Consider the following 44,217-nt stretch of genomic DNA (forward strand, 5'->3'; position numbering starts at 1 on the left):
GGAGGCCAGGCGGCGCGGCTGCGCGCTGGTGCAGCTGACGTCCGACGTGGCCCGCCTCGACGCCCACCGCTTCTACGAGCGGCTCGGCTTCAAGGCGACCCACCTCGGCTTCAAGATGGAGCTGTAGGGGCTGGAGGGCGGGCGGTCACCGCCAGCCGTCGGGGTGCGCGCCGCCCGGCACCGGCGCCGCCGGGTCGTACGGGGAGCGGGTGAACACGAACGTGCCGAGGTCGAGGTGGGTGACGGCGCCGGCCTCGTCCCGACCGATCCGCAGCGTCTCGCCCGCGAAGTAGCCGGCGAGCCCGGTCCAGGTGCCGTCCGGCTCTGGCCTGAACCCGGAGGAGCGGAGGCTGGCGAAGCCGGCCGGGGCCAGCGACAGCGCGCGGCCGGCGCGCAGCCGCAGCTCGTAGGCGGTGGTCCCCCAGTACCAGACGCCGGTCAGGGCCACGAGCTCCGGATCGGGGGCCGGGTCGGGGCGCCAGACCTCGGGGATGGTGGGCTCCCTGCGCAGCACCTCGTCGAGCAGCCCGGTCGCGAGGCCGTGGGTGTTCGGGCCGCTGGTGGCGTTGGCGAGGACGACGGCGCCGATCCGCTCCTCGGGCACGGTCCACAGCGAGGCGACGAAGCCGGGCATCGAGCCGCCGTGGCCGGCCAACAGCCGCCCGTCGTGGCGCAGCAGCTGCACGCCGAGGCCGTAGGAGCCGTCCCAGCCCGGCGGTTCGGGCGCGGCCGCCGGGGCGCGCATCTCGGCGAGCGTGTCGGCGGCCAGCACGTTCGGGTCGCCGGCCGTCAGGAAGGCGGCGAACGTCGCCAGGTCGGCGGTGGTCGACCACAGCTGCCCGGCCGGCGCCAGCCGCCCGGTGTCCACGGTCGGCTCCGGCTGCCGCGCGTCGGCGTACGGGTGCACGGCCCAGCCGCGCGCGTACGGCTCGCTCGTCGCGTAGCCGGTGCGGGTCATGCCGAGCGGCAGCAGCACCTCGTCGCGCAGCGCCGCCGCCCACGGACGGCCGCGCAGCCGCTCGACGAGCGCGCCGAGCAGGGCGTAGCCGGGGTTCGAGTAGTGGTACCGGCGGCCGGCCGGGTGCTTCTGGGGCCGCTCGCCGAACACGTCCGCCAACTCCGGCCGCAGCTCGCCCGGCGTCCGCTCCCACCACGGGCCGCGCCCCTCGGCGGCGAGACCGCCGGTGTGGCTGAGCAGCTGCGCCACGGTGGCGTCGGCGCCGTGCGGCACGTCGAGGTGGGCGCCGATCCTGTCGCCCAGGTCGAGCAGCCCCTCGTCGCGCAGCCGCAGCACCAGCACGGCGGTCAGCGTCTTGCTGATCGACCCGATCCGGTACTGCACGTCCGCGGCCTCTGCCGGCAGTTCACCCCGCCCCCCGTCCCACACCACCCGGCCGTCCCGCACCACGGCCGCCACCACCGACGGCGCCCGCCCTTCGGCTTGCGCCGTGGCCAGCCGCCACTCGCACGCACGCGCCGTCTCGGCCATCACTCCCGCGTCGTTTCCCGTCATGCGCCCACGCATACCCGCGCGCCGGGTCGGACACCAGCGACTTTCCCTGCGCGCCGAAGCCACGCGCCTGCCGGCGCGGGCCGAACGGGGCCCTGCCGCGCCCGGCGGCGCGGCAGCCGCCGGCCCGGGGGCGGGTGGGGCGCGCTTCGCGCGGGGTCGGCCGTGCCGGCGCGGTGGCCCGGCTGTGCCGCCCTCGGCGAGATTCGGTCGGGTCGTACCTGGCCACGGTCGGCTGCGCACCGCGCTCGCGCGGGTTCGGTCGGGTCACGCCCGTGCCGACCGGCTGCGTGCCGGGCGTGGGCGCCGCGGTCCGTGGCCGTGTCTGGCGCCCGCGCCTCCGCCGGCTGAGGGCCGGCCGTCGCGCTTCGCGCGGGCCCCGGGCCTGGGCGTGCCAGCGACTTTCCCCGCGTGGCGAGGCCACGCGCCTGGCGGCGCGGGCCGCGTTCGCGCATTCGTTGGCCAGGAGCCGGTGACCCTTCGGGCGGGTTCGGCCGCGGCGCTGCCGTGCGGTCGGCCGAGGGCCGGGCATCGGGCGTCGCCGGGACGAGTCGGCGGGGTCGTGCGCTGCGCGCGGCTGTGCCCGTGCCAGCGGCGGCCAGTGGCCGGCAGGCCCCGGTTCGCGCGTCAGTGTGTGTACCGGCGGTGCCTCCGCCGGCCGCGGCCGGCGGGGGGAGCCACCGCGGGCGCAGCGCCTAATCTGGGGTGGGTGGAGCGAGATCTCGTGCTTGGGTTCGTCAACACCGTGCGGCACGACGGGCATGGCGGGGTCGCCGACGACCTGGCGGATGTCGGTGGGTTCGCCGACTGGGTCGCCGGGTGCGGGGTGGCCGACGCGGGCGTGGCGGTGGTGGACGAGGCGCTGCGCGCCGACGTCGTCGTGTTGCGGCGGGCCGTGCGGGCGTTGTTCGCGCGGGCCGTGCGGCCGGGGCCGGCGAGTCGGGCCGACGTCGGGCGGTTGATGCCGGAGGCCGAGGCCGTGGCGCTGCTCAACGAGCGGGCGGCGCGTGCGCCCGGTGTGCCGCGGCTCGAGTGGCCGGCGGAGGCCGACGCGCCGCGCGCGCGGTTCGTCGTCGGCGAGCCGGAGCTCGGCGCCGCCCTCGCCCGCGCGGCGATCGACTTCCTGGCCGGCCCGGACCGGGCCCGGCTGCGGGCCTGCACCGCGCCCCGCTGTGTCCGGTACTTCCTCAAGGGCCACGGCCGGCAGGAGTGGTGCAAGCCGTCGTGCGGGAACCGGGCCCGCGCCGCCCGGCACTACCACCGGCACCGGGTGAGCGGTTAGGCACACGATCTCTCGAATGGGCCGGGAGGAGGCATTCCCCTAGGCCGAACGAGAGAGGCGCAGGGCCCCGTCCGGGGTAGTCGCGTGGCGGCGCGTGAAAAAACGGTTCCCATGCCATCGCCGCCCGTCCCCCTCGACACCCGGGTGCCCGCGCTGCTGCTGCGGCTGGACCGCAATCCGTTCCACCACGGTTCGCTCGGCGCGGTCAGGTCGCTCGGCCGGGCGGGCGTCGAGACGCACGCCTTCGTCGAGTCGCCGACCGTGCCGCTCGCCCGGTCCCGCCATCTCGCCGCCGCGCACCGCTTCGACGGCGATCCGCGGTCGGACGCCGACGTGGCGCGCGCCCTGGACCTGGCCGCGGCCAGGATCGGCGGGCCGGCGGTGCTGGTGCCGATGGACGACGCCGGCGCGCTGGCCGTCGCCCGGCTCCGGGACCGGCTGGCCGACCGCTTCCTGCTCCCCCGGCTGCCCGAGGGGCTGGCCGAGCGGGCCGCCGACAAGGCGGAGCTGGCCGGGTTGTGCGCCGCCACCGGCATCCCGCACCCGGAGACCGTCGTCCCCGGCGACGCCGCCGAGGCGGCCGCGGCGGCGCGCGAGCTGGGGCTGCCCGTGGTGGCGAAGTGGAGCCGCCCCTGGCTGCTGCCGCGCGACGCCGGGCTGCGCAGCGTCACGCTGGTGACGAGCCCGGAGCGGGCCGCCCGGCTGTACGAGTCGAGCCCGCTGGCCGGCAGCGCGCTGCTGCTCCAGCGCCGGCTGCCCCCCGGCGGCCCCGGCACGGACTGGTTCTTCCACGGCTGTTTCGCCGCCGGCGGCCGCCCGCTGTTCGCCGGCACCGGGCACAAGGACCTGGCCTGGCCGCCGCGCGCCGGCCTGACGGCCGTGGGCAGCTGGCTGCCGAACCCGACGGTGGCCGCGCTGGGCCTCGGCCTCGCCGAGGCGGTCGGCTACCACGGGGTGCTCGACCTGGACGTGCGGCGGGACGCCGTCACCGGCGGCTACCACCTGCTGGACTTCAATCCGCGCCCCGGCGCCCAGTTCCGGCTGTTCACCGACCGTGCCACCGGACTCGACCCGGTCCGCGCGCTGCACCTGGACCTCACCGGCCGGGCCGCGCCCGGGCCGCCGCTCCCCCGCGCGGGCCGGACGTTCGTGGTCGAGAACTACGGGGCGCTCGCCTCGTTCGCGGACCGCAGGGCGTGGTGGCCGGGCAGCGGCGGCCGGGAGGTCGAGTGGGCGTGGTTCGCGGCCGACGACCCGGCGCCGTTCCTCGCCATGACGCGCGCCCTGCTCGGCCGGGCGGCCAGCCGCTCGCGCCGCATCCCCACCCCCTCAGCGGAGAAGGAGAACGCACGATGCACGACCTGGTAGTGGTGGGCGCCGGCCCCTACGGGCTCTCGGTCGCGGCGCACGCCGCGGCCGCTGGCCTCGACCTGCGGGTGCTCGGCCGCCCGATGGCCTCCTGGCGCGACCACATGCCCGACGGCATGTACCTGAAGTCCGAGCCCTGGGCCTCCGACCTCTCCGAGCCGGTCGGCAGCGACACGCTCGCCGCCTACTGCGCCGAGCGCGGGTTGCGTGCCGAGCACGCGTGCCCGCTGCCGATCGGCACCTTCACCCGCTACGGCCTGTGGTTCGCGGACCGGCTGCCGGTGCCCGTCGAGGACCGCACGGTGACGGTCGTCGCGCCGCACGGCGACGGCTACCGGGTGGAGACGGCGGACGGCGCGACGCTGCTGACCCGCACGGTGGCGATGGCCGTGGGCGTGATGCCGTTCGTCCACCTGCCGGAGGCGCTGCGCGAGCTGCCGGTCGGCCTGGCGTCGCACAGCAGCGACCACCGCGACCTGTCCAGGTTCAAGGACGCCGACGTGACGGTGGTCGGCGCCGGCCAGGCCGCGCTGGAGACGGCGGCGCTGCTGGCCGAGCAGGGGGCCCGCCCGACGGTGGTGGCCAGGGCGGGCGCGGTCCGCTGGAACACCACGCCGCTGCCGTTGCGCCGTGGCCCGCTCGCCCGGCTGCGCGCCCCGCACAGCGGCCTCGGCACGGGCTGGTCGAGCTGGGTGTGGTCGGAGCTGCCGGGCGCGGTGCGCCGGCTGCCGGCCGGCACCAGGGCGCACATCGCGGCGACCGCGCTCGGCCCGGCCGGCGCGTGGTGGCTGCGGGAGCGTCTCGAGGGCGTCGTCCCGGTGCGGCTCGGCCGCGAACTGCTGCGGGCCGAGGGGACGGACGTCGGGACGGTGGTGATCGAGCTGGCCACCCGGGAGGGGGGAGCGGAGACGGTGGAGGCCGGGCATGTGATCGCCGCCACCGGTTTCGTGCCCGACCTGCGGCGGCTGCACATCCTGGACCCGGCGGTGCGGGAGGCGCTGCGCACGGTGCGCGGCACCCGGGCGCCCGAGTTGAGCGGCGGGTTCGAGTCGTCGCGTCCCGGGCTGTTCTTCGCGGGGCTGCTGACGGCGCCGTCGTTCGGCCCTTCGATGCGGTTCGTCCACGGGGCCACGTTCACGGCGGGCCGGCTGGTGCGCGGGGTGCGGCAGCGGCTGGGCGGCCGGCGCTGGCCGGTGCGGCTGCCGGGGCCCGCGCCGAATAGCGGGACGAGCGGGAATAGCGGTCGGTCGGCTCTCGGCCTCAGGCCGCCAGCTGGGTGGCCAGCGTCTTGGCCTTGGCGCGCGCGTCCTCGTGCGCCCTGGCCGCGGACTCCTTGGACTTCTCCAGCAGCGGGGCCATCGCCGGCACGATCGGCGCCAGGGTCAGCTCGGGCACGATGAAGCTCACGTCCAGCTTGAGCGCGCCGCCGAGCAGCCACTCCAGGTAGCTCTGGGCGTAGTCGTTGCCCTCCATGGGGGTGCCGGGGGCGTAGGAGCCGCCGCGGCTGGAGACGACGGTGACCGGCTTGCCGGCGATGGTGGAGTTCTCGCCGGCCGTGCGCTCCATGATGATCACGTGGTCGATCCACGCCTTGAGGCTGGACGGGATCGAGTAGTTGTAGAGCGGCGCGCCGAGGAGGACGGCGTCGGCCGCCTCCAGCTCGCCGGCGAGCTCCTCGCGCAGCGCGAACGCGGCGAGCTGCTCGGGGGTGCGGTCCGGGATCGGCACGTACTGGGTGTGGTAGGCGGCGCCGTCGATGTGCGGAATCGGGTTCGCGGCCAGGTCCCGGTAGATCACGGTGCCCTCGGGGTGCTGTTCCTCCCACGCCTCGCGGAAGCTCTTGGTGACGGCGCGCGAGACCGAGTTCTCGCCGTTGATCGACGAGTCGATGTGCAGGAGCGTGGCCATGGGGTCCCTCCGGGGTTAGCTTTGATGAGAGTGCTGCGAAGCAGTACGCAACTATTAGTACCACAGCAGCTTACTTTTCTGCAGCGGCTGCCGAAGTTCCGGTAAGGTGGACACATGGTGGAGCGGCGGGGCGAAGTGGGCGAACTGACAGGACGGGCGGGACCGGGCGGCGAGCGATCGAGGTGCACCGAGCCGGACACGGCGGTGCAGCGCGTCTTCAACCTGCTGGGCAAGCGCTGGACGGGCGTGCTGATCGCGGCCCTGATGGGCGGCCCCGGACACTTCACGGACCTCAGGCGCGCCGTCCCCGGCATCAGCGAGCGGATGCTCTCCGACCGGCTCAGCGAGCTCGTCGCCATGGGCCTGCTCACCCGCGAGGTCCAGGAGGGCCCCCCGCTGCGCGTCACCTACCGGCTCACCCCGTCCGGCCAGGAGCTGCGGCCCGCCCTGCTGGAGCTGACCAGGTGGGCCGAGACCCACCTCCGCGAGGAGGACGTCAGCGAGTGCCCCAGCCAGGAGCAGCTGACTCCCCCCGCCTCCGGCTGACGGCCGACCCCCCGGCCGCGCCACGCCGATAGGGTGTGGGCGTGGCGGATGACACGACGGACCCGACGACCACGGACCCGACGAGCACGGACGAGGCGGCGGCGGACGAGGCGGCGGCGACGGCGCGGCTCGAAGCGGCCGTGCGGGCCGCCGAGGGCGCGCTGATCGAGTTCGAGATCGCGGTGGAGACCTTCCGCATCGAGGTGGAGAACTTCTCCCGCCTCCACGAGCAGCGCCTCGGCCCCTACTACAGCCGCCTCGAAGAGCTCGACGCGCAGATCGCCGAGGCCGTCGCCGCGCGCACCGGCGACCCGGAGGACGAGCGCCGCGCTCGCGAGGCGCGCGCCGCGATCATGCCGATGCCGCAGGTCGCGGAGCTCTTCCAGGGCTGGCTCGACAGCGAGGGCTTCAGCCAGGAGGCCTACGCGATGCTCACCCAGCAGCCCGTCCAGCAGCCGCCCCGGGTCCGCCCCTCCGACGAGGCCCGCAAGCTCTACCGCGAGCTGGTCCGCAAGTGCCACCCCGACCTGGCCGTCGACCAGAACGAGCGCGACCGCCGCGACGTCTTCGTCTCCCGCGTCAACCAGGCGTACGCGCGCGGCGACGAGGACGCGCTGCGCGAGCTCGCCGACGAGTGGGACCGCGGTCCGCGCGGCGAGGAGCCGGCGTGGGAGCGGCAGGAGGAGCTGTACGCCCGCCTGGAGTGGCTGGCCCAGCGCAAGGACCTGCTGGCCGACGCCGCCGCCGCGCTGGAGGACAGCGCGGTCGGCTCGATGCTGCGGATGGCCGGCGACGACCCCGACGGCATGCTGGCCGAGATCGCCGAGGGCCTCCGGCAGCGCGTCGTCGAACGCGAGGCCGAGCTGGCCCGGCTGCGCGAGTCCGCCTGACGGCTCCGGACCGGACCCGCGGGCAGCGGCGAGTAGTCTCGGGCCCATGAGCTTCGCACCCGTGCAGAACGTCCCCCCGACCGCCGTGCCGGCCGACGCGCCGCTGCTCGACGTCCGCGAGCCGGAGGAGTGGGCCGCGGGCCACGCGGCGGGCGCCCTGCACATCCCGATCGGCCAGGTCGTCGAGCGCCTCCCGGAGATCAAGGAGGCCGCGGGCGACGAGACGCTGTACGTCGTCTGCAAGGTCGGCGGCCGCTCCGCCCAGGTCGCCGCCTACCTCGCCCAGCAGGGCATCGCCGTCGCCAACGTCGCCGGCGGCCTGCACGCCTGGCAGGACGCCGGCCGCGCGCTCGTCTCCGACCAGGAGAACGCCGAGCCGTTCGTCCTCTGACGGCCTCATCCCTGAGGGTGAACATGCGCTAGCCGATGCCGTACAGGGCTTGTATCGTCAAGTCCTGACGGAAACGCTAGCTAAACGGCATGATCACGCGCAGGAGAGGGGCTGCCATGCTGCTGCGGTTCCAGGTGACCAACCACGCATCGCTCAGGGACGAACAGGAACTCTCCCTTGTCGCCTCGGACCGTCACCCGGAGCGTGCCGAAAGGTCCGTCCCACGCAGTGACCATCGGGTCGTTCCCACCGCTGCGATCTATGGCACCAACGCCTCCGGCAAGTCGAACGTGATCGACGCGATCACCTGGATGCGCGATGCCGTGCTCTCGTCGTTCCGACACTGGGACCCGTCCGGGGGGATTCCAAGGCGCCCCTTCAAACTGCGCGCCGGCGCCTCGGTGGTCCCCAGTGAGTTCGTGATCGAGTTCGTGGTCGACGACGTCCGCTACGAGTTCGGGTTCGCCGTGGACGATGAACAGGTGCTCGAAGAGTGGCTGTACTACTACCCGGAGGGTAGGGCGCGCCGCCTGTACGAGCGGAAGTCCGGGGAGCCGGACCTGAAGTTCAGCCGATGGCTCACCGGGCGCCGCACGATGATCGCCCAACTGCTGCGACCGAACAGCCTCTATCTCTCTGTCGCCGCCGCCCAGGGGCACGAACAACTGCGGCGGATTTACGGATGGTTCCGGTATGGCCTGCTCCCTGCCACGGACCTGGACTTCGCGGACCGTCTTCAGCACACGGTGCACCTCTACACGGAGTCCTCCCACCAGTCGTACGCGACGTTGGTGATGGACCTGCTGCGCTTCGCGGATCTGGGAGTCGCCGGTCTGGAGATCTCCGAGCCTGACGAGGCCGCGGAAGAGATGCACCAGCGTTTCACGCAGCTCGTGCGGCAGACGCTTGGTGACAAAGTTCAGATCAAGCGTGATGGCTCGCAGGATGTGCGGGTCGAACACCAGACGGACGAGGGGAAGTTCGCACTCGGGCTCGCGGATGAGTCAAGCGGCACGCGGACCTGGATCGGTCTCGTCGGTCCGGTGGTGACAACCCTGACCAGTGGAGCCGTGCTCGTGGTGGACGAACTCGACGCGAGGCTGCATCCCTATCTGACGGACGCGTTGGTCGGCATTTTCCAACGTCCCGAGACCAACCCTCTGGGGGCTCAACTCGTCTTCAGCACGCACGAGGCGAGCTTGCTGGGCAGGAGCGCGCGCACCGAACTCTTCCGCGACCAGGTGTGGTTCACGGAGAAGGATCCGAGAAGCCTCTCGACTCGCCTGTTCCCGTTGACGGAGTTCCACGTTCGGGACGGAATCGAGAACCTGGAGAAGCGGTACCTGGAGGGGCGATACGGGGCAGTGCCCTTCCTGGACGACGACATGTTGCGTGGCGTGGCCGAGGCGAGGCGAGACAGGAGTACTCGTGGGGCGGGGCAGAGGGAAGAGGTCGCTGGACCGACGGAAGAGTTCTCGTCAGGAGCAGCGTAGATTCCTGATCTACTGCGAAGGCGAGTGTACGGAGAAGCGGTACTTCAAGAGTCTGAAGAGCGAACTACGGGCGCTGCCCGTCTCCGTGGAGATCGGCCGAGAACACAGGGAGCCGAAATCCCTGGTGCGTGCCGCGATTGATCACAAGGAAAGGGCCCCGAGGTCGGCCGCCGATCGCTACACGGCGTATGACGAGGTCTGGTGCGTGATGGACGTCGAAGCGCCCGTGGCTCATCCGTCGTTGCCGTCAGCCATCCGGCTCGCCCGGGAGCACGGGATCAGTGTCGCGCTGTCCAATCCCTGTTTCGAGCTCTGGCTGTTGCTGCACTTCAAGACCGTTTCCAACTACCACAGCTCCGAGGAGATGCAGCGGGTGCTAGCGGCGTTGGAAACCTGCGGGTACGCGGTCGAGCGCAAGGACTTCGACTTCGACGCGCTTCGAGGGCGGTTCGAGCAGGCACGGCAGCGCGCGGTGGAACTGCGACGAACAGGGCCGAGCGTGTCGAGCATGAACCCCTCGACGAACGTGGACCTGCTGGTGGACCTGCTGGTGGCCGCCCGGCACGGACGCTCGATCTAGCGGTTCGCGATCACGCACCGCACCGCACGGCGGCTCTGAGGCAAGGACTGGCACCGCGAGCCACAACCCACACCACCTCGCGATGCTGCAGGGCGCGGCTTCCAGGCGTTGAGGTCCTCGGGGGCGGAGCCGTTCGTCCTCTGAGCCACCAGGTGGGTCAGTCCGCCGGTTTCGCCATCGACGTGAGGCGGCGGGCGAGCCGGGCGGCGGCCTCGCGTAGCTCAGGCGGGTCCACGATCTCGGCGGCCAGGCCCAGCATGGCCACCCGTCCGGCGAGCCAGTTCAGGTCGTCGCCGCCGACGACCAGCAGGCACCACCCGTCGCGGTCGTCCTCCTCGACCCGTCCCACCTGGGGCGGCACCAGATCCCGCACCCGCTCGACCGGGGCGCGCAGCCGGACCCGGGCCAGGTGCCGGTACGGCGACTCGGTCACCGACCGCCGCACGTAGGCGACCGGGTCCGGGTGCTCCCGGGGCCTGAAGCGCCAGTCCGTCGCCGTCACCTCGCCCATCCGGTCGAGCCGGAAGGTGCGCCAGTCGGCGCGGTCGACGTCCCAGGCCATCAGGTACCAGCGGCGCCCGGTGGTGACCATCCGCACCGGCTCGACCGTGCGCTCGTGCTCCCCGCCGTGCCGGCCGGCGTACCCGAACCGCACCCGGACGGCGTCGCGGCAGGCGCGGGCGAGCGTCACCAGCACCTCGGCGTCGATCTCGACCCCGGGGCCGACCAGGGTCTCGGTGGCGCCGTGCACCGCCCGCACCTCGGCGCGCAGCCGGGGCGGCATCACCTGGTCGAGCTTGGCGAGCGCCCGCAGCGCCGCCTCGCCCGCCCCGGCGACCGTGCCGCCCGACGCCAGTCGCAGCGACACCGCCGTCGCGATCGCCTCCTCGTCGTCGAGGAGCAGCGGCGGCAGTCGGGTGCCCGCGCCGAGCCGGTAGCCGCCGCCGACGCCGGGGAGGGCGTGCACCGGGTAGCCGAGCGCCCGCAGCCGCTCCACGTCGCGACGCACCGAACGGTCCGTGACCCCCAGCTCGGCCGCGAGCTCGGCGGCCGTCCACGACGCCCGGCGCTGCAGCAGGGCCAGCAGCCGCAACACCCGTTCGGTGGTCCCTTCCACGGTCATCGGGTCATCGTGCCACGAAACGCGGCGAATCACGGAACGAAGCTGTCCGCGATATGCGGGAGGCTGGCGCCATGACCGACCAGACCTGGGACCGGACCTGGAACCCCCTGCTCCGGGCGCAGCTCGACCACCACTGGACGAGCCAGCTGCGCGAACGCCTCGACGGGCTCACCGACGACGAGTACTTCTGGGAGCCGGTGCCCGACTGCTGGAACGTGCGCCCGCGCGGCGCGCCCGGCAGCGCTCCGGTGCGGGCCGGCTCCGGCACCATGACCATCGACTTCGCGATGCCCGAGCCCAGCCCACCACCCTTCACCACCATCTCCTGGCGGCTCGGCCATGTGATCGTCGGCGTCCTCGCGATGCGCAACGCCGCCCACTTCGGCCGCGCCGCCACCGACTACCAGTCGTTCGCCTACGCGCCGACCGCCGCCGAGGCGCTGGCCCAGCTGGACGCCGAGTACGCCAGCTGGCAGGCGGGCGTGGCGGCCCTCGGCGAGGAGGGACTGGCCCACCGCTGCGGCGCCGCGGAAGGCCCGTACGCCGAACGACCGTTGGCGGAGCTGGTGCTGCACATCAACCGCGAGGTCATCCACCACCTCTCCGAGGTGTGCCTGCTCCGCGACCTCTACCTCCACACCCCTGGGAGGGGGAACTGATATGGCCCACGACATCCAGATCACGTTCGACTGCGCCGACCCGGCCGCGCTGGCCGACTTCTGGGCGCTGGCCCTCGGCTACCGGCTGCAGGACCCGCCCGCCGGCTTCGACTCGTGGGACCAGGCCCTGGACGCGCTGGGCGTGCCGCCCGAGCGCCGCAACGACCGCTCGGCGGTGGTCGACCCGGACGGCGCCGGGCCACGGCTGTTCTTCCAGCGTGTGCCGGAGGGCAAGCTGGCCAAGAACCGCGTGCACCTCGATGTGCGAGCCGCCCCCGGGCTCACCGGCGACGCGCGGATGGCGGCCCTGGAGGCGGCGGCCGAGCGGCTCGTCGCCCACGGCGCCACTCGTGTCGAACGCCACGAGCCCGCGCCGCCGCTCGCCGGCGGGCATGTGGTGATGACCGACCCGGAGGGCAACGAGTTCTGCCTCGACTGAGCCGACGACCTGCCGGGGGGTCAGCGGCGGCCGTCGGCGCAGAGGGCGGCGTCGACGGTCTCCTGGAGGTGGGTGCGGGTGTGGCCCGGCACGGCCATGGTGGTGGTGTACGCGGTGACCGTGCGGTCGTCGCCCCGGCCGGGCGCCCAGCCGCCGAGCACCGTGTCGCCCGGCAGGTCGCCGCCGTGGCCGTAGTACCGGCCGCCGCAGCTCAGCGGGAAGCTGGCGACGCCGTAGCCGTAGCGGGTGCCGGCCGGGAAGACGCCGTCGCCGCCGACCGCCGAGACGTCGTGGGTCATCAGCCACACCGCCCAGCGCGGCAGCAGCTCGCCGCCGAACAGCGCCTCCCAGAAGGTGTTCAGCTCCTCCGGGGTGGAGACCAGGCCCCCGGCGGCGCCGAACAGGTGCCCCGGCAGTTCGGTGAGGTCGGTGACGCCGGCCGCCGGATCGGCCGGGCTGACGCCGTAGTTGTGGGCGTGCTCGCCGCGCAGGCCGAACTCGCCGCGCTCCGGCCAGTAGGTGTGCTGGAGGCCGAGCGGGGTGATGATCGTGTCCTCGACGTAGGCGCGGAAGTCGTCGCCCGTGACGGCCTCGATGACCATGCCGAGGACGAGGTAGTTGGTGTTCGTGTACGCCCAGTCCGTGCCCGGCTCGAACAGCGGCTCCTGGGAGAGCGCCAGGGTGAGGAGTTCCTCGTCGGTGACGTCGAGGTCCGTCCAGTCCATCAGGCCGACGTACTCCGGCAGTCCGCTGGTCTGGGACAGCAACTGCCGCACCGTCACCGCGCTGTTCGCCAGCAGCGGCACGTGCCGGCCGGCCCGCTCGTTGAGCCCCAACCGCCCCTCGGTGACGAGCCGCATCACCGCGACCGACGTGAACGACTTGGTGTTGCTCGCGATCCGCACGCTGCCGTCCGAGCCGACCATCTCCCGGCCGCTCCCGGCCTCCGCCGTGCCGGCGGTGTGGGTGCGGTCCCCGGCGAACGCCAACGCGCCCGGCACGCCGTCCTCCTCCACGAGCCGGTCCAGCTGCTGCTGCACGGCGTCGGTGTCCCGCCCACCGGCGGCGGCGACGGGGGCCGTCACCCCCACCACTGTGGCGGCGAACAGGACGGCGGCGGTGAGGCGACGGCGCATCATGACGTTTCTCCTTGGGCGTTGGACGTGGGTCCGATCGACTGCCTCAAGCCTGTCGATCAACCGGACTCCGGGCACTGGCCGCAGACACCGACGCCGGGGTGTACCCAACCCCCCTGTGAACACGGGTCACAGGGCCATGGGCTGGTGTGGCGGACTTCTCTAACTTCTTCCAGGTCACACCACGGTGACCCGATGTCGAAGCACGACGTGTTGGAGGAAAGCCCCATGGCCCGCAGGAAGTTCGGAACGGCCGCCGCGATCGCACTGTGCACCGCCCTGGCCGGTGTGGGGCTCGTCGGTTGCAACGACGCGGAGACGGAGTCGACCCCGGAGACGGAAGCGACCACCGAGGCCCCCGCCGGGGACGCCGACGCGGATCTGTTCACCGGCACCGGGACGATCACGGTCGGGGAGTACTCGGTGAACGTCTCCTGCTCCGGCACCCCGGTCGAGGGCCGGCCAACCGTCGTCCTGCTGCACGGCGGCGGCGACGACCTCACCGCCATGGCCGACTTCCAGGAGCTGCTGAGCGCCGACGGCCGGGTCTGCTCCTACGACCGCCTGGGCGCGGGCGCCAGCGACCAGCCCGCCGGGCCGCAGGACTACGAGGACACGAGTGAGGTCCTGGACGGCGTCCTCGACGCGGTCGCCGGGGACGAGGGCGCGGTGCTGGCCGGCCACTCCATGGGCGGCCTGATCGCGGCCCGCTACGCGCCCGAGCACCAGGACCGGGTCGCGGGTCTGGTGCTGCTGGACGCCACCCCGCCCACCCAGGTCGCCGACCTGACGAACCGGATCCCCGAGACCGCCACCGGCCCGGCCGCCGAGCTGCGCGCCCAGACCCTCGCCATCTTCGAGGGACAGAACCCGGAACAGCTCGTCATGGCCGACGGCGAGGTCGGCTCCGCCGGCGACATACCGGTCCAGGTCGTCCGACGGGGCCTGGCCCAGTTCGCCGAGGTCCCCGAGTACGGGCCGGGGCTGGACGAGGACTGGGCCGTCGGCCAGGAGCAGTGGCTGGCGCTGTCCAGCGACAGCGAGCTCGTCACCGCCGAGAACAGCGGCCACTACGTCTACGTCGACGAACCGGACGTCGCCGCCGGGGCCGTCAACGCGGTCACCGAGCAGGCCAGCGCCTGAGGCTGCGCTCTGCGCCTGACAGGAGTACGTACACGCCCGGGTAGTACGGGTCGGGGCCCTCGCCGTACGGCGAGGGCCCCGGTTTCAGTGGGTAGTCGTCCTGGCGTGGGTGAGGAAGGCCGACCAGGCGGCGGGGGAGGTGTGGAACCGTGGGCCGTCCGTCAGCTTGGAGTCGCGAACGTGCACGGCGTCGGCGCACGTCGCCACCTCGACGCAGGCGCCGCCCTCGTTGGTGCTGTGGCTGGACCTGTGCCACTCGACGGCGACCTCGACGCACTGACCGCCCTCGTTGTCGCTGTAGCTGGACCTGAACCAGGCGAGCTCGGGTGTCTCGTTGCTCATAGTTCTCCCAACAGCTTCTCGATCAGCTCCGTGGACTCCCGGAAGTTGAGAGCCTGTGCTCGGATACTTCCATATCGGGCCGCCATCAGACGTACCTGTTCCGCGTCGGTGATCAGGCGGTTCTGTCCATGGGATTCGATGTAGACCAGCTGGGACTTGCCCTTGGGCGTGAGCAGCGTGAAGGGGCCGGTCAATCCCGGGTGTTCTGGCTGATCGGTGCGCATGATCTGGAGCTCGGTGCCGGGGAGTTCCGCCGCCCGGAGAAGATTGAGGAGCTGTCCGCGGTGTACCTCACGGCCGCCGATCTGGCGACGCAGCACCGACTCCTCGATGACGAAGCTCGCCTTCGGCGGCGGCCAGTTGTGCAGGATCTTCTGACGTTCCAGGCGATCGGCGACGCGGGTGTCGATCGTCTCCTTCGAGAATGGCGGCTGCCGGACCCCGTACAGCGCGCGAGCGTACGACTCGGTCTGGAGTAGCCCGGGAATCACCATCGTGCTGTACTCGTGGATTTCCACGGCCTTGCCTTCGAGCCGCGCGAACACGCGGAACCAGGCCGGGTGTCGGGTCCTGGCCTTGGTGCGGGCCTTTTCCAGGTCGTCGATGACGGCGGTCAGCAGGCCGCCGGTGCCGAAGAGCTTGTCGGCCGCCAGCAGCATTTCCGGGGAGGCGACGCGGCGGCCGCTCTCCACCGAACCCACCATGTCCACACCGTAGTTGAGGCGGTCGGCCGCCTCCTGCTGGCTGAGGCCGGCGCGTTCGCGCGCCCGTTTGAAGAGCTTTCCCACGGCGCGGATGAAGTCGCGGGCGCCGTCGTTGTCCTCGGGCAGTTCCGCCTCGGGATCCTGCGACTGTGACTGTGCTTCTTGCGACTGTGCTTCTGCCTCGGCCATGCCACCACATTTCTCTGCTGACAGGTGACGACCCGTGGTCGTACCCGGACCGTGCGTACCGGATGTAGTGCTGGCCACGATAAGTGGGTATGAGGACCGTAGGGGCATGACCGCAGAAATTCCGCCTCAACCGCGCACTTACGTGCAGCAGTTTGCTCCCACGCGCCGGTCTGTGCGCCTCGCACATCGACTCGTAATTCATCAACTTGGTATGTGGGGTCATTCGCCCGAGAGCCCGCTTAGCGCTGTGGCCGGGGCGATGGCTGATGAGCTGGCCGCCTATGCCGTTTTCTCCGGCCCGGGGGTGGGCCGCGGATTCCAGCTTCGGCTTCGGCAGCCGGGTCTAGTGGGGGCACTACGCATCGAAGTACGCGACGCACGCGGCGATTTCCGTCAACCGCCGTGGACGCATGGTCGCGGCCCGCTTGTCGTCGCGACGCGGGCCAGTGTCTGGGGGTTCACGGATCAGCGCGGCGTCGGCCGGACGATTTGGGCTGAGTTGGAAGAGATTGAATAGACATGAGCGCGCAGCAGAACGCCGATGGAGACGGAACGACTGACGCACCACAGCAGAGCCAGGAGCAGGGGCAGGAACAGGGCCAGGACAGCCCGACGCTGCAACGCCTGCGGCAACGCGTCCGCGAGCTCAACGCGCAGAGCGAGGCCAACGCCGTCCTGAAGGGCAGGTGGTGAGAGCAGGCGCTCGATCAATCGCTCAGGAGTACCAGCGAGCTCGAACGGGTGAACTTGCGCTGATTGGGTGCGTTTGGGGCTGATCATCCGTCTACTGTCCGTCTCGTGGATAGACGGAACATTCAGCAACACCGCCCAGCGGACGCGATCGACATCAACGACTTCGTCCACACGGCGACTGGCATGCGAGTCCGGCGATTGACGCTGCCAGACGGTACGCACTGGTTCCCGGCCGTGGATCTGGCCAGTGGCCTGGGATACGTGAACACTCGGCAAGCCGTCCTGCATCACGTTGCCATGGAGCACACCGCCCAGCTGGACGATCTCGCGAGGAGCGTCTACGGAGTAGGCACTTCGCGCAAAATCGCAGGTCACGGGCTCAAGAAGTCCATGCGCATGGTGAACTTGCAGGGCCTGGTCGCGCTCGTCAACGGAAGCACCAAGCCCGAGGCCCGCCCCTTCAAGGCGTGGGTCAGCGAGGTGGTCGTCACCGTTCAACGTGAGGGTTCGTACTCGTTGGAGAAGGCCGAGGCGCAGCCGGTCACGGCCTACGCGATGCCGCAGCAGGTCGCTGACGTCATCGTGCGCCTGGAGGAGTTGAACGTGCGCTCCGACAGACGGTTGGCCGAGGCGCAGGAGGAGGCCAACCGGGCGCGGTGGGAAGGCGTTGCCGCGATCCAGGACGTGGCACGAAACATGTCGCGGCTGGTGGACTCGTTGGAGCGGCTGCCTCGGCAACGGAAGAGTCTCGAACAACCGTCCACGTCCGCACAGGAGTTGTTGGAGTCGTGGCGGTCACGGCTCACGGTCACGGAGGACGTCTGGGCTGTCGCCGTGCTGCTCGCGCCCGCGTTGGCCGAGAGTGGTGAGGCCCGGTACGGCGTGGAGGAGATCGCGGCCGGCACGGGGCTCACGACCGCGCGGGTGCACGACTGTCTGCGGTTCCTCATCAAGCGGCAGTGCATCCGGCAGATCGGCGCGGTGCTCAACACCCCGGTGTACGGGCTTCCTCAGGCGTGAAGCCGGGGCGCGCTGCGGTGCGTGGTGGGCGTGATACGTTCTGTCGCGATCAAGGCGATCAACAGACAAAAGTTGACCCCGGCGGTGCGCCAACACCCCGGGGCCCGGCACAAGGACACCAACTCCTCATGCAGATTCATCGTAGCCGCCGCGCGAGCGGATTCGCGGCCCTTCCCAACGCTCTCCTCCAGGACCGGCGGTTGTCCTACACCGCGCGGGGGATCCTCGTCGACCTGCTCTCCCGGCCGGATGGCTGGTCGGAGGACGGTCGGCGGTTGGCCGACACCAGTCCGCAGGGGCGGGGCGCCGTCGCCAGGGCGCTGCGCGAGCTAACTCGTTTCGGTTACTACCGGGTTGACCGCGTGCGCCGGGACGACGGGACGATCGTCAGCGTGGCGCACGTCTACGACAGCCCGCAGTCGCCGCAGGCGGCACCGGGTAACACCCGTCCGGTTTCCGGTGGGCCAGGTGTTGATCCGCCGGTGGGTAAAAGACCAAAGAACCGAGAGAAAGTACCCACCCTCCCCGAGCCAGTGCCGGAGCCTTGCGACGGGGTCGTCGCGACGCTGCTCCGGGTGGTGCGGCGGGAGCCGCGGTTGCGGCTCGGCGTGGCGGAGGCGCGGGCGCTCGCGCCGTTGGTCGAGCCGTGGTTGGAGCGTGGGTACGGCGAACGGGAGTTGGTTCCGGCGCTGCTCGACGGCCTGCCCGAGCGGGTGCACTCGGCGGCCGGTCTCCTGCGTGACCGGTTGGTGCGGAAGCTGCCCCCGGCGCGCCCGGCGCGCCCTGCCGTGCCGCGACTGCGGGAGTGCGATGCCTGCGGGGGGCCGACGCGCCAGGCGGGCGTCTGTCGTGGCTGCGCCGGCATAGGCGAAGGGGACCGTGCCGAGGAGTACGCGCACCGGGCTGAGGTCGCCATACGCGGTCTGGCCAGGGTGCGGGCGGTCCTGCGCGGCGGGCCGGCTGTCAGTGGGGGCTGGCAGACTGCGCCGGCATGAGCGATGACACGGTGCGGTTGCGGGACGTCGAGGTGGCCGACCTGGAGGTCTTCCACGCGCAGGAGCAGGATCCGGAGGCCGCGCGCCGGTCCCGTTTCGAGCCCCGCGAGCGGGAGCGGTTCATGACGCACTGGAAGGAGCGGGTCCTCGGGGACCCGGACAACCTCGTGCAGGCCGTCACCGTCGACGGGGTGCTGGCGGGGAACCTGGTGGCGTGGACGGAGGGGGACGGTCGGCGTTTCATCGGGTACTGGCTGGGCCGCGAGTTCTGGGGCCGGGGCATCGGCACGCGGGCGCTGGCCCTCTTCCTCGAAAGGGAGACCACGCGCCCGCTGTACGCCGATCCGCACGAGGGGAACACGGCCTCGGTGCGGCTGCTGGAGAAGAGCGGCTTCCGCCGTGCCGGCACGGAGGACGAGCACGTCGTGCTGGTGCTCGACGAGGGCCGCTGACGCGCGCGTCAGTTCAGCCGGCGTCGGACGCGCCAGAGGCCGAAGGCCGCCAGCAGCGCGCTGGCCGCGACGTAGAGCCCGGTCTCCGCCCACTGGAACGGCCAGTAGCGTTCCTCGGGGTGGTAGGCGAGGTCGACGTGCAGGTCGAGTGCGCCGAGGCAGACCGCGGTGTCGCCGAACGTGCCGGTGGCGCCGGTCTCCGGCGGGTCGTCGAGGCACTCGTTGAACGTGGCCTCGCTGAGCGCCGCGCCGTCCGCCGTGCGCAGCGGGCTCGTGTCGCTGATCCAGGCGCCGGTGGCGCCGGGCACCTCCAGGCCGCCGATGGTGGCGCCGCCGGTGATGCTGCCCAGGTTCCCGGCCTGGTTGACGGCCTCGGCGGTCATCGGCAGTGAGGTCGTCTCCGGGGACATGAGGTGGGGGCGCACGACGTTCGGCACCAGGAGCTGGATCGCGAGGAAGGCCACGAGGGTGAGTGCCATCGCGGGCAGGGTCCGGCGCAGCAGGAGGCCGACGACGGTGCCGAGGACGACGGCCAGCGCGGCGTAGCCGAGGGGCACGACGCCGCGGGCGCCGAACTCCAGGGCGTCGAACCGGGTTTTGGCGACCTCGTCGTAGGGGCCGGCCGCCCAGGTGAGCAGCGCGCCGACCGCGCCGGTCACGGCCATGGCGGCGAGGCCGACGACGAGCAGCTTGGTCAGCAGCCAGCGGCGGCGGGTCACGCTCTGGTTCCACACCAGCCGGTGGGTGCCGGCCTCGATCTCCCGGGCGATGAGCGGCGCGCCCCAGAACGCGCCGATGACGGCCGGGACCAGCGCGAGTCCGGCGGCGAGGAGCAGCAGGGTCTGCCGGTAGGTGCCGCGGAACTGGGCGGCGGCCTCGGCGCAGTCGCCGTCGGTCTCGCAGCGGGCCAGGTAGGCGTCGTGGGCGTCGCGGATGTCGAGGCCGAGACGGCCCAGGTAGATGGCGGCCAGGGCCAGCGCGAGCGCGGCGACGAGCGCCTGGACGCGGAACTGCCGCCAGGTCAGCCAGATCATCGCCGGCTCCTTCCGGTGGGTGCGGTCGCCCGGGTCATGTAGGCGAGGACGAGTTCTTCGAGCGTGACGGGCCCGGCCGGGGCGGTCGGCGGCAGCGCGGTCGCGTCGCCGCGCACGAGGGCGTCGACGCGTCGTCCGCCGTCCTGGTCCACCGTCGTGACGACATCGAGGTCGGCGGGCAGCCGGTCGAGCTCGCCGCGGGTCAGGACCAGGCGGTGGTGGCCGGCCAGCAGCTCTGGGATGTCGCCGGCGACCTGGACGCGGGAGTCGCACAGCACGACGAGGTGGTCGCAGACCCGCGCCACGTCGCCGAGCAGGTGCGAGGAGAGCACGGCGCTGGCGCCGAGCTCGGTGACGAACTCCAGCAGGTTGTCCAGGAACCTGTCGCGGGCCAGCGGGTCGAGCGCGGCGGCCGGCTCGTCGAAGATCAGCAGCTCGGGGCGGGTCGCGGCGGCGATGGTCAGCGCCAGCTGGGCGCGCTGGCCGCCGGAGAGCCGACCGGCCTTCTGGGTCGGGATGAGACCGACCTGCGCGATACGCCGCTCGGCCAGGGCCTGGTCCCAGGTCGGGTTGAGCCGTGCGCCGAGGCGCAGGTGGTCGGCCACGCTCAGCGACCCGTACACCGGGGTGTCCTGGGCCACGAAGCCCACCCTGGCCAGGTGTGCGGCGTCGGACGCCGGGCGGGCGCCCAGCACGTCGAGCCGGCCGGACGTCGGCTCGGTCAGTCCGCAGGCCAGGTGCAGCAGCGTGGACTTGCCGGCGCCGTTCGGGCCGACGAGGCCGATGACGCGGCCGGCGGGCACGGTGAGGTCGATGTCGCGCAGCGCCGTGCGGCGGCCGTACCTCTTGGTCAGGCCCTGGGCCTGGAGTACTGGTGGGGACTGCTCGTTGGGCATGGCGCCATCCTGGAAACGGAGGGCCCGCCGCGGCACCGGCCCGAAGTACGGTCCGGGGCGCGGCGCCCCCGACTTTCGGCCGGTCCCCCGGGCGGGCGGCGCTAGGCCGTGCTGGTCACCACGCGGTTCTCCCAGGCCCAGGCGGCGATCCCGACCCGGTTGCGGACGCCGAGCTTGCCCTGGATGGCCGAGACATGGCCCTTGACGGTGCTGAGGGAGATGAACAGCTCGCCGGCGATCTCCTGGTTGGTGCGGCCGCGGGCGATGGCGCGGGCGACCTGGAGTTCGCGTTCGGACAGCGGCGACCGCTGTCCGCCCGTGGGGTCCGGCGCGTCGGGGGCGGCCAGGTGTCGCAGCAGCCGCACCGTGACGGACGGCGAGACCAGGGCCTCGCCGTTGGCGGCGGCCCGGACCGCCTCGACCAGCAGGGTGGGGCCGGCGTCCTTGAGGACGAAGCCGACGGCGCCGCCGCGCAGCGCGCCGTACACGTACTCGTCGAGGTCGAAGGTGGTGACGACGACGATGCGCAGCGGATCGCGCACGCCGGGGCCTGCGAGCGCGCGGGTGACGTCGATGCCGTCGAGCCGGGGCATCCTGACGTCCACCAGGCACACGTCCGGGCGCAGCCGCCGGGCCAGGTCGACGGCCTCGGCGCCGTCGGCGGCCTCCGCGACGACGGTGATGTCGGGCTGGTCCTCGAGGATGAGGCGCAGGCCGCCGCGGATCATGGCCTGGTCGTCGGCGAGCAGGACCCGGATGGTCATCGTGGCTCCCGGGTGGGGACGGGCAGGGTGGCGCGCACCGACCAGCCGGTGCCGGGGGCGGGGGCGGGGCCGGCGGAGAGCGTGCCGCCGAGTGCCTCGACACGCTCGCGCATGCCGATCAGACCGTATCCGCCGCGGTGGGCGGCCCGGGCGGGCCCTCCTCGCGGGGCGTCGTCGGCGACCTCGACGGTCACCTCGCGCGGGCTCCGGTCGACGGTGACCGTGACCGAGTCGGCGTGCGGCGCGTGGCGCAGCACGTTCGTCAGGGCCTCGCGGGTGACGTGGTAGACGGTGCTGGTCACCTCCGGTGGCCACGCCGCCTGGCCGTCGGTGGCGTCGGTGGCGTCGGGCATCCGCAGGGCGACCCGGGGACCTTGCCGTCCTTGCCGTCCTTGTCGTCCTTGCCGGTTGAAGCGTTCGACCAGCGCGTCGAGCCCTTCGGGGCCGGGCGAGGTGGGCGAGGCGTCGTCGCGCAACAGGCCGACGACGCGGCGCATCGCGGTCAGGGCGTCGGTGGCGCAGGTCTCGATGTCGGCCAGGGAGTCGGTCACCCTGCTCGGGTCCCTGCGCCCGACGACCTGCGCGGCCTGGGCCTGGATCAGCATGCCGGTGAGGTGGTGGGCCACGATGTCATGCAGTTCGCGGGCCAGTTCGAGGCGTTCCTCCTGGCGCACCTGTTGGGCGGTGGCGCGTGCGCGGTCGTCGAGGAGCCGCAGCCAGAGCCCGGCGGCCACGGCGGTCAGCAGGACGACGGCGGTCAGGCCCGTCACGCCGGTGATGCCCACCATGGTGGGGCGGGCGGCGAGTTGGCCGCCGGCCACGACGGCGAGTCCGCCGGCCGCGAGGCAGCCGGCGGTCCTGGGGGGCAGGGTCCGGACCGCGGAGCCGACCAGCACGGACAGGCCGAGGGCGGTGGCGGGGCTCGGCTCCTGCGGCAGGTCGGCGACGCCGGCCGCGATGACGGCGGCGGCCGCGACGGTCAGCGCGGCGACCGTCGCCCGGGTCCGCTGCCGGCGGCGCGCCAGCGCGAGCAGGCACACCGCAACGGCGGCGGTCGTGCCGGGGAGCCAGTACCAGCCGCCCCAGCTGCGTTCGATGGAGACGGCCTGGACGAGGAGGACCACGAGGAACAGCGCGCCGAAGCCGGCGGTGAGGGTGAGGCCGAGGCCGCGGTCCAGCAGGGTCACCCGGCTGAACCCACCGACCTGTCGGCCGACGGCCGGGCCGCCCCGGGCGGGTGTGGCGTCGTCCCGGTCCAGGGCGCGCAGGCAGGTGCCGAGCGCCAGGGCGGCGGCGCAGGCCAGGGTGGCGAGGACGAGGATCGCGCCGTCCCCGGAGACCCAGGCGCCCGCCAGCACCGCGAGGCTCGCCAGGGCGAGGCCGCAGGCCCGGGCGGGCGGCAGGGTCCGGAGCGCGGAGCCGACCAGCACCGCGAGGGCGAGGGCGGTGACCGGCCCCGGCTCCTGCGGGAGGTCGGTGGCCGCCGAGACGCCGATGCCGACCGCGGTGGCGGCCAGCCCGGCGACCGCGGTCAGGGCGCGGTGCCGGCGGCGCAGCAGGGCGAGGCCGCTCACCACCACGCTGACGGTCGTCGTGAGCGTCCAGGAGGCCCCGCCCCAGCTGTCGACCAGCATCAGGATGGTCCCGGCGATGCCCAGCGCGAACACGGTGCCGAGTCCGAAGTCGACCGCGTTGTTCCTGTCCATGCGGTTGAGGCTAGGAAACCCGGCCGGGAGGCGGGGCCGGCCGAAAGTACCGTTGTGCGCTCAGCGGGTCGCCGCCGCCGCGGCGTGGAGGCGGAGGACGTAGCCGATCTCGCTGACGTTCTTCGCCAGCTCGAAGTTGACCCAGCCGGCGATGTCGACCAGGCGCATGCCCTCGCCCCAGGGGAGGGTCCCGGTGCGCTCGGTGGAGTCGAGGTCGGCGTCGGTGAGGGCCTGGAGCGCGGTGCGCCAGTCGTCCTTCAGACCGCGCAGCCAGTCGGCGGCGGAGGCGGCGTCGCCGGGCCAGGTGATGTCCTCGCGGTCGGGGGCGCCGTCGCGGAAGCAGTGGCCGAGGGCGGTGGTCCACCAGTAGCCGATGTGCCAGGTCAGCCAGCCGATCGAGGTGGCCGGCGCCGGCTCGGGCTCCGGCACCTGCCAGTCGGCGACCCACCGTCCGGCCGCGTCCTGGCGGACGGTCCAGCTGTCGGGGGTGGGCTCGAAGCGGCAGGCGTCGTCGTCGATCGCCGGGAGGTGGTACTCGAACAGCGACCAGACCATGTCGAGCTGGCTGGTCAGGAGTTCTACGCGAGGTGGGGTCGTCACGAGCGGCGAGCCTGACAGGGGCGCCGCGCTCCTCGCAAACGGTTTCGGCTCGACCGCGTCCGTGCGGCGGAGCCCGGGGCCGCGGCCGGCTCACCACTCCCGCGGCGCGATCAGCTCCTCCGCGGGGCGGGCGCGCAGGCCGGTCAGGAGGTGGTCGAGGGCGCGTTCGGTCTGGGCGAGTGCCTGGGGGTCGGTCGACTGGGCCAGCCAGAGGGCGGCCTCGTTCATGGCGCCCGAGAGCAGCCGGGTCAGGGGGGCCACCGGCTGGTCGGGGATGGTGCCGGCGGCCATCAGGGTTTCCAGGGCCTCGGCCAGGTGGCGGGCGGAGGCCGCCTCGTCCATGGCCCGCCACTCGTGCCAGCCGAGGACGGTGGGGGCGTCCAGCAGGACGATGCGGCGGACGGTGGGGTCGGCGGCGGCGGAGAGGAAGGCGCGGCAGCCGGCGCGCAGTTGCTCCCAGGGGTCGTCGTGGCGTTGGGCGGCGGCCGCGACGCGTTCGCCGAGTTCGGCCTGCACCTCGGCGACGACGGCACGGAAGAGGCCGGTCTTGCTGGCGAAGTGGTGGTAGGCGGCGCCCTTGGTGACGCGCACGGCGTGGGCGACCTCGGCGAAGACGACGTCGTGGTAGCCGTCGGCGGCGAAGCGGCGGCGGGCCTCGTCCAGCAGGGCGCGGCGGGTCGCCGCTCGTTGCTCGGCTCGCGTGGGGGCCATGGCGGTCCGTTCTCCCTCGGATTCACATACCTGGGGTATGTTAGCGTCTCGTACTCACATACCCGAGGTATGTGAAAGTTGGAGAGGGAGAACCGCCATGAGTGCCGTGCTGACCGGCTTCTATCCGGTGATCGTCAGTCGCGACGTCGCCGCCTCGCACCGCTTCTACGCCGAGCACTTCGGCTTCGAGCCGACCTTCGAGTCCGACTGGTATGTGAGCCTCCGCCGGCCGGACGCCCCGCACTACGAGCTCGCGCTGCTCGACCACGGACACCCGACGATCCCGGAGGGGCACCGCGCCGCCATCGGCGGTGGGCTGTTGCTGAACTTCGAGGTCGACGACGTGGACGCGGAGCACGACCGGCTGGTGGGTCGGGCCGGCCTGCCCGAGGTGCTGCCGCCGCGCACCGAGGAGTTCGGTCAGCGGCACTTCATCGTCGCGGCGCCGGACGGGGTGCTGGTCGACGTCATCACGGTCGTGCCGGCGACGGAGGAGTACGCCGAGCGGTACGCGCCGGGGCACGCTCCGGCGGCCTGAGGTGCTGTACAGCGGGGTGGCATCGTGATCCGCTGGCCGGCATGAGTGCTTCGATCCGCCACATCACCTTCGACTGCGCCGACCCCTACGCGCTGGCGACGTTCTGGGCGCGGGTTCTGGACGGCTCGCTCGCCGACGACGCGCGTCCCGGCGACCCGTACGCCCTGGTCACCACGGCGACGGGCGGACTGCTCTTCATCAGGGTCGAGGAGCCCAAGGCGGCGAAGAACCGCGTGCACCTGGACCTCCAGCCGGAGGACCGGACCCGGGACGAGGAAGTGGAGCGGCTGCTCGCCCTCGGGGCCACGCTCCAGGGCGACCACCGGCGACCCGACGGCACCGGGTGGGTGACGCTCACCGACCCGGAGGGCAACGAACTGTGCGTCGAGCGGAGCCCGGCGGAGCGGGGGGCGGCCGACGGCTAACCGAGGCCGCGCAGTCGGTCGGCGGCCTCGGCCAGGACGTCGTCGCGCTTGCAGAAGGCGAACCGGACCTGGGTGCGGCCGGCCTCGGGGTCGTCGTAGAAGACGGAGTTGGGCACGGCGACGACCCCGCAGCGGGCGGGGAGGGCGCGGCAGAAGGCGTAGGCGTCCTTCTCGCCGAACGGGGCGATGTCGGTGGTGATGAAGTACGTGCCGTCCGGCGGGTAGACCTCGAAGCCGGCCGCGCGCAGGCCGTCGGCCAGCAGGTCGCGCTTGCGGCGCAGGTCGGCGCGCAGGCCGGCGAAGTAGGCGTCGGGCAGGCGCAGTGCCTCGGCGACCGCGTACTGGAAGGGGCCGGAGCTGACATAGGTGAGGAACTGCTTGGCGGTGCGGACGGCGGCGACGAGCGGGGCGTCGCCCATGGCCCAGCCGACCTTCCAGCCGGTGAGGGAGAAGGTCTTCCCGGCGGAGGAGATGGAGACGGTGCGCTCCCGCATGCCGGGCAGGGCCGCGATGGGGTGGTGGGCGCCCTCGTAGACCAGGTGCTCGTAGACCTCGTCCGTGACGACCAACAGGTCGTGCTCGACGGCGAGCGCGGCGATGGCGGCCAGTTCGTCCGGGGTGAGGACCATCCCGGTGGGGTTGTGCGGGGTGTTGAGGAGCAGCAGCCGGGTGCGGTCGGTGATCTTGCCGCGGAGCTCGTCCAGGTCAGGCCGGAAGGTGGGGGCACGCAGCGTGAGGGGGACGCGGGTGGCGCCGGCCATGGCGATGCAGGCGGCGTAGGAGTCGTAGAACGGCTCGAAGGCGATCACCTCGTCGCCCGGTTCGAGCAGCGCCAGCATGCTGGCGGCGATGGCCTCGGTGGCGCCCGCGGTGACCAGAACGTCGGTGTCGGGGTCGAGCTCCAGGCCGTAGCGGTGGCGCTGGTGGTCGGCGATGGCCGCGCGGAGTTCGGGGATGCCGGGGCCCGGCGGGTACTGGTTGCCGTGGCCCTCGCGGATGGCGCGCACGGCCGCCTCGCGCACGGCCTCGGGGCCGTCGGTGTCCGGGAAGCCCTGGCCCAGGTTGATCGCGCCGGTCGCGGTGGCCAGCGCCGACATCTCCGCGAAGATCGTCGTGCCGAGCCCGGCCAGCCTGCGGTTCAGCAGCGGCCTGCCGCTCGTCTCCAGTGACCCCATGGACCGATCTTAGGCCGGGGGCGGGTGGATCACGCGTCGAAGTCGAGCTCGACGGCGGGGGTGCGGGGGCGTGACTGGCAGGCGAGGACATAGCCGGCGGCGAGCTCGGCGGGCTCCAGCGCGAAGTTGCGGTCCATGGCCACCTCGCCGCTGACGAGTTTGGCGCGGCAGGTGCCGCAGACGCCGCCACGGCAGGCGTAGGGGGCGTCCGGGCGGTTGCGCAGGACGGTGGTCAACAGGGTGTCGCCGGGGGCGAGGGGCCAGCTGGCACGGCGGCCGTCGAGGGTGGCGGTGAGGGTCGCGGCGTGCGGTGTCTCGGACGGTGGCGGCGCGGGGGCCGGTTTCACGTGGAACAACTCGGTGTGGATGAGCCCTTGGGGAACGCCCAGCGTCCGCAGGGCGGTTGTGGCCGCGTCGACGAGACCGAGCGGGCCGCAGAGGTACCAGCCGTCGACGCGGTCGACGGGGAGCAGCGCGGGCAGCAGCCGGCGCAGCCGGGGTTCGGTGAGGCGGCCGGTGGCCGGGCCGGTGTGGCGTTCCTCGCGGCTGAGGGCGTGCAGGAGTTGGAACCGCTCCGGGTGACGGTCCTTGAGGTCGGCGACCTCGTCGAGGAACATCGCGCTGGCCGCGTCCCGTTCGGCCCGCAGCAGGGTGAAGCGGGCGCTGGGCTCGCTCTCCAGCAGGGTGGTGGCCATGGCGAGGACGGGCGTGATGCCGCTGCCGCCAGTGATGGCGGCGAAGTGGCCGGGGCGGGGGACGAGGGTGAACCGGCCGGTGGGCGGCAGGACGTGCAGGGTGTGGCCGGGGCCGATGGCCGCGAGGACGTGATGGGAGAAGAGGCCGCCGGGGATGTGGCGGACGCCGATGGTGAGTTCGGGCGCGCCGGGCGGCGAGGCGATGGAGTAGGTGCGGCGGGCGGTGCCGTGCCGGACGGTGAGGTGCTGCCCCGGCAGGTGCCGGAAGGTCTCGGCGAGGTGCGGCGGCACGGCCAGGGTGAGGGCGACCGAGTCGTCGGTGAGTTCGGCGCGGCGGGTCACGGTGAGGGGATGGAAGCGCAACGGTCTCACCGCTCCTTGACGTGGTCGAAGGGCTCGGCGCAGGCGGTGCAGCGGCGCAGGGACAGGCAGGCGGTGGCCGAGAAGCGGCTCAGCAGGGCGGTGTCCGGGCTGCCGCAGTTCGGGCAGCCGACGGGGATGAAGACGGTTCGGGTGGGCCGTGGTGGGGCGATCCCGGCGGCGGCGAGCTTGCGGCGGCCCTCTGGGGTGATGTCGTCGGTCGACCAGGGCGGGGTCAGCACGGTGGTGACGGCGACCCGGGTGGCGCCGGCGGCCAGCAGCGCGGCGCGGAGGTCGGCGGCCATGGTCTCGACGGCCGGGCAGCCGGTGTAGGTGGGGGTGAGGTCCACCTCCACGGCCCCGTCGGGGAGTCGGCGCAGCGCGCGCAGCACGCCGAGGTCGGCGAGGGTGACCACCGGCAGCTCGGGGTCGGGCACGGCACCGGCCGCGGCCCGCAGCGCCTCCTCGGTCGGGCCGGTCACCACGTGGCTCCCGGGTGGCTTCGGTGGAGGTACTGCATCTCGGCGAGCAGCCGGCCAAAGGACTCGCTGTGCAGGCCGCGGCGGCCGGTACCGCCGCGGACGGCGGTGGGGAGCGTGAGGGTCGCGGTGGTCAGGACCTCGGAGATCCGGGCCAGCCAGTCACGTTCCACGGCGGCGAGGTCGAGGCCCGGGAGGTCGGGGAAGGGGTGGAACAGCTCGCCGGTGTAGCGCCAGAGGGCGTCGACCGCGCGCTGCATGCGGGCGTGGCTCTCTGGCGTGCCGTCGCCGAGCCGCAGCGTCCAGGTGACGGCGTGGTCGCGGTGGTAGGCCGTCTCCGGGGCGGCCTTGACGGCGAGCGGGGTCAGCTCGGTGTCCAGGGCGGCCAGGCGGTGGAAGAGGAGCTCCTGGAAGGTGGCGTAGTAGAGCTGGCGGGCGATGGTGTGGGCGAAGTCGCCGTTCGGCTGCTCGACCAACTGCGCGTTGGTGAAGGCGCGTTCCTCGCGCAGGTAGGCCAGCTCGTCCTCGTCGCCGAGCAGCGGGAACAGGGTGCGGGCCTGGCCCAGCAGGTCGAGCGCCAGGTTGGCCAACGCCACCTCCTCCTCCAACACCGGGGCGTGGCCGGCCCATTCGGCGAGCCGGTGGGAGAGGATCAGCGCGTCGTCCGCCAGGGCCAGGGTGGCCGTCGGAGCGGCCGCGGGGGCGGTCACAGGTGACGCACCCCGTCCGGCACGGCGTAGAAGGTGGGGTGGCGGTAGGGCTTGTCGGCGGCCGGGGCGAAGAACGGGTCGCGCTCGTCGGGCGAGGTGGCCGCGATGGCGGCCGCCGGCACCACCCAGATGGAGACGCCCTCGCCGCGCCGGGTGTAGAGGTCGCGGGCGTTGCGCAGCGCCACCTCGGCGTCCGGGGCGTGCAGGCTGCCGGCGTGGGTGTGGGCGAGGCCGCGGCGCGGCCGGACGAAGACCTCCCACAGCGGCCAGTCGGCGCCGCTCATGCCGCGAGCCCGTGCTTGCCGGCGTAGGCGGCGGCCGCCTCGCGGACCCAGGCGCCCTCGGCGTGCGCGGCCCGGCGCAGGCCGATGCGCTGCTCGTTGCACGGCCCGTCGCCGCGCAGCACCGCGCGGAACTCCGCCCAGTCGATCGGCCCGAAGTCGTGGTGGCCGCGCTCCTCGTTCCACCGCAGCTCGGGGTCGGGCAGGGTGAGGCCCAGCGCCTCGGCCTGGGGCACGCAGATGTCCACGAACCGCTGCCGCAGCTCGTCGTTGGTGTGGCGCTTGATCTTCCAGGCCATCGACTGCGCGGTGCGCGGCGACTCGTCGTCCGGCGGGCCGAACATCATCAGCGAGGGCCACCACCAGCGGTCCACCGCGTCCTGCGCCATCGCCCGCTGCGCGGGCGTGCCGTGGGACAGGGCGTACAGCGACTCGTACCCCTGCCGCTGGTGGAAGGACTCCTCCTTGCAGATCCGGGTCATCGCGCGGGCGTAGGGGCCGTAGGAGCAGCGGCACAGCGGCACCTGGTTGGTGATCGCGGCGCCGTCCACCAGCCAGCCGATGGCGCCGACGTCGGCCCAGGTGAGGGTCGGGTAGTTGAAGATCGACGAGTACTTGTGGCGGCCCGAGTGCAGCCCGTCGAGCAGCTCGTCGCGGCTGGCGCCCAGCGTCTCGGCGGCCGAGTAGAGGTAGAGGCCGTGGCCCGCCTCGTCCTGGACCTTGGCGATCAGGATGGCCTTGCGGCGCAGCGAGGGGGCGCGGGTGATCCAGTTGGCCTCCGGCTGCATGCCGATGATCTCGGAGTGCGCGTGCTGGGCGATCTGGCGGAGCAGGGTGGCGCGGTAGCCGTCGGGCATCCAGTCGCGCGGCTCGATCCGCTCGTCGGCGGCGACGGTGCGGGTGAAGCGGTCCTCGAGTCCGTCCGGTCGCGAGGTGGTCGGCGTCGTCGGTCGCGTCGTCGGTCGCTCCATCGGCTGGGCCTCCCCTGGCGCGTCGCCCTCGGCACGGCAACCGACCGATCGTTCGGTTCGGCGCTGCTTCGATGGTGATCCGACGGCTCCGGTGTGTCAAGGTCGCCGGCGGGCAGGTACGGTGCTGCGGTCAAGCCACTGTGGTACCGGGGGAACGGGGCGAGCATGCCGCACACCGACGACACCAGGGGCGATCCGCCCACCGAGACCGTTCAGCTGAGCGCGCTCTCCTTGGCGTCCCGGCTGGTCATCGCGCTGACGCTCGGCGTGCTCGGCACCTTCGCCGCCTGGCACCTGTTCGCGGTCTTCCTCTTCGTCGCGCCGTCGAACACGGTCAACGAGGAGTACCGGGAGGGCGTGCGCGACTACATCTACCCGGAGTTCGAGCAGAACTGGAAGCTGTTCGCGCCCAACCCGCTCCAGCGCAACGTCGCCGTGCACGCCCGCGTCGAGATCGACGGCGAGGTCACCGACTGGGTCGACCTCACCGCCATGGACATCGACGCCATCGAGCACAACCCCGCCCCCAGCCACGCCGACCAGAACCTGCTGCGCCGCGGCTGGGACTTCTACACCGGCGCGCACAACGAGGACGGCGAGCCGGTCGGGTTCCGCGGCGAGCTCTCCGAGGAGTACATGCGCCGCATCGCGCTGCTGCGGCTCCAGGAGAGCGGCATCGAGGTGCGCGACGCGACCCGCCTCCAGCTGCGCGAGGCGCTGACCCGGGTGCCAGCGCCAGCGTGGCGCACCGAGGACTTCGACACCGAGACCCGCTACGAGGAGCTGGCGTGGTGGGACGTGACGCCGGCGGACCTGCCGGGCGGGGGTGAGTGACGTGACGGTTCCGGCTCAACGGAGCGCGACCGCGGCGGACACCGCCGAGCGGCGACCCGGCCTCGGCGCCCGCTTCGACGCCTGGCTCGGGCGCGGCGTCGGCAACGTCACGCGGCGCGCGCTCGGGCCGTACCAGACGGCGATGGTGCGGATCGGCTTCGCGACCACGATGCTGCTGTTCCTGCTGCGCGAGTGGCCCCACCGGCGGGAGCTCTACGGTCCTGACAGCCCGTGGAGCTTCGACATGGCCACCCGGTTCGTCGACAACAACGGCGCGTTCACCGTGCTGCTGTGGTCGGACTCGACGCTGTGGTTCGAGTTCGTCTACCACCTGGCCATCGCGGCGAGCGTGGGCCTGCTGCTCGGCTGGCGCACCCGGGCCATGTCGCTGCTGTTCATGGTCGGCGTGCTGTCGGTCCAGAACCGCAGCATCTTCATGGGCGACGGCGGCGACAACGTCATCCACCTGATGGCGATGTACCTGGTGCTGGTGCGGTGCGGCCAGGTGTGGTCGCTGGACGCGCGCCGGCGCGCGAGCGGGCGCGAACACCCGGCGGACCCCGTGGGGATCATGCTGTGGACGGTGCTCGGCCTGACGCTGATGGGCGCCACCGCCACCGGCAGGCTGGAGAGCCCGGTCTGGTCGCTGTTCTTCGTCGGCCTCTGGCTGGCGTACGGCTGGTGGTGGCTGGTCCAGCGGTTCGACCGCAGCGAGACGCGGATCGTCTCGGACATCGTCGCCAACCTCGTGCACAACGCCACCCTGCTGGTGATCATGGCCGAGGTCTGCGTCATCTACGGCACCGCCGGCTGGTACAAGATCCAGGGCTCACGCTGGCAGGACGGCACCGCCGCGTACTACCCGATGCACCTGGACTACTTCAACCCGTGGCCCGAGATCACCGGGCTCCTCTCCGGCAGCGGGCTGCTGGTCCTCGCGATGAGCTACGGCACGGTCTTCGTGCAGGTGGCGTTCGTCTTCGCGCTGCTCAACCGGCGGGCCAAGAACGTGCTGCTGGTGATCATGATCGCCGAGCACATCGGGATCGCGGTGCTGATGGGCCTGCCGTTCTTCTCGCTCGCGATGATCGCCATGGACAGCGTCTTCCTGCCGACCGTCTTCCTGCTCTGGCTGGAACGCCGCGCCCGCGGCCTGTGGACGCGGGGCCGCCGGCCGGAGCAGGACGCCGCCGCCGCGCCGGAGCTCGACGAGGCGCCGGTCGCCGAGGAACGCCGGCCGGAGTGGGCCAGGGACGGATGAACGAGGACGTCCCGGCGCGGTGGGCGGCGGCGCGGGACACCGTGCTGCTCGACGGCTTCCACGCGCTGAAGCACGCGCTGCGGTTCGGCGCCGAGGTGCCGGTCGCGGTCGCGGCCGACCGGGGCGCGGCGCTCCGGCTGGCGGCGGAGCTGGCGCCGGACGTCGTCGGGCGGCTCGACGCGCTGCTTGTCGAGGTGGGCGAGGACGGGCTCGCGCGTCTGGTGCGGCGCCCGCACCCCACGGGCGTCGCGGCGCTGGCCAGGCCGGTCGAGCGGGAACCGGCGCCGGGGGCGCCGGTGGTGGTGCTCGACAGCCCGCGCCACCTCGGCAACATCGGCGCCGTCGTCCGCCTGGCGGCGGGCCTCGGCGCGGGCGGCGTCATCACGACCGGGACCGTCGACCCCTGGCACCCGAACGTGCTCCGGGCGGCGGCCGGCCTGCACTACGCCACGGCGGTGGTGCGGCGCGACGTCGCCGCACTGCCGGCGGACCGCCCGCTGTACGGGCTCGACCCGGCGGGCGCCGACATCCGGACGGTGGACCTGCCGGCCGACGCGGTGTACGCCTTCGGCTCCGAGCGGGCCGGACTCTCGGCGGCGGTACGGGGGCGCGCTGACGCGCTGGTGTCACTGCCGATGCGGGCCGGGGTGTCCAGCTACAACCTGGCGACGAGTGTGGCGATGGTGCTCTTCCATGTGCGGCCACCTGCGGCTGGCTGACGGGCTTTTTCCCCCCACCCACCCGCGTTTCCGCTCGCGCGGTGCGGGACGCCTGCGGCGTGGCTGGAGCGGGGGCCGCCCCCCGTTTCCGCTTGCGCGGGCGCGGGCGCGGGCGCCTGCGGCGCTCGCGCCCACCCACCCGCCCCTGGGGGCACCTCCCAGCGTTAGCTGGGTGAGGGTGGCCTCGCGCGGCGGTGGGGTCTGCCGCGCTCCCGCGCGAAGCGCGCGGAGGGGCGGGCGGGCCACGGCCGAGTTGCCGCGCAGCGGTCCGGCCTGCGGCGCTCGCGCCCACCCACCCGCCCTCGGCGGGTGGGTGGGCGCGGCGGAGCCCGCGCTCCGGCGGCGGAGCCGCCGCACCGCGCGGAGCGCGGAAAGGGGCGGGTGGGTGGGGGAAACTCCGCTCCCCGAGCCGGCCAGCGGGCGGCGTACAGCCGCAGGCGCGAGGCCGGGCCTGGCGGCCCGGTCCGCGCCCGCGGCCCGCCCTCGGCGGTTGGACTCGCACCGCGCGGAGCGCGGAAGAGGGCGGGCGAGTGGGCGCGGGCCGTCAGGTCGGTCCCGCGCGGAGCGCGGGGGTGGGGTCCGCGTCAGCGGGAAGGGCAGGTGGGTGGGGGGAAGCGCCCGCGCGAAGCGCGGCGGCGCCCCGGGCGGCTACGCCGCCCCGCGTACGCGGTCAGCCTGTTTACCGCGCTGACGTGCCCCGTTTGCACACGTAGCGCGACAATGGAGGCATGAGTCAGGAAACCCGCGCCGCCCTCGTCCCGCAGCCCGCCGCGCCGGCGCCGACCGTCGAGTCGGAGGCCGAGCTCCCGGCGGACCGGTTCCTCGATCGCGAGCGCAGCTGGCTCGCGTTCAACGAACGGGTGCTCGACCTCGCCGAGGACCCGGACACGCCGCTGCTTGAGCGGGCGAACTTCCTCAGCATCTTCGCCAGCAACCTGGACGAGTTCTTCATGGTCCGGGTCGCGGGTCTGAAGCGCCGGATCGCGACCGGCGTCGCGACCCGCTCGCTGACCGGGCAGGCGCCGCGTGACGTGCTGGAGTCGATCTGGGCCGGCACGCGCGAGCTGATGAGCCGGCACGCCGCCTGCTACCAGAAGACCGTCGCCCCGCGGCTCGCCGAGGCCGGGATCCACCTGGTCCGCTGGCAGGACCTGACCGAGCAGGAGCAGACCCGGCTCTTCTCCCTCTTCCGCAAGAAGATCTTCCCGGTCCTCACGCCGCTCGCCGTCGACCCGGCGCACCCCTTCCCGTACATATCGGGGCTCTCGCTCAACCTCGCGGTCGTGGTCCGCAACCCGTCCTCCGGCAACGAGCACTTCGCCCGCGTGAAGGTGCCACCGCTGCTGGACCGTTTCCTGGAGGCGTCGCCGCAGCGCTTCGTGCCGGTCGAGGACGTGATCGCCGCGCACCTGGAGGAGCTGTTCCGCGGCATGGAGGTGCTGGCGCACCACGTGTTCCGGGTCACCAGGAACGAGGACCTGGAGGTGGAGGAGGACGACGCGGAGAACCTGCTCCAGGCGCTGGAGAAGGAGCTGCTGCGGCGCCGCTTCGGGCCGCCCGTGCGGCTGGAGGTCGAGGACAGCGTCGACCCGAGGGTGCTCGACCGGCTGGTGCGGGAGCTGAAGATCAGCCGCGAGGAGGTCTTCACGCTGCCCAGCCCGCTGGACCTCACCGGGCTCGGCTCGATCGCGGCGCTGGACCGGCCGGAGCTGAAGTACCCGAAGTTCGTCGCCGGCACCCACCGCGACCTGGCCGAGGTGGAGTCCGCCTCGGCGCCCGACATCTTCGCCGCGCTCCGCCAGCGCGACGTGCTGCTGCACCACCCGTACGACTCGTTCTCCACCTCGGTGCAGGCGTTCCTCGAACAGGCGGCGGGCGACCCCGACGTGCTGGCGATCAAGCAGACGCTGTACCGCACCTCGGGCGACTCGCCGATCGTGGACGCGCTGATCGACGCCGCCGAGTCGGGCAAGCAGGTGCTGGTGCTGGTGGAGATCAAGGCGCGGTTCGACGAGCACGCCAACATCAAGTGGGCCAGGAAGCTGGAGGAGGCCGGCTGCCACGTCGTCTACGGCCTCGTCGGGCTCAAGACGCACTGCAAGCTGTCGCTGGTGGTGCGGCAGGAGGGCGACGAGCTGCGGCGCTACTCGCACGTCGGCACCGGCAACTACCACCCCAAGACGGCCAGGCTCTACGAGGACCTGGGGCTGCTGACGGCCGACGCCGAGGTGGGCGCCGACCTGTCCGACCTGTTCAACCGGCTCTCCGGCTACTCCCGGCGGGACAACTACCGCCGGCTGCTGGTCGCCCCGCGCTCGCTGCGGGACGGCCTGATCTCCCGGATCCGCCGCGAGGTCGACAACCACCGCGCCGGCCGGCCGGCCTGGGTGCGGATCAAGGTGAACTCGATCGTCGACGAGGCCGTGATCGACGCCCTCTACCGCGCCTCGCAGGCCGGCGTCCCGGTGGACGTGTGGGTGCGCGGCATCTGCTCGCTGCGCCCCGGAGTGCCGGGGCTCTCGGAGAACATCAGGGTGCGCAGCGTCCTCGGCCGCTTCCTGGAGCACTCCCGGGTCTACGCCTTCGCGGGCGGCGGCGAGAACGAGGTGTGGCTGGGCAGCGCCGACCTGATGCACCGGAACCTGGACCGGCGGATCGAGACGCTGGTGCGGGTGAGCGACCCCGGGCACCGCTCGGCGCTGACCCGGCTGCTGTCCACCGGCACCTCGGACTCGTCCGAGTCCTGGCACCTGGACCAGGACGGCAACTGGACGCGGCACGCGTTCGACGACGAGGGCCAGCCCCTGCGGAACGTGCAGGAGATGCTGATCGAGGGCCGGAGGAAGCGTCGTGGCGGCGCCGGCTGACGGCGAGCCGGCGCGCCCGGTGCAGGCGGCCGGCTGCGTGGTGTGGCGGCGGGCGGCGGGCGGCGTCGAGCTGGTGCTGGTGCACCGGCCGCGCTACGACGACTGGTCGCACCCGAAGGGCAAGCTGCACGCGGGCGAGCCGGCGGAGGCCGCCGCGCTGCGCGAGGTGCGGGAGGAGACCGGCCTCGACTGCCGGCTCGGCGCGCCGCTGAGCACGGCCCGCTATCTGGCGAAGGGCCGGCCCAAGGAGGTCAGGTACTGGGTGGCGGAGGCGGTGGGCGGCGGCTTCGAGCCGAACGACGAGGTCGACCGGGTGCTGTGGCTCCCGCCGGTCGGGGCCCGCGCCCGGCTGAGCCACGAGCCCGACCGGCTGCTGCTCGACGAGGCGCTACCGTACGTCGCGCCGTAGGGCGACGTACTAGCCGCGGGCGGCGGCCGTGCCGGCCAGTGGGCCGTTGGCCGGGCAGACGGCCGCCCACGGCACGGTCAGCTCGCCGTGGCGGGGCCGCCGCGTGGGGTCGGCGACCGGCCAGTCGGCGGCCAGCAGCGCGACGGCGTGGAGCCAGCGCTGGCGCGGCCCGAAGGCCGCGTAGGGCGCGGCCGAGGCCCAGGCGCGGTCCAGGTCGCGCAGCAGCGCGTGGATCGGCTCGCCCGGCACGTTGCGGTGGATCAGCGCCTTGGGCAGCCGCTCCGCCAGCTCGGACGGGGCGGCGAGGGAGGCGGTCCTGGCGGCCAGGGTGAGGGTGCGGGGCCCGGCGGCGTCGAGCGCCACCCAGGCGTGCCGGCGGCCTATCTCGTCGCAGGTGCCCTCGACCAGCAGCCCGCCGGGCGCGAGCCGCCCGCAGAGCCGGGCCCAGGCGGCCGGCACCTCGTCCTCGGCGTACTGCCGCAGCACGTTGGCCGCCCTGATCAGCAGCGGCCGTCGGTCGTCCGGCAGCGGCAGCTCGAAGCCGCCGCGCACGAAGTCGAGCCCGGCGCCCGCGTACGGCAGCGCCGCCGCCACCCTGGCCTGGTCGATCTCGACGCCGAACAGCCGGATGTCGGCCCGCACCCGGCGCAGCCGGGCGAGCAGTTCGACGGCGGTCCAGGGCGAGGCCCCGTAGCCGAGGTCGACGGCCGAGGGCGGGGTGGTCGAGCGGCGCAGCGCGGGGCCGAGCGTGGCGGCGATCCAGCGGTCCATGCGGCGCAGCCGGTTCGGGTTGGTGGTGCCGCGTGTGACATTTCCCTCTGGCCCCTGCCGCATGCGGTCGAGGGTAACGGTTCCGCACAATGGGAACACGAGCTTCCGGTGCCGGGTTGCACCTCCTGGTCCCTTCCCCGAAGTTCCCCAAAGCGACGAGCAGGAGCCGCTGTGCCACACGTCCGCCGGGTCGCGATGTTCAGCGTGCACACCTCACCGCTCGACCAGCCGGGCACCGGAGACGCCGGCGGCATGAACGTCTACATCGTGGAGCTGTCGCGGCAGCTGGCGGCGCTCGGCATCGAGGTGGAGGTGTTCACCCGGGCGACGGCCGGCGGGCTGGCGCCCACCGTCGAGCTGGTGCCCGGGGTGCGGGTGCGGCACGTGGAGGCCGGCCCCTACGAGGGGCTCAGCAAGGAGGAGCTGCCGGCGCAACTGTGCGCCTTCACGCACGGCGTGATGCAGACCTGGGCCGAACAGCCGCCCGGCTACTTCGATCTGGTGCACTCGCACTACTGGCTCTCCGGGCACGTCGGCTGGCTGGCCGCCGAGCGCTGGGGGGTGCCGCTGGTGCACACCATGCACACCATGGCCAAGGTGAAGAACGCGGCGCTGGCCACCGGCGACACCCCGGAGCCCGCGGCCCGGGTCATCGGCGAGACGCAGATCGTGCAGGCCGCCGACCGGCTGATCGCCAACACCGCGGGCGAGGCCGCCGAGCTGGTCGGCCACTACGACGCCGACCCGCTGCGCACCGCCGTCGTCCACCCCGGGGTCAACCTGGCCACCTTCTGTCCCGGGGACGGGCGGGCCGCCGCCAGGGAGCGGCTCGGGCTGCCGGCCGACGCGCTGATCCCGCTGTTCGCCGGCCGCATCCAGCCGCTGAAGGGGCCCGACATCCTGCTGCAGGCCGTCCGGGAACTGGTCGACGCGGAGCCGGCGCTGCGCCGTCGGCTGCTGGTGCCGGTGGTCGGCGGGCCGAGCGGCACCGGGCTCGCCCGGCCGGAGCGGATGCGGAAGCTGGCGGCCAGGTTGGGCATCGGGGATCTCGTGCACTTCCGGCCGCCGGTCTCGCAGCCGGAGCTCGCCGACTGGTACCGGGCGGCCGACGTGCTGGTGATGCCGTCCTACAGCGAGTCGTTCGGTCTGGTCGCGGTCGAGGCGCAGGCGTGTGGGACGCCGGTGGTGGCGGCGGCCGTCGGCGGGCTGCCCGTGGTGGTGCGGGACGGCGCCACCGGCTACCTGATCGACGGCCACGACCCGGTGGAGTACGCGGCGGCGCTGCGCCGCTTCGCCGAGCCCGCGCACGCCGGCCGGCTCGGCGCGGAGGCCGCCCGGCACGCCCGCCGCTTCGGCTGGGAGGCCACGGCGGCCGGCACCCTGGAGGTCTACCGGGCGGCCGTGGAGGCCAGGCGGTTCCGGGCCGGCCGCGGGCTACGATCGGCCCATGGCTGACGGCGTCGAGGGTGCGGCAGGTGCGTTGGAGGCGGCGCTGCGGGAGAGCGGCGCCGAGTGGGAGAGCCCGGCGCCGGGACGGTATGTCGTCACCCTGCCCGGCACCCGCAAGCTGTCCACCACCTGCTCGCTGGTGGTCGGCCGGCACAGCCTCTCGGTGAACGCCTTCGTGATCCGCCGCCCGGACGAGAACGCGGCCGCCGTGCACCGCTGGCTGCTGGAGCGCAACACCCGCCTCTACGGCGTGGCCTACGCGGTGGACGCGATGGGCGACGTCTACCTGGTGGGCCGGCTGCCGCTGGCCGCGATCACCCCCGAGGAGATCGACCGGCTGCTCGGCACCGTCCTCGAACAGGCGGACGGCTCGTTCAACACCCTGCTGGAGCTGGGCTTCGCCACCGCCATCCGCAAGGAGTACGCCTGGCGCACGGCCCGCGGCGAGTCGACCCGCAACCTCGACGCGTTCGCGCACCTGACCAGGCCGGCTCAGGACTCCTGACGCCGGCCGGCCGGCAGCCGCTGCTCGGCCCAGATGACCTTGCCCTCCGGCGTGTAGCGGGTGCCCCAGCGCTCGGCGTACTGCGCCACCATGAACAGGCCGCGCCCGCCCTCGTCGGTGTCCTTCGCGTTCCGCAGGTGCGGCGAGGTGCTGCTGGCGTCCGACACCTCACAGATCAGCGTCCGGTCGCGCAGCACCCGCACCCGTACGGGGCCCGTCGCGTGCCGGATGGCGTTGGTGATCAGCTCGGTCAGGATCAGCTCGGTGATGAACGCCATCTCGCTCAGCCGCCACTCGTCGAGGCGTTCGCTGACGGCCGCCCGGATCGGCGCGACGGCCGCCGCCGTCGTCGGCACGTCCCACACCGCGACCTGGTCGGGCGAGAGCATCCGGGTGCGGGCGACCAGCAGCGCCACGTCGTCGCCCGGGCGGGGCGGCAGCAGCTCGTCGAGCACCGCGTCGCACATGTCGTCCGGGTCCTCGTCCCGCAGGGCCGAGTGGCGCAGCGCGTCGGCCAGCAGCCCCAGGCCGCGGTCGATGTCCCGCTGCCTGGCCTCCACCAGGCCGTCGGTGTAGAGGACCAGGGCGCTGCCCTCGGGCAGCCGCAGCTCGGCGGTCTCGAAGGGCATGCCGCCGACGCCCAGCGGCGGCTGGGCCGGCAGTTCGGCGAAGGAGACCGAGTGGTCGGGCAGGATCAGCGCCGGCGGCAGGTGCCCGGCGCGCGCCATGGTGACCACGCCCTCGACCGGGTCGTAGATCGCGTACAGGCAGGTGGCGCCGGTGATGGTGCCGGTGGCGCCGTCCAACCCCGCCTCGTCGCGGTCCACCCGGTCGGCCAGCTCGTCCAGGTGGCCGAGCAGCTCGTCGGGCGGCAGGTCGAGCGCCGCGAAGTTGTGCACGGCGGTGCGCAGCCGGCCCATGGTGGCGGCCGCGTGCAGGCCGTGGCCCACCACGTCGCCGACGACCAGCGCGACCCGGGCGCCGGAGAGCGGGATCACGTCGAAGAAGTCGCCGCCCACCGCCTCGGCCGGCCGGTAGCGGTAGGCGGCCCGCACCGCGTTCTGCTCCGGCACCTCGCGCGGCAGCAGGCTGCGCTGGAGGGTGGCGGCCATCTCGTGCTCGCGCGCGTAGCGGCGGGCGTTGTCCACCGTGACGGCGGTGCGCGCGGCCAGGTCCTCGGCCAGCTCCAGGTCCTGCTCGTCGAACGGCGCGCCCTCCCGGGAGCGCCAGAAGTTGGCCACGCCGAGCACCACCCCGCGCGCCTGGAGCGGGGTGGAGATCAGCGAGTGCAGGCCCAGGTCGAGCAGCCGCCCGGCGTGCTCCTCGTCGCCGGCCCGCCACCAGTCGGTGCCGCGCAGGTCGGTCTCCAGCTGGGCCCGGCCGCCGCGCAGCCCCATCACCTCGGCCGTCTCCGGGCGCAGGGAGAGGGCCTGGCCCGAGGGGTAGAGGGGGTGGTCGGCGGTGATGCCGCCGGCGGCGATCCGCCGGATCCTGATGTCGGCGCCCGGCTGCTCCTCGCCACGCAGCACGGTCTCCGACAGGTCGACGCTGACGTAGTCGGCGAACTCCGGCACGGCGACCTCCACCAGCTCCTCCGCGGTCCTGGTGATCTCCAGGGTGGTGCCGATCCGGACGCTGGCCGCGTAGAGCAGTCCGAGCCGGCGCTGGGCCGTCTCGGCGCGGCCGGAGACCGCCTGGATCTCGGTGGTGTCGCGCAGCGTGGCCACCACGGCCGGCGGGCCGCCGCGGCCCGTGGTGTGGCGCAGGTTGACGGCGAGCAGCCGGCCGCCGGCCGGGTGCACCTCGTCCGTGACGTCCTCCGCGCCGCTCAGCAGCTCCACGGTGGCCTGGTCGAGGCCGAGGTCGCCGAGGGTCCTGCCGGTCGTCTCCTCCGGCAGGTCGAGAAGCCGCCGCGCCTCCTCGTTGACCAGCAGCAGGCGGCAGTCCTCGTCCAGGATCAGCACGCCCTCGCGGACCGAGTGCAGAACCGCGTCGTGCAGTTCGTACAGTCGGGTGATCTCGCTGGGCCCCAGGCCCCGGGTCTGCCGCAGCAGCCGCCGGCTGACGAGTGCGGCGCCGCCGATGGTCAGGGCCAGCGCGACGCCGGCCGCGCCGAGCAGCAGCGGCACCTCACTGCTGACCATCAGGTTGATCTTGCGCAGCGTCTCGCCGCTCGCGACCATCCCGATCACCCGGCCGTCCCCGTCCCGCACGGGCACCACCGCGCGCTCCGAGGCGCCCAGCGTGCCGGTGGCCTGCTCCCGCACCACATGGCCCTGGGCGGCCGGCTTGAAGGTGCCGATGAAGCGCTTGCCGATCTGGTCCGGGTCGGGGTGGGTGTAGCGGATGCCGTCCGGGTCCATCACCACGATGAAGTCGACGCCGGTGGCCTTCCTGGCCGCCTCGGCGCTGGGCTGGAGCTCGGCCGACGGGTCGTCCGAGCGCAGGGCGCGCACGATCCCCGGCGAGTGGGCGAAGGTCTGGGCCACCACCAGGGCGCGCTCGGCGGCCGCGGCGCGCTTCTCGTGGCGCTTCTCCAGCACGAGGGCACCCACCCCGGCGGCGACCAGCAGCAGCGTGATCACCACCTGGAGGATGAACATCTGGCCGACGACGCTCCGCAGACGTGGGCCAGAGCGAAATGCCCTCATTCCTCCACTTTGCACCGGAGGTGATCCCGGGGGCGATCCGCCGCCGCACGGGGGTGCCGTCTACTCTCGGCCTCATGGCCGACGGTACGTACAAGCTGATCCTGCTCCGCCACGGCGAGAGCGAGTGGAACGCCAAGAACCTGTTCACCGGCTGGGTGGACGTCAACCTGAACGAGAAGGGCGAGAAGGAGGCGGTCCGCGGCGGTGAGCTGCTGAAGGAGGCCGGCCTGCTCCCCGACGTGCTGCACACCTCGCTGCTCAAGCGGGCCACCCGCACCGCCAACCTGGCGCTCGACGCCGCCGACCGGGGCTGGATCCCCGTCCGGCGCTCCTGGCGGCTCAACGAGCGGCACTACGGCGCCCTGCAGGGCAAGGACAAGGCCGCCACCCTCGCCGAGTTCGGCGAGGAGCAGTTCATGAAGTGGCGCCGCTCCTACGACACCCCGCCGCCGGAGCTCGCCGACGGCGCCGAGTGGTCGCAGAGCGACGACCCGCGCTACGCCACCGTCCCGAGCGAGCTGCGGCCGCGCACCGAGTGCCTGAAGGACGTCGTCGTCCGGATGCTGCCCTACTGGTACGACGGCATCGTCCCCGACCTCCTCACCGGCCGCACCGTGCTGGTCACCGCGCACGGCAACAGCCTGCGCGCCCTGGTCAAGCACCTGGACGGCATCTCGGACGCGGAGATCGTGGGCCTCAACATCCCCACCGGCATCCCGCTCCTCTACGAGCTGGACGCCGACTTCCGCCCCGTCACCCCCGGCGGCCGCTACCTGGACCCGGAGGCCGCCAAGGCCGCCATCGAGGCCGTCAAGAACCAGGGCAAGAAGTAGCCCACCGCGCCCACCTCCCGCCGGCCGGTTTCCTTCCCCCCGGCCGGCGGTCGGCGAGCCCTTAATCTCGTATACATGACCGACACGGGGGCGCTGCGCGACGGATGGGAGCAGCGGTGGCTGCTGCCCGGGGAGCTGCTGGCCGAGGGCAGCAGCTCCCGCCCGCGGCGCACCGGCCGGGACTGGGCGGTCGACGGCCTGTTCTTCGCCTTCTCGGCCGCCGTCTGGCTGCTGCTCCTCATCGACCTGCCCAGCCGGTTCTACCTGCCGGACTGGATGTCGACCGTCGACCCCTGGCTCGGCGCGTTCGCCTGCCTGACGATCTGGTGGCGCCGGGAGCACCCGCTGGCCGTCGGCCTCGCCCTGCTCCCCGTCACGGCGTTCTCCAGCTGTGGCTTCGGCGCGGTCACCTTCGGCATCCTCAACCTCGGGCTGCGGCTGCCGCTGTCCACCGCGCTGCTGGTCCTCGGGGCGCACTTCGCCGTCCTCACGCCCTACCTCGTCGAGTACAGCGTCCCGCACGAGGGCGGCTACATGGCCGTCTCGTTCATGATCGCCTACTACCTGTTCTTCTTCGTCTGGGGCGCCAGCGTGCGGCTGCGCCGCCAGCTCGTCGTCCGGCTGCGGGCCGACGCCAGCCGGGAGCGGGCCGAGCACACCAGACGCCTGGCGGACGCGCGGCGCACCGAGCGCGAGGCCATCGCGCGCGAGATGCACGACGTGCTCGCGCACCGCATCTCGCTCCTCTCGGTGCACGCCGGCGCGCTCGCCTACCGCACCGACGCCGCGGCGGGCGGCGCCAAGCCGCTCAGCGACACGGAGATAGGCGACAGCGCGCGCGTCATCAGGGACACCGCGCACCAGGCGCTGGAGGAGCTGCGCGAGGTGCTGACGGTGCTGCGCGGGCGCGGCCAGGGCGAGGGCGGCCCGCAGCCGGGCGTGGCCGACATCGGCGGGCTCGTCACCGAGGCGGAGCGGGCCGGCCAGCGCGTCGTCTACACCCGCGACCTGGACGCGGGCGCGGCGGCGGCGCTCAGGACCACCGTGCAGCGCACGGCCTACCGCGTGGTGCAGGAGGGCCTGACCAACGCGCGCAAGCACGCGCCGGGGGCGCCCGTCCAGGTGGCCATCGGCGGCGCGCCCGGGCAGGGCCTCACGGTCGCGGTGCGGAGCGCGCTGCCGGCGCGCCCGTCGGCCGCCGAGATCCCGGGCGCGGGCGCCGGCCTCGCCGGCCTCGAGGAGCGCGTGGCGCTCGAGGGCGGCGCGCTGCGGCACGGGCCGAGCGCCTCGGGTACGGAGTTCGAGCTGGTGGCGGAGCTGCCCTGGGGTCCCACCCCCCTCGGGCGGGACCCCAGGGACTGAAAAGGATCAGCCGCAGTTGCCCCCGCACTGACACGCGGACCCCGACTGACAGCCGCAGCTGCAACCGGAACCGCAACCGCATCCACCGAGCAACGGCAGCGGCCGACGCTCCCCGGGCGGCGTCACGGGAGCGGGCAGGGGTGTCGCCTCCATGGACCCTCCTCAGATCGTCCTCCCCCCATGGACGGTCGCCACCCCCGTCCCCGACAACCCGCGCACAGGGGCGCACCAGCGCACGGGGCTTCGCCCCGGGCCCCGGGAGGGACCGGGCACGCGGCCGCAGCCGGCCGGCCAGGCCCGCGCTACGCGCGGCCGGCCGCCGGTGGCCGCCTGCCGGAAAAGGGCGGG

The 44,217-nt window shown here is 73.4% G+C and carries 46 protein-coding genes and 1 pseudogene (1 of these 47 cut by a window edge); 26 read left to right on the top strand and 21 right to left on the bottom strand.

All coding sequences use genetic code 11. From position 1 onward, the window contains the following. A protein-coding gene (locus RNC47_RS17590) for a GNAT family N-acetyltransferase (RefSeq protein WP_311599875.1) crosses the window boundary here: on the top strand, nt 1–127 show its final stretch. It extends 335 nt beyond the left edge of the window; 127 of the gene's 462 nt are visible here — the last part of the coding sequence; its start codon lies off the left edge, out of view; the stop codon is at nt 125–127. Between the two features lie 18 nt (nt 128–145). On the opposite strand, the gene RNC47_RS17595 is transcribed toward RNC47_RS17590, so the two are convergent. After that, complete coding sequence (locus RNC47_RS17595) at nt 146–1,513, bottom strand: serine hydrolase domain-containing protein (RefSeq protein WP_311599876.1); 1,368 nt, start codon at nt 1,511–1,513, stop codon at nt 146–148. 706 nt (nt 1,514–2,219) lie between these two features. Here RNC47_RS17595 and RNC47_RS17600 point away from each other — a divergent pair. The 3 genes and pseudogenes from RNC47_RS17600 to RNC47_RS17610 all read left to right on the top strand — a co-directional run. Then, on the top strand, nt 2,220–2,792 hold the full coding sequence (locus RNC47_RS17600) for a CGNR zinc finger domain-containing protein (RefSeq protein ID WP_311599877.1): 573 nt from the start codon (nt 2,220–2,222) through the stop codon (nt 2,790–2,792). A gap of 111 nt (nt 2,793–2,903) precedes the next feature. Further along, nucleotides 2,904–4,160: a carboxylate--amine ligase gene (locus tag RNC47_RS17605; protein WP_311599878.1), complete on the top strand. Its 1,257-nt coding sequence runs from the start codon at nt 2,904–2,906 to the stop codon at nt 4,158–4,160. Continuing rightward, a pseudogene (locus RNC47_RS17610) lies at nt 4,145–5,392 on the top strand (NAD(P)-binding domain-containing protein); the annotation flags it as partial. The gene RNC47_RS17605 and the pseudogene RNC47_RS17610, both read left to right, overlap by 16 nt. Before the next feature lie 28 nt (nt 5,393–5,420). On the opposite strand, the gene RNC47_RS17615 reads toward RNC47_RS17610, so the two are convergent. Beyond that, nucleotides 5,421–6,068, bottom strand: coding sequence for an FMN-dependent NADH-azoreductase (locus RNC47_RS17615; protein WP_311599879.1), 648 nt, complete (start codon nt 6,066–6,068; stop codon nt 5,421–5,423). A gap of 114 nt (nt 6,069–6,182) precedes the next feature. On the opposite strand from RNC47_RS17615, the gene RNC47_RS17620 reads away from it, so the two are divergent. The 5 genes from RNC47_RS17620 to RNC47_RS17640 all read left to right on the top strand — a co-directional run bounded on the left by RNC47_RS17620 (nt 6,183) and on the right by RNC47_RS17640 (nt 9,968). After that, nucleotides 6,183–6,614, top strand: a complete 432-nt coding sequence (locus RNC47_RS17620) for a winged helix-turn-helix transcriptional regulator (RefSeq protein WP_311599880.1) — start codon at nt 6,183–6,185, stop codon at nt 6,612–6,614. A 41-nt stretch (nt 6,615–6,655) separates the two neighbouring features. Beyond that, complete coding sequence (locus RNC47_RS17625) at nt 6,656–7,504, top strand: J domain-containing protein (RefSeq protein WP_311599881.1); 849 nt, start codon at nt 6,656–6,658, stop codon at nt 7,502–7,504. Nucleotides 7,505–7,550: 46 nt separating this feature from the next. Continuing rightward, nucleotides 7,551–7,895 (top strand): rhodanese-like domain-containing protein, encoded by a 345-nt coding sequence (locus tag RNC47_RS17630; protein ID WP_311599882.1) that lies wholly within the window; start codon nt 7,551–7,553, stop codon nt 7,893–7,895. A 116-nt stretch (nt 7,896–8,011) separates the two neighbouring features. Continuing rightward, nucleotides 8,012–9,388 carry an AAA family ATPase gene (locus tag RNC47_RS17635; RefSeq protein WP_311599883.1) on the top strand — a complete coding sequence of 459 codons (1,377 nt, stop codon included), beginning with the start codon at nt 8,012–8,014 and terminating at the stop codon, nt 9,386–9,388. Then, nucleotides 9,324–9,968 carry an RloB family protein gene (locus RNC47_RS17640; protein ID WP_311599884.1) on the top strand — a complete coding sequence of 215 codons (645 nt, stop codon included), beginning with the start codon at nt 9,324–9,326 and terminating at the stop codon, nt 9,966–9,968. Before RNC47_RS17635 ends, RNC47_RS17640 begins: the two co-directional genes overlap by 65 nt. A 157-nt stretch (nt 9,969–10,125) precedes the next feature. On the opposite strand, the gene RNC47_RS17645 is transcribed toward RNC47_RS17640, so the two are convergent. Continuing rightward, entirely contained in the window at nt 10,126–11,091 is a 966-nt protein-coding gene (locus RNC47_RS17645; protein WP_311599885.1) for a helix-turn-helix transcriptional regulator, read from the bottom strand. A 71-nt stretch (nt 11,092–11,162) separates the two neighbouring features. Between RNC47_RS17645 and RNC47_RS17650 the strand changes: the two genes are divergently transcribed. Next, nucleotides 11,163–11,750, top strand: a complete 588-nt coding sequence (locus tag RNC47_RS17650) for a DinB family protein (protein ID WP_311599886.1) — start codon at nt 11,163–11,165, stop codon at nt 11,748–11,750. Between the two features lies 1 nt (nt 11,751). Next, nucleotides 11,752–12,189: a VOC family protein gene (locus tag RNC47_RS17655; RefSeq protein WP_311599887.1), complete on the top strand. Its 438-nt coding sequence runs from the start codon at nt 11,752–11,754 to the stop codon at nt 12,187–12,189. A gap of 20 nt (nt 12,190–12,209) precedes the next feature. Here RNC47_RS17655 and RNC47_RS17660 read toward each other — a convergent pair whose 3' ends face one another. Then, nucleotides 12,210–13,328: a serine hydrolase domain-containing protein gene (locus tag RNC47_RS17660; RefSeq protein ID WP_311599888.1), complete on the bottom strand. Its 1,119-nt coding sequence runs from the start codon at nt 13,326–13,328 to the stop codon at nt 12,210–12,212. Nucleotides 13,329–13,520: 192 nt separating this feature from the next. Here RNC47_RS17660 and RNC47_RS17665 point away from each other — a divergent pair, with 192 nt between their 5' ends. Next, a complete protein-coding gene (locus RNC47_RS17665; protein WP_311599890.1) occupies nt 13,521–14,468 on the top strand; it encodes an alpha/beta fold hydrolase in 948 nt (315 codons plus the stop codon). An 84-nt stretch (nt 14,469–14,552) separates the two neighbouring features. Here the strand turns inward: RNC47_RS17665 and RNC47_RS17670 are convergent, their stop codons facing one another. The 3 genes from RNC47_RS17670 to RNC47_RS17680 all read right to left on the bottom strand — a co-directional run bounded on the left by RNC47_RS17670 (nt 14,553) and on the right by RNC47_RS17680 (nt 16,567). Continuing rightward, nucleotides 14,553–14,810 (bottom strand): DUF397 domain-containing protein, encoded by a 258-nt coding sequence (locus tag RNC47_RS17670; RefSeq protein ID WP_311599892.1) that lies wholly within the window; start codon nt 14,808–14,810, stop codon nt 14,553–14,555. Continuing rightward, complete coding sequence (locus RNC47_RS17675) at nt 14,807–15,703, bottom strand: helix-turn-helix domain-containing protein (protein ID WP_311599894.1); 897 nt, start codon at nt 15,701–15,703, stop codon at nt 14,807–14,809. Before RNC47_RS17675 ends, RNC47_RS17670 begins: the two co-directional genes overlap by 4 nt. Nucleotides 15,704–16,168: 465 nt before the next feature. Then, nucleotides 16,169–16,567: a hypothetical protein gene (locus RNC47_RS17680; RefSeq protein ID WP_311599945.1), complete on the bottom strand. Its 399-nt coding sequence runs from the start codon at nt 16,565–16,567 to the stop codon at nt 16,169–16,171. Between RNC47_RS17680 and RNC47_RS17685 the strand changes: the two genes are divergently transcribed. The 3 genes from RNC47_RS17685 (at nt 16,502) to RNC47_RS17695 (ending at nt 18,863) form a co-directional block, all read left to right on the top strand. Next, nucleotides 16,502–17,416 (top strand): Bro-N domain-containing protein, encoded by a 915-nt coding sequence (locus tag RNC47_RS17685; RefSeq protein ID WP_311599896.1) that lies wholly within the window; start codon nt 16,502–16,504, stop codon nt 17,414–17,416. The genes RNC47_RS17680 and RNC47_RS17685 overlap by 66 nt on opposite strands. A gap of 128 nt (nt 17,417–17,544) precedes the next feature. Then, nucleotides 17,545–18,411, top strand: a complete 867-nt coding sequence (locus RNC47_RS17690) for a hypothetical protein (protein ID WP_311599898.1) — start codon at nt 17,545–17,547, stop codon at nt 18,409–18,411. Beyond that, nucleotides 18,408–18,863: a GNAT family N-acetyltransferase gene (locus tag RNC47_RS17695; protein ID WP_311599900.1), complete on the top strand. Its 456-nt coding sequence runs from the start codon at nt 18,408–18,410 to the stop codon at nt 18,861–18,863. Before RNC47_RS17690 ends, RNC47_RS17695 begins: the two co-directional genes overlap by 4 nt. Before the next feature lie 8 nt (nt 18,864–18,871). On the opposite strand, the gene RNC47_RS17700 is transcribed toward RNC47_RS17695, so the two are convergent. From RNC47_RS17700 to RNC47_RS17725, 6 genes are all read right to left on the bottom strand, one after another. Continuing rightward, nucleotides 18,872–19,897: an ABC transporter permease subunit gene (locus RNC47_RS17700; protein ID WP_311599901.1), complete on the bottom strand. Its 1,026-nt coding sequence runs from the start codon at nt 19,895–19,897 to the stop codon at nt 18,872–18,874. Further along, the gene (locus RNC47_RS17705) at nt 19,894–20,793 is read right to left on the bottom strand and encodes an ABC transporter ATP-binding protein (RefSeq protein WP_311599903.1); all 900 of its coding nucleotides are present in this window, start codon (nt 20,791–20,793) and stop codon (nt 19,894–19,896) included. Before RNC47_RS17705 ends, RNC47_RS17700 begins: the two co-directional genes overlap by 4 nt. A 101-nt stretch (nt 20,794–20,894) precedes the next feature. Next, nucleotides 20,895–21,557, bottom strand: coding sequence for a response regulator transcription factor (locus RNC47_RS17710; protein ID WP_311599905.1), 663 nt, complete (start codon nt 21,555–21,557; stop codon nt 20,895–20,897). Next, nucleotides 21,554–23,263, bottom strand: a complete 1,710-nt coding sequence (locus RNC47_RS17715; protein ID WP_311599907.1) for a sensor histidine kinase — start codon at nt 23,261–23,263, stop codon at nt 21,554–21,556. Before RNC47_RS17715 ends, RNC47_RS17710 begins: the two co-directional genes overlap by 4 nt. A gap of 60 nt (nt 23,264–23,323) precedes the next feature. Next, nucleotides 23,324–23,863 carry a DinB family protein gene (locus RNC47_RS17720; protein ID WP_311599908.1) on the bottom strand — a complete coding sequence of 180 codons (540 nt, stop codon included), beginning with the start codon at nt 23,861–23,863 and terminating at the stop codon, nt 23,324–23,326. Nucleotides 23,864–23,953: 90 nt separating this feature from the next. Further along, nucleotides 23,954–24,574 carry a TetR/AcrR family transcriptional regulator gene (locus RNC47_RS17725; RefSeq protein ID WP_311599910.1) on the bottom strand — a complete coding sequence of 207 codons (621 nt, stop codon included), beginning with the start codon at nt 24,572–24,574 and terminating at the stop codon, nt 23,954–23,956. A 97-nt stretch (nt 24,575–24,671) separates the two neighbouring features. Here RNC47_RS17725 and RNC47_RS17730 point away from each other — a divergent pair, with 97 nt between their 5' ends. Both RNC47_RS17730 and RNC47_RS17735 read left to right on the top strand, forming a co-directional pair. Further along, a complete protein-coding gene (locus tag RNC47_RS17730; RefSeq protein WP_311599912.1) occupies nt 24,672–25,112 on the top strand; it encodes a VOC family protein in 441 nt (146 codons plus the stop codon). 41 nt (nt 25,113–25,153) lie between these two features. Further along, on the top strand, nt 25,154–25,537 hold the full coding sequence (locus tag RNC47_RS17735) for a VOC family protein (protein ID WP_311599914.1): 384 nt from the start codon (nt 25,154–25,156) through the stop codon (nt 25,535–25,537). On the opposite strand, the gene RNC47_RS17740 is transcribed toward RNC47_RS17735, so the two are convergent. Genes RNC47_RS17740 through paaA form a run of 6 tightly spaced genes read right to left on the bottom strand, consistent with a single transcriptional unit; the run spans nt 25,534 to nt 30,208 of the window. Further along, nucleotides 25,534–26,712, bottom strand: a complete 1,179-nt coding sequence (locus tag RNC47_RS17740; protein WP_311599915.1) for a pyridoxal phosphate-dependent aminotransferase — start codon at nt 26,710–26,712, stop codon at nt 25,534–25,536. The two genes, RNC47_RS17735 and RNC47_RS17740, sit on opposite strands and share 4 nt — an antisense overlap. Nucleotides 26,713–26,741: 29 nt before the next feature. Beyond that, nucleotides 26,742–27,779, bottom strand: coding sequence for a 2Fe-2S iron-sulfur cluster-binding protein (locus RNC47_RS17745; RefSeq protein WP_311599916.1), 1,038 nt, complete (start codon nt 27,777–27,779; stop codon nt 26,742–26,744). After that, nucleotides 27,776–28,252, bottom strand: a complete 477-nt coding sequence (gene paaD / locus RNC47_RS17750) for a 1,2-phenylacetyl-CoA epoxidase subunit PaaD (protein ID WP_311599918.1) — start codon at nt 28,250–28,252, stop codon at nt 27,776–27,778. Before paaD ends, RNC47_RS17745 begins: the two co-directional genes overlap by 4 nt. Beyond that, complete coding sequence (paaC, locus tag RNC47_RS17755; RefSeq protein WP_311599919.1) at nt 28,246–28,956, bottom strand: 1,2-phenylacetyl-CoA epoxidase subunit PaaC; 711 nt, start codon at nt 28,954–28,956, stop codon at nt 28,246–28,248. The genes paaD and paaC overlap by 7 nt, the downstream gene beginning before the upstream one ends. Continuing rightward, entirely contained in the window at nt 28,953–29,240 is a 288-nt protein-coding gene (gene paaB, locus RNC47_RS17760) for a 1,2-phenylacetyl-CoA epoxidase subunit PaaB (RefSeq protein ID WP_311599920.1), read from the bottom strand. Before paaB ends, paaC begins: the two co-directional genes overlap by 4 nt. After that, the gene (gene paaA / locus RNC47_RS17765; protein WP_311599921.1) at nt 29,237–30,208 is read right to left on the bottom strand and encodes a 1,2-phenylacetyl-CoA epoxidase subunit PaaA; all 972 of its coding nucleotides are present in this window, start codon (nt 30,206–30,208) and stop codon (nt 29,237–29,239) included. The genes paaB and paaA overlap by 4 nt, the downstream gene beginning before the upstream one ends. 165 nt (nt 30,209–30,373) lie before the next feature. Between paaA and RNC47_RS17770 the strand changes: the two genes are divergently transcribed. The 5 genes from RNC47_RS17770 to RNC47_RS17790 all read left to right on the top strand — a co-directional run bounded on the left by RNC47_RS17770 (nt 30,374) and on the right by RNC47_RS17790 (nt 36,298). Next, nucleotides 30,374–31,042, top strand: coding sequence for a DUF5819 family protein (locus RNC47_RS17770; RefSeq protein ID WP_311599922.1), 669 nt, complete (start codon nt 30,374–30,376; stop codon nt 31,040–31,042). Nucleotide 31,043: 1 nt separating this feature from the next. Then, the gene (locus RNC47_RS17775; protein WP_311599923.1) at nt 31,044–32,303 is read left to right on the top strand and encodes an HTTM domain-containing protein; all 1,260 of its coding nucleotides are present in this window, start codon (nt 31,044–31,046) and stop codon (nt 32,301–32,303) included. Beyond that, nucleotides 32,300–33,022 (top strand): TrmH family RNA methyltransferase, encoded by a 723-nt coding sequence (locus tag RNC47_RS17780; protein ID WP_311599924.1) that lies wholly within the window; start codon nt 32,300–32,302, stop codon nt 33,020–33,022. Before RNC47_RS17775 ends, RNC47_RS17780 begins: the two co-directional genes overlap by 4 nt. Before the next feature lie 728 nt (nt 33,023–33,750). Then, nucleotides 33,751–35,889: an RNA degradosome polyphosphate kinase gene (locus RNC47_RS17785; RefSeq protein ID WP_311599925.1), complete on the top strand. Its 2,139-nt coding sequence runs from the start codon at nt 33,751–33,753 to the stop codon at nt 35,887–35,889. After that, nucleotides 35,873–36,298 (top strand): NUDIX hydrolase, encoded by a 426-nt coding sequence (locus RNC47_RS17790; RefSeq protein ID WP_311599926.1) that lies wholly within the window; start codon nt 35,873–35,875, stop codon nt 36,296–36,298. The genes RNC47_RS17785 and RNC47_RS17790 overlap by 17 nt, the downstream gene beginning before the upstream one ends. Nucleotides 36,299–36,307: 9 nt before the next feature. On the opposite strand, the gene RNC47_RS17795 is transcribed toward RNC47_RS17790, so the two are convergent. Then, the gene (locus tag RNC47_RS17795) at nt 36,308–37,132 is read right to left on the bottom strand and encodes a class I SAM-dependent methyltransferase (RefSeq protein WP_311599927.1); all 825 of its coding nucleotides are present in this window, start codon (nt 37,130–37,132) and stop codon (nt 36,308–36,310) included. Nucleotides 37,133–37,177: 45 nt separating this feature from the next. Here RNC47_RS17795 and mshA point away from each other — a divergent pair, with 45 nt between their 5' ends. Both mshA and RNC47_RS17805 read left to right on the top strand, forming a co-directional pair. Continuing rightward, nucleotides 37,178–38,524: a D-inositol-3-phosphate glycosyltransferase gene (gene mshA, locus RNC47_RS17800; RefSeq protein ID WP_394814805.1), complete on the top strand. Its 1,347-nt coding sequence runs from the start codon at nt 37,178–37,180 to the stop codon at nt 38,522–38,524. Continuing rightward, complete coding sequence (locus RNC47_RS17805) at nt 38,517–39,023, top strand: type III secretion system chaperone family protein (protein WP_311599929.1); 507 nt, start codon at nt 38,517–38,519, stop codon at nt 39,021–39,023. Before mshA ends, RNC47_RS17805 begins: the two co-directional genes overlap by 8 nt. Here RNC47_RS17805 and RNC47_RS17810 read toward each other — a convergent pair. Further along, nucleotides 39,011–41,674, bottom strand: a complete 2,664-nt coding sequence (locus tag RNC47_RS17810) for a SpoIIE family protein phosphatase (RefSeq protein ID WP_311599931.1) — start codon at nt 41,672–41,674, stop codon at nt 39,011–39,013. The genes RNC47_RS17805 and RNC47_RS17810 overlap by 13 nt on opposite strands. Nucleotides 41,675–41,748: 74 nt before the next feature. Between RNC47_RS17810 and RNC47_RS17815 the strand changes: the two genes are divergently transcribed. Together RNC47_RS17815 and RNC47_RS17820 are read left to right on the top strand one after the other, a co-directional pair. Then, nucleotides 41,749–42,507, top strand: a complete 759-nt coding sequence (locus tag RNC47_RS17815) for a phosphoglyceromutase (RefSeq protein WP_311599932.1) — start codon at nt 41,749–41,751, stop codon at nt 42,505–42,507. Between the two features lie 75 nt (nt 42,508–42,582). Continuing rightward, nucleotides 42,583–43,869 carry a sensor histidine kinase gene (locus RNC47_RS17820; protein ID WP_311599933.1) on the top strand — a complete coding sequence of 429 codons (1,287 nt, stop codon included), beginning with the start codon at nt 42,583–42,585 and terminating at the stop codon, nt 43,867–43,869. The last annotated feature ends 348 nt before the right edge of the window (nt 43,870–44,217 follow it).

The sequence above is a fragment of the Streptomyces millisiae genome (assembly GCF_031845425.1).
GTDB classification, from domain to species: Bacteria; Actinomycetota; Actinomycetes; order Streptomycetales; family Streptomycetaceae; genus Streptomyces; species Streptomyces millisiae.

Coding starts and splice junctions, on each gene's coding strand:
- RNC47_RS17705 (WP_311599903.1), bottom strand. CDS start 20,793: ATGCCCAACGAGCAGTCCCCACCAGTACTCCAGGCCCAGGGCCTGACC.
- RNC47_RS17665 (WP_311599890.1), top strand. CDS start 13,521: ATGTCGAAGCACGACGTGTTGGAGGAAAGCCCCATGGCCCGCAGGAAG.
- RNC47_RS17645 (WP_311599885.1), bottom strand. CDS start 11,091: ATGACCGTGGAAGGGACCACCGAACGGGTGTTGCGGCTGCTGGCCCTG.
- RNC47_RS17780 (WP_311599924.1), top strand. CDS start 32,300: ATGAACGAGGACGTCCCGGCGCGGTGGGCGGCGGCGCGGGACACCGTG.
- RNC47_RS17660 (WP_311599888.1), bottom strand. CDS start 13,328: ATGATGCGCCGTCGCCTCACCGCCGCCGTCCTGTTCGCCGCCACAGTG.
- RNC47_RS17670 (WP_311599892.1), bottom strand. CDS start 14,810: ATGAGCAACGAGACACCCGAGCTCGCCTGGTTCAGGTCCAGCTACAGC.
- RNC47_RS17595 (WP_311599876.1), bottom strand. CDS start 1,513: ATGACGGGAAACGACGCGGGAGTGATGGCCGAGACGGCGCGTGCGTGC.
- RNC47_RS17655 (WP_311599887.1), top strand. CDS start 11,752: ATGGCCCACGACATCCAGATCACGTTCGACTGCGCCGACCCGGCCGCG.
- RNC47_RS17740 (WP_311599915.1), bottom strand. CDS start 26,712: ATGGGGTCACTGGAGACGAGCGGCAGGCCGCTGCTGAACCGCAGGCTG.
- RNC47_RS17715 (WP_311599907.1), bottom strand. CDS start 23,263: ATGGACAGGAACAACGCGGTCGACTTCGGACTCGGCACCGTGTTCGCG.
- RNC47_RS17675 (WP_311599894.1), bottom strand. CDS start 15,703: ATGGCCGAGGCAGAAGCACAGTCGCAAGAAGCACAGTCACAGTCGCAG.
- RNC47_RS17770 (WP_311599922.1), top strand. CDS start 30,374: ATGCCGCACACCGACGACACCAGGGGCGATCCGCCCACCGAGACCGTT.
- RNC47_RS17605 (WP_311599878.1), top strand. CDS start 2,904: ATGCCATCGCCGCCCGTCCCCCTCGACACCCGGGTGCCCGCGCTGCTG.
- RNC47_RS17690 (WP_311599898.1), top strand. CDS start 17,545: ATGCAGATTCATCGTAGCCGCCGCGCGAGCGGATTCGCGGCCCTTCCC.
- paaA (WP_311599921.1), bottom strand. CDS start 30,208: ATGGAGCGACCGACGACGCGACCGACGACGCCGACCACCTCGCGACCG.
- RNC47_RS17805 (WP_311599929.1), top strand. CDS start 38,517: ATGGCTGACGGCGTCGAGGGTGCGGCAGGTGCGTTGGAGGCGGCGCTG.
- RNC47_RS17700 (WP_311599901.1), bottom strand. CDS start 19,897: ATGATCTGGCTGACCTGGCGGCAGTTCCGCGTCCAGGCGCTCGTCGCC.
- RNC47_RS17620 (WP_311599880.1), top strand. CDS start 6,183: ATGGTGGAGCGGCGGGGCGAAGTGGGCGAACTGACAGGACGGGCGGGA.
- RNC47_RS17725 (WP_311599910.1), bottom strand. CDS start 24,574: ATGGCCCCCACGCGAGCCGAGCAACGAGCGGCGACCCGCCGCGCCCTG.
- RNC47_RS17730 (WP_311599912.1), top strand. CDS start 24,672: ATGAGTGCCGTGCTGACCGGCTTCTATCCGGTGATCGTCAGTCGCGAC.
- RNC47_RS17695 (WP_311599900.1), top strand. CDS start 18,408: ATGAGCGATGACACGGTGCGGTTGCGGGACGTCGAGGTGGCCGACCTG.
- paaB (WP_311599920.1), bottom strand. CDS start 29,240: ATGAGCGGCGCCGACTGGCCGCTGTGGGAGGTCTTCGTCCGGCCGCGC.
- RNC47_RS17710 (WP_311599905.1), bottom strand. CDS start 21,557: ATGACCATCCGGGTCCTGCTCGCCGACGACCAGGCCATGATCCGCGGC.
- RNC47_RS17795 (WP_311599927.1), bottom strand. CDS start 37,132: ATGCGGCAGGGGCCAGAGGGAAATGTCACACGCGGCACCACCAACCCG.
- RNC47_RS17785 (WP_311599925.1), top strand. CDS start 33,751: ATGAGTCAGGAAACCCGCGCCGCCCTCGTCCCGCAGCCCGCCGCGCCG.
- RNC47_RS17635 (WP_311599883.1), top strand. CDS start 8,012: ATGCTGCTGCGGTTCCAGGTGACCAACCACGCATCGCTCAGGGACGAA.
- RNC47_RS17650 (WP_311599886.1), top strand. CDS start 11,163: ATGACCGACCAGACCTGGGACCGGACCTGGAACCCCCTGCTCCGGGCG.
- RNC47_RS17615 (WP_311599879.1), bottom strand. CDS start 6,068: ATGGCCACGCTCCTGCACATCGACTCGTCGATCAACGGCGAGAACTCG.
- RNC47_RS17815 (WP_311599932.1), top strand. CDS start 41,749: ATGGCCGACGGTACGTACAAGCTGATCCTGCTCCGCCACGGCGAGAGC.
- RNC47_RS17820 (WP_311599933.1), top strand. CDS start 42,583: ATGACCGACACGGGGGCGCTGCGCGACGGATGGGAGCAGCGGTGGCTG.
- RNC47_RS17810 (WP_311599931.1), bottom strand. CDS start 41,674: ATGAGGGCATTTCGCTCTGGCCCACGTCTGCGGAGCGTCGTCGGCCAG.
- RNC47_RS17630 (WP_311599882.1), top strand. CDS start 7,551: ATGAGCTTCGCACCCGTGCAGAACGTCCCCCCGACCGCCGTGCCGGCC.
- RNC47_RS17735 (WP_311599914.1), top strand. CDS start 25,154: ATGAGTGCTTCGATCCGCCACATCACCTTCGACTGCGCCGACCCCTAC.